We start from the raw sequence: 55,418 nt of genomic DNA, 5'->3' as shown, positions 1-55,418 counted from the left end.
GCCCGGACCACGGCACCGCCTTCGACATCGCCGGGCGGCCCGGTCCGGACGGCCGGGGCCTCGCCGATCCCCGCAGCATGCTCGCCGCGATCAGGCGGGCCGCCGAGCTGGCCGGGATCTCCCCCTGCGCCGGCGCCCCGCACCCGGCCGGCGCCGCCGCGCGGCCCTGAGACCATGCCCTTCACCGACTGGCCCGCCCCGGCACTGGTGCTGAGCGCGCTGCTGTCGGCGCTCTTCCTCGCCGACGCGATCCGGCGCGCGCAGTGGCAGGCGCCGCTGCGCGACCACCTGGTCTGGGCCGGCGCCACCGCGCTGCTGTGGGGTGCCCGGCAGATGACGCTCAACATGCCCGGCGACCTCACCCTGCAGTACCTGGGCGCAGCCTGGCTGACCGTGATGCTCGGCTATCCGCGCGCGATCGTGGCGCTCGCGATCGTCTTCGCCGCCGAGGCGATGGCGCAAGACGGCCTGGCCCGGCTGCCGAGCCAGGCGCCGCGCCTGCTGCTGCTCGGCATCCTGCCGGCCTGGCTGATCTGGCAGCTCGCCCGCCTGTGCCGGCAGAAGCTGCCGCCGAACCCGTTCATCTTCCTGCTCGGGGTGGGCTTCCTCGGCCTGTTCGGGTCCTATGCGCTGTCGCTGCTGCTGGCCGCCGGCCTGAACGCCCTGATCGGCGGACCGGCGGCGCCCGCCTATGCGCAGCTCGTGCTGCCCTACGCCCTGCTGCTGGCCACCGGGGAGTCGTGGCTGGAAGGCATGATGACCACCCTGCTCGTGGTCTTCGCGCCGGGCGCGGTCCGTCTCTTCGACGAGCGCTACTACCTGTCGCCCCCGCCGCGAGGGTGACCGCACCGGCCCCTTCCGGCGCCGGCCCGCGCGGAACGCTCAAGCGAGACCCTTGGCCTTCACCCATTGCCAGGTTTCGTCGAGCGCGCCCGCCGCGTGCGCGAGCAGCTCGCGCAGCTCGTGCTCCTCGATCACCAGCGGCGGCGAGAACGCGATGATGTCGCCGGGCAGCACGCGCAGGATCGCGCCGCGGCGCTGCGCGTTCCTCACGAACTGCGCGCCCACCGCGGCCTTCGGGTCGAAACCGGCCTTGGTCGCCTTGTCGCGCACCAGCTCCCAGGCGCCGATCAGGCCCACGCCCCTCGCCTCGCCCACCATCGGGTGGTCGGCCATCGCGCGCAGGCCCTCCTGCAGCACCGGCGCCACGCGGCGAACGTGCGCGAGCAGGTCCCGCTCCTCGTAGATCGCCAGCGTCTCGAGCGCCACCGCCGCGGGCACCGGATGGCCCGAGTAGGTGAAGCCGTGGCCGAACACGCCGAGCTTGCGCGACTGGTCCTCCAGCACCGAGTAGATCCGCTGCGAGACCATCATCGCGGACATCGGCTGGTAGCCGCTGGTCATCATCTTCGCGCAGGTGATCACGTCGGGCCGGATGCCGAAGGTCTGCGAGCCGAACATGTTGCCGGTGCGGCCGAAGCCGCAGATCACCTCGTCGGCGATCATCAGCACGTCGTATTTGCCGAGCACCTGCTGCACCCGCTCGAAGTAGGTGGCCGGCGGCACGAGCACGCCGCCCGCGCCCATCACCGGCTCGGCGAAGAAGGCCGCGACCGTGTCCGGGCCCTCGGCGAGGATCAGCCGCTCGAGCTCGTCGGCCAGGCGCTGCGCGTACGCCTCCTCGCTCTCGCCGGGCCGTGCGCCGCGCCAGTGGTGCGGCGTCTCGGCGTGCAGGAAGCGCGGCGCGGGCAGGTCCCAGTCGCTGTGCGCGAAGGCCAGCCCGGTGAGGCTCGCCGACGCCACGGTGACCCCGTGGTAGGCCTTGCGGCGCGAGATCAGCTTCTTCTTGTCCGGCCGGCCCAGCGCGTTGTTGTAGTACCAGGCGAGCTTCACCGCGGAGTCGTTCGCCTCGGAGCCCGAGTTCGCGAAGAACACGCGCCCCATGCCCTCGGGTGCCACGCCGACCAGCTTCTCGGCGAGCTCGGTGGAGATCGCCGGCACCTTGCCCGAGAACGAGTGGTAGAAGGGCAGCGCGAGCATCTGCCGGTACGCGGCCTCGGCCAGCCGCTTCTCGGAGAAACCCAGACCCGCGCACCACAGGCCGGCCATGCCCTCGATGTAGCGGTTGCCCGCCTCGTCGTACACGTACACGCCCTCGCCGCGCGAAATCACGAGCGGCCCCTCGGCCTGCACCAGCGCCAGATTGGTCGACGGGTGCAGGTGGAATGCGAGGTCGCGGCGGGCGGCCGCGCTGTCTGCCTGGTCCATGGCGCGCCTCCTCAGAGCCTGGTCATCACGTGACGCACCGCAGTGTAGTCCTCCAGCGCGTACATCGACATGTCCTTGCCGTAGCCCGAGCTCTTGAGGCCGCCGTGCGGCATCTCGTTGGCGAGCATGAAGTGCGTGTTGATCCAGGTGCAGCCGTACTGCAGCTTCTTCGCCACCCGCATCGCCTTGCGGATGTCGGCGGTCCACACCGACGACGCCAGCCCGTAGTCGGAATCGTTCGCCCAGGCGATCGCCTGCTCGGTGTCGGCGAAGCGCGTCACCGAGACCACCGGGCCGAACACCTCGCGGCGCACGATCTCGTCTTCCTGGCGCGCGCCCGCGATCACCGTCGGCTCGTAGAAGAAGCCGCCGCCCGCGCGCACCTTGCCGCCGGTGGTCACTTCCATGTGCCCGGCCATGCCTGCACGCTCCACGAAGCTGGCCACGCGGCTGCGCTGCCGGTCGGTGATCAGCGGCCCGACCTCCACGCCCTCCTCGTGCTGCGGGCCCACCTTGATCGAGGCCACCGCCGAGCTGAGCTCCGCGACGAAGCGATCGTAGATCTTCGCACCCGCGTACACGCGGCAGGCCGCCGTGCAGTCCTGCCCGGCGTTGTAGTAGCCGAAGACCTTGATGCCCTCCACCACCTCGGCGATGTCCGCGTCGTCGAAGACCAGCACCGGCGCCTTCCCGCCCAGCTCCAGGTGCGTGCGCTTGAGCGTGCGCGCGGCGGCCTGCAGGATCTTCTGGCCGGTGGCCACGTCGCCGGTGAGCGAGACCATCCGCACCAGCGGGTGGTCGACCAACGGCTGGCCCACCGTGTCCCCACGGCCGCACACCACGTTGACCACGCCCCGGGGAAAGATCCCGGCCATCAGCTGCGCCAGCCGCAGCGTGGTGAGCGGCGTCTGCTCGGAAGGCTTGATCACCACGGTGTTGCCGGCGGCCAGCGCGGGCGCGAGCTTCCAGGCGGCCATCATCAGCGGGTAGTTCCACGGCGCGATCGACGCGACCACGCCGATCGGATCGCGGCGGATCATGCTCGTGTGCCCGGCCAGGTACTCGTTCGTCGCCGAGCCGTGCATGCAGCGCGCGGCGCCCGCGAAGAAGCGGTAGCAGTCGACGATCGCGGGGATCTCGTCGGCGAGCGCGCGCGCGTAGGGCTTGCCGGTGTTCATCGACTCGATGCGCGCGAACTCCTCGGCCCGGTCCTCGATCGCCGAGGCGAGCCTGAGCAGCATCGCGCTGCGCTCGGCGGGCGTGGTCTCCGACCAGCTGTCGAATGCGCGGTGCGCGGCAGCCACCGCCCGGCTTACCTGGTCGATCGAGGCCTCGGCCACCTGCGCGATCGGCTGGCCGGTCGCCGGGTTCAGGATCGCCTCGACCCGGCCCTCGCCGGCCACGAACTGTCCGTCGATCAGCAGCTCGGTGGGCAACGCCAGCGCCGGGTTGGGTTTCATGTCCATCGCGTTCTCCTGTGAGTGCGGGTGGTTCTCGGTGTCGGTGGGGCGCGGCTACTTGCCGCTGCCGGACGCGTGCTCGCCCTCGCGGGTCAGGAAGTAGGCGGCCAGGATCGGGAAGAAGGTGACGGCGATGATGATCACCGCGACCACGTTGGTGACCGGCCGCTGGCGCGGGCGCACCAGCTCGTTGAGCATCCAGATCGGCAGCGTCGTCTGCTGCCCGGCGGTGAAGGTGGTGACGATCACCTCGTCGAACGAGAGCGCGAACGCGAGCATCCCGCCCGCGAGCAGCGCGGTGCCGAGCTGCGGCAGGATCACGTGGCGAAGCGTCTGCAGGCCGTCGGCGCCGAGGTCCATCGAGGCCTCGATCAGCGAGGGGCTGGTGCGCCTCAGCCGCGCGACCGCGTTGTTGTAGACCACCACCACGCAGAAGGTGGCGTGGCCGATCACGATCGTCCAGAACGAGAAGGGAATGTCGAGCGCGTTGAAGCCCGAGCGCAGCGCGATGCCGGTGATGATGCCGGGCAATGCGATCGGCAGGATGATCAGCAGCGAGATCGCCTCGCGCCCGAAGAAGCGCGCGCGCGCGAGCGCCCCGGCCACCAGCGAGCCGAGCACCATCGCGATCGCGGTGGCCCAGGCGGCCACCTTGAGCGACAGCCAGATCGCGTCCCACACGTCCTGGCGCCCGAACGCCACCGCGAACCACTCGGTGGTGAGCCCCGGCGGGGGGAACTGGTAGGACTTGTCCTCCGACGAGAACGCGTACAGCAGGATCAGCGCCAGCGGCACGTGCAGGAACAGGAAGCCGCCCAGGGCGGCGAGCTTCAGCGGCCAGCCGGCGCGGGGGCGGTCAGAGCGCATCGAAGGCCCCCTTGCGCTTGGCCAGCCAGAGGTAAACGGCGATCACCGCGATCGGCACCAGCGAGAACGCGGCCGCGAAGGGCACGTTGCCCGCGACGCCCTGCTGCATGTAGACCACCTGCCCGATGAAGAGCCGCGAGTCGCCGATCACGCCCGGCACGATGTAGTCGCCGAGCGTGAGCGAGAAGGTGAAGATCGAGCCCGCGATCACCCCTGGCAGCGCCATCGGCAGGATCACGTGGCGGAAGGTGGCCCCGCCGTGCGCCCCGAGGTCGCCCGAGGCCTCGATCACGGTGTGCGGGATGCGCTCCACCGCCGCCTGGATCGGCAGGATCATGAAGGGCAGCCACAGGTACACGAACACCAGGAAGGTGCCCAGCGGCGAGAACGACAGCGAGGGCCCGCCCACCACCGGCAGCGCGAGCAGCCCCTCGACCAGCCAGGCCAGGTGCAGCTGGCCGAGCACCCAGTTCACCGCGCCCTCCCTGGCGAGCAGCAGCTTCCATGCGTACAGGCGCACCAGGTAGCTCGACCACAGCGGCAGCATCACCAGGATGTAGCACGCCGCCTTGGTCGCGCCGGTCGTGTAACGCGCCATGAAGTAGGCTATCGGGAAGCCGATCGCCGCGCAGGCCAACGTGACCGCGAGCGCCATCGCCACCGTGCGCAGGATCACGTCGCGGTTGGCCGGCGAGAAGATGTCGACGAAGTTCTTCAGCGTCAGCGCGTCGTAGGACACCTGGCCGGTGAATTCGTCGAGCCCGAAGAAGCTGTTGGCCAGCAGCGCCAGCAGCGAGCCCAGGTACAGCACGCCCAGCCACAGCATCGGCGGCACCAGCAGCAGCGCGAGCAGGCGGCCCCGGCGCGCGAGCAGCGCATCGGAGATGCCGCGGCGCAGGCGCGGCCAGCCGGCGGCGGGAGCGGTGACGGCGGCGGTGTTCATCGGCTCAGGCGGGGATCGCGTGAATCGCGTCGGGCTGCCAGTGAAGGTGGACCTGCTGCCCCGGCTCGACCGCCGGGCCGGCGGCGTTCGGGCTGTCGACCTCCAGCGTCGCGTCGCCGCAGTCCACCGCGATGCGGCTGAACGCGCCGTAGTAGTGCACGCTCGCGACCCGGCCGGTCGCGCGCGCGTCCTGCGCCGCGCCGACCCGGATGCGCTCGGGGCGCAGCAGCGCGCAGGCCGCGCCGTCGGCGTAGCGGCGCGCGGCCTCCCCCTCGATCAGGTTGGCGGCGCCCACGAACTCGGCCACGAAGCGGGTGGCCGGGCGCTCGTAGACCTCGCGCGGCGAGCCGACCTGCTCGATCCGCCCCTGGCTGAACACGCCGATGCGGTCGCTCATCGAGAGCGCCTCGTGCTGGTCGTGCGTGACGAACACGAAGGTGATGCCGAGGCGCCGCTGCAGCGCCTTGAGTTCGGCCTGCATCTGCTCGCGCAGCTTCAGGTCGAGCGCGCCGAGCGGCTCGTCGAGCAGCAGCACCTTGGGCTCGTTGACCAGCGCGCGGGCCAGCGCGACGCGCTGGCGCTGGCCACCCGACAGCTGCGAGGGGCGCCGGTCGCCCACGCCGGACAGCCGGACCTGCTCGAGCAGGCGATCGGCCCGGGCGTGGCGCGCCCCCTTCGGAATGCCGCGCACCATCAGCCCGTAGGCGACGTTGTCGCGCACGTTCATGTGCGGAAAGAGCGCGTAGTCCTGGAACACCGTGTTCACGTCGCGCGCGTAGGGCGGCAGGCGCGTGGCGTCCTGGCCATCGATCAGCACGCGGCCCCGGGTGGGGTACTGGAAACCGCCGATCAGGCGCAGGCAGGTGGTCTTGCCCGAGCCCGAGGGGCCCAGCAGCGTGAAGAACTCGCCGGGCCGGATCTCGAGGCTCACGCCGTCGACGGCGCGCACCGTCCCGAACTCGACGACGATGTCCTCGAGGCTGACTGCTGCGGTGGTCATGCTCGTTGCAGGAGGAGGAGCGCCGCGCGGGCCCGAGGCCCCGTCGCGGCGCGGTCGCGGCGCCGGGCGGCGGGTGCCGCCCGGGAATCAGCGCCCGCCGAGGATCGCGATGTAGTCGGTCACCCAGCGGTGGTAGGGCACGCAGCCATTGGGCTGGGTGGCGCACTTGCTGACCGGGGTCTTCCAGAAGCGGATCCGCTCGAAAGCGCCCAGGCCGTTGTTCTCGCAGCCCTTCTCGCCGAGCAGCGGGTTGCCCTTGCACGCGTCGAGCACCACCGGCACCGAGCCGAACCAGGCGGCGAGGTCGCCCTGCAGCTTCGTGTTGATCGAATGCTCGAGCCACATGTACGCGCAGTTCGGATTCTTCGCCTCGGCATGCAGCATCGTGGTGTCGGCCCAGCCGCTCGCGCCCTCCTTCGGCACCACGGTGGCGATCGGCGCGTTCTTCGATTTCAGCACGTTGGCCTGGAAGCCCCAGGACGACGATGCGACCACGCCCTCGTTGGTGAAATCATCGATCTGCACGAAGGCGTCGTGCCAGTAGCGCGCGACGATCTTGCGCTGCGCGCGCAGCAGCGTGAGCGCCGCCTTGTACTGGTCCTCGTTGAGCTCGTAAGGGTCCTTGATGCCGAGCTCGGGCCGGGTGGCCATCAGGTACAGCGCGGCGTCGGCGATGTAGATCGGCCCGTCGAAGGCCTGCACGCGGCCCTTGTTCGACTTGCCGTCGGGCAGGGTCATCTCTTCGAACACCACCTTCCATGAATCCGGGGGCTGGCTCCCGAAGGTCTTGGTGTTGTACATCAGCACGTTGTAGCCCCACTGGTACGGAACGCCGTAGTGCGCGCCGTTCACGTAGTGCCACGGCGCCTTCTGCAGGCGGGGGTCGATCGTCTTGTACGAGGGCACGAGGTCCAGGTTGATCGGCTGCACCCGCTTGCCGGCGATCAGCCGCATGCTCGCGTCGCCGGAGGCGGTGACGAGGTCGAAGCCGCCCTCGTTCATCAGCGCGACCATTTCGTCGGAAGTGCCCGCGGTCTTCACGTTGACCTTGCAGCCGGTCTTCTTCTCGAAGTCGGTCACCCAGTCGAACTTCTTGTCGGTGGCGCCGCGCTCGATGTAGCCGGGCCACGCGACGATGTCGACCGCGCCCTCGCCCTTGCCGAGCTTCTGGATCATCTTCGGCTGTGCCGAGACCGTGCCGATCGCCAGCCCTGCCGCCGCGATCGCGGCCGCCCAGGCGACGGTGTGCTTGCCGAGTTCGAGTGCCATGTGCTGATCTCCTCTGGACCTGCTGACGGAAGGTCGTGCCTCGCCGGGACGCACCCGGAGTGAGCAGGACGCTATCAGTGAGCAGCGCAGCAAAAGAAATTCAATATTTCAGCGGCGCGCCATCGGAAAATCAGATGTCAGCGAGCAAACGGGCGCTCAGGCAGGCACGCCAGGCAGGCGGGTCAGGCGGCCGGATCAGCCCGCCGGGTCAGGCCGCCGCGCCGGGGCTCGCTCGCCGGGCGCGCGCGGCCGACTGCTCGCGCGCGACCTCGATGAACTCCACGGTGACCGGGTCGATCTCCAGCCCGCGCCGCCACACGAGGCCGATGTCGAGCGTCGCGATGCCGTCGCGCAGCGGGCGGGCCTCGACGCGGTCCGCCTCCAGCGACCACGGGCGATACACGAAGTCGGGCAGCACGGTCACGCCCATGCCCGTGCCCACCAGCGAGCGCACCGCCTCGAGCGAGGACGTGCGCAGCAGCGCCCGGGGCGAGAGCTGGTAGCGCTGCCAGACCGCGCGCATCACCTCGTCGATCCGGTCGGCGGCGAGAACGATCAAGGGCTCGGCGGCCACCTCCGCGAGCGAGACGTCGTCGCGCGCCGCGAGCGGATGGCTCGACGCGAGCCACACGCGGTTCGGCGAGCGGGTCAGGATCTCCACCGACAGCGCCTGCCGGTCGACCAGCGCGCTGGAGATCATGATCGCGACGTCCACCTCGCCGTTGATCAGCAGGTGTTCCAGGAAGCGCGGTTCGTCCTCCAGCACGCGCACCTCCACAGCCGGGCAGGCGCGGGTGAAGCGCGACAGCAGCTCCGACAGGTAGTAGCCCGCCACCAGCGGCGTCACGCCGATCGAGAGCTGCCCCTCGAGCGCCTTGGGCTGCGCGCGCAGCGCGTGCGTCGCGTCGGCCACCGCCGCGATGACGCGGCGCGCGCTCGCCAGGAAGCGGTGGCCGTCGGGGGTCAGCATGACGCCTCGCGAGCTGCGCTCGAAAAGGTGCACGCCGAGATCGTCTTCCAGTTGCTGAACGGCGGCGGTGATCGCCGACTGCGAGATGTTGAGCTGGCGCGCGGCAGCCGACACCGACGCGCAGTCGGCCACCGCGATGAAATACCGGAACTGGCGCAGCGTGACGTTCACCGGCGCGCGTCCGGATCAGGCGCCCCGCGAGCCCCGCGCCGCCCCGGCGCTCAAGCCGCCAGCCGCCCCTCGAGCCTCGCCTTCACCGCGATCAGGTCCTCGGGCAGGCGCTGGGCCAGCTTCTCGAAGAGCTCGGTGTGCAGCGCGAACTCCTTCTTCCAGGCCGCCCCGTCGATCGAGGTGATCTTCGCGAAGGAATCCTGCGAGAACTCCAGCCCGGTCCAGCGCAGATCCTCGTAGCGCGGCGTGAAGCCGAACACGTGCTCGACGCCGCCGGCGCGGCCCTCGATCCGGTCGATCATCCACTTCAGCACGCGCATGTTCTCGCCGAAGCCCGGCCAGACGAACTTGCCGTGCTCGTCGGTGCGGAACCAGTTCACGCAGAAGATGGCCGGCAGCGTGGCGCCGGCCGCCTGCATCCGGTTGCCCAGGTCGAGCCAGTGCGAGAAGTAGTCGGCCATGTTGTAGCCGCAGAAGGGCAGCATCGCGAACGGGTCGCGGCGCACCACGCCGGTGGCGCCGGCCTGCGCGGCCGTGGTCTCCGAGCCCATCGTGGCGGCCATGTACACGCCCTCGACCCAGTCGCGCGCCTGGGTGACCAGCGGCACCGTGGTCGAGCGGCGGCCGCCGAAGATGAAGGCGTCGATCGCCACGCCGTCCACGCTGTCCCAGTTCGGGTCGATGGACGGGCACTGCGCGGCCGACACGGTGAAGCGCGAGTTCGGGTGCGCCGCCTTGCGGCCGGCCTTGCCATCCTCGGGGGTCCAGTCGCGGCCCTGCCAGTCGATCAGGTGCGCCGGCGGCTCCTTGGTCAGCCCCTCCCACCAGACGTCGCCGTCGTCGGTCAGCGCCACGTTGGTGAAGATCGCGTTCTCGCGCAGCGAGGCCAGGCAGTTCGGGTTGGTCTTCTCGCTGGTGCCGGGCGCCACGCCGAAGAAGCCTGCTTCCGGGTTGATCGCGTACAGGCGGCCGTCGGAGTGCGGCTTGATCCAGGCGATGTCGTCGCCGATCGTGGTCACCGTCCAGCCCTCGAAGCCCTTGGGCGGGATCAGCATCGCGAAGTTGGTCTTGCCGCAGGCCGACGGGAAGGCCGCCGCCACGTGGTACTTCTTGCCCTCGGGCGAGGTCACGCCCAGGATCAGCATGTGCTCGGCCAGCCAGCCGATGCCGCCGGCCTGCACGTCCTGCCGGCCCATGTTCGAGGCGATCCGCAGCGCGAAGCACTTCTTGCCGAGCAGCGCGTTGCCGCCGTAGCCCGAGCCGAAGGACCAGATCTCGCGCGTTTCCGGGTAGTGGACGATGTACTTGGTCGGGTTGCAGGGCCAGGGCACGTCCTGCTCGCCGGCGGCCAGCGGCTTGCCCACCGAGTGCACGCAGGGCACGAAGCCGCCGTCGTGGCCCAGCACCTCGTAGACCGCCTTGCCCATGCGGGTCATGATGCGCATGCTCACCGCCACGTAGGGGCTGTCGGACAGCTCGATCCCCACGTGCGCGATGTGGCTGCCGATCGGGCCCATCGAGAAGGGCACCACGTACAGCGTGCGGCCGGCCATGCAGCCGTCGAACAGGCCGTTCAGCGTGTCGCGCATCTCGGCCGGGTCGGTCCAGTTGTTGGTCGGTCCGGCGTCCTCGCGGTGCTCGGAGCAGATGAAGGTGCGATCCTCGACGCGGGCCACGTCGCCCCGGTCGGACCAGGCCAGGTAGGAATTCGGCCGCTTCTGCGGGTTCAGCTTGCGCAGCGTGCCGGCGGCCACCATCTGCTCGCACAGGCTGTCGTACTCCTCCTGCGTGCCGTCGCACCAGTGGATGCGCGCCGGGCGGGTCAGCCGGGCGATCGAGTCGACCCACTCCAGCAGGCGCCGGTGACGAACGTACTCGGGCGCCCCGAGCCGGGCGGACAGCGCCGCGGTCTCCTCGAGGCGGGCCTGCAGCGCGCCGGAAACGGGATGGTTCATGGGAGTCTCTCCGTGATGTGAAGACGGCTGGCGGCGCGGCGCGTGTGGGCAACCCGGAGGCGCGCGAGGCGCGAGGGTTGCGCGAATGGCCGAAAGGGCCAAACGACAGGCCGGACGGCGGACCTCGAGAGGGGCCGAACGACGGGCCGGGCGGCGATGTGCGTGTCGGGCAGGCGCGATTCCATGCCTGGTTCGGCGGGCGCGGCAGGCTGTCCTCGCCTGCCCACGGCCCGCGGCCGATAAACGGGCGATATTACACCCGAGCCACCCGGGCCCGCCGCGCATCCGGTCACGTTCGGGGCGTCTCCCGAGTGACCGATAATCGCCGCTGGCCTCGCGCGGCGAGCCGCGCGCGACCCTGCCGACCCTGCCCCATTCCGCATGCCCACACCCAGCCATCCCGCCATCGACCGCAACCGGATCCGCGAAGCCTGGCGGCGCATCGCCGGCCGCGTCCGCCAGACGCCGGTCATCGACGTCGAACTCGCCGGCCGCACCGTCAACCTGAAGCTCGAATGCCTGCAGCGCTCGGGCTCCTTCAAGGCCCGCGGCGCCTTCAACCGGATCCTCGCGGCCATGGAAGAACCGGCCGCGGCCGACCAGGTGCGGCGCGCCGGCGTGGTCGCCGCGTCAGGCGGCAACCACGGCATCGCGGTGGCGCTGGCGACGGCCGACCTCGGCCTGCCCGCGCACATCTTCGTGCCGGCCACCGCCCCGGCCGCCAAGCAGGCCCGGCTGCGCGCGCTCGGCGCCACGCTGCACCTGGCCGGCGAGCGCTACGCCGAAGCCTTCGCCGCCAGCCAGGCCTTCGCCGCCGGGAGCGGCGCGCTCGTCGTGCACGCCTACGACCAGGACGAGGTCCTCGCCGGACAGGGCACGGTCGCGCTCGAGTGGGCGCAGCAGCGCCCCGATCTCGACGCGCTGCTGGTCGCGGTGGGCGGCGGCGGCCTGATCGGCGGCATCGCGGCCTGGTGCGGCGGCGGCCGGGGTCCCCGGGCGATCGCGGTTGAGCCGCGCGCCTGTCCGACGCTGCACGAGGCGCTGGCCGCGGGCCGGATCGTGCCCGTGTCGCCGTCCGGGCTGGCCGCGGATTCGCTGGGCGCCTCGCAGGTCGGCGAGCGGATGTTCCCGATCGCGCAGCGCCACGTCGCGCAGTCGGTGCTGGTCGACGACGACGCGATCCGCCGCGCGCAGCGCTGGCTCTGGCGGGAGCTGCGGCTCGCCGTCGAGCCGGGCGGGGCCGCGGCCTTCGCCGCGCTGCTCGACGGCGCCTGGCAGCCCGACGACGCGGCACGCGTCGGCGTGCTGGTCTGCGGCGCCAACGTCGACCCGCCACGCTTTCCCCGTCCGCCGAAGGAAGCCCCGAATGACCCTCGCCCCCGCCGATCCCGCCGACAACTTCCAGCCCTCGTACCGCGTCTCGCGCGAGCGCTTTCTCGAGAAGCTGCACCGGCTCTCGGCCCGCCTGCCGGTGCGGGTCGATTCCCGCGCGATCGCGCCGCGCGGCCCCGAGGGCGAGACCCTGGCGCTCGACTTCGCGATCGTCGGCGCGCGCCGGCCGAAGCACGCGCTGGTGTTGTCCAGCGGCACGCACGGGGTCGAGGGCTACACCGGCAGCGCGCTGCAGCACTGGGCCCTCGACGCGCTGCTGCCGCGCCTGGCGCTGGCCGCCGACACCGCGATCGTGCTGCAGCACGCCAACAATCCCTACGGCTTCGCCTGGCACCGCCGCGTGAACGAGGACAACGTCGACCCGAACCGCAACTTCCGCGACGCCTTCGACCCCGGGCAGTGCTCGCCCGACTACGAGGCGCTCTACGACTGCCTGAACCCGGCCGACCTCCACCCCGACAACGAGGCGCGCCGCTGGGCCGAGATCCAGGCCTACATCGATCGCGAGGGCCTGCGCCGCTTCCAGCAGGTGGCCGTCGAGGGCCAGTACAAGTTCCCGCGGGGCATCCAGTTCGGCGGCCACCGGCGCAGCGCCGGCACGCAGCACCTGATCGACCTGACCCGCGAGCACCTGGCGGCCGCCCAGACGGTGATCTGGGTCGACTTCCACACCGGGCTGGGCGAGTCCGGCGCCTGCGAGCTGATCTGCGGCGCGCCGCTCGACAGCCCGGCCTATGCCTTCGCGCAGGAGATCTGGGCCGGCGAGGTCCGCTCCTCGCAGGCCGGCGAGTCGATCTCCACGCCGCTCAACGGCCTGCTCGACCTGGGCCTGCAGGCGGTGCTGCCGGCCGGCGCGCGCTTCGCCTTCGCCTTCCCCGAATACGGGACCTGGCCGCCCGAGCGGGTGATCCGCGCCATGCGGTCCGACAATTGGCTGCATCACCACGGCGACCTGGGCGACGCGGCCGGCCGCGCGATCAAGGCCGAGATGCTCGAAGCCTTCCGCCCCGCCAGCCGGGACTGGATGCGCACGGTCGCGGCCCACGGGATCGGCCTGGTCGAGCGGACCGTGGCAAGGCTGCCCGGGGCGTCGATGCGGGGCTGAGCCGGCCGCCCGCCGCGCGAAGAAAGTCACCCCGCGCGCGCGGTCACTGTGCATCGTCGCGCAAGCGGGGCTAAGATGCAGTGCCTGGGGACGATCCCCATGCATGACCGGGGATTCTCCATGGCACAGCTCAGTCCCGCACAGCGCACCGCCGGCACCGCCCGCATCGTGGTCGCGGCCGGGATCCTGTTCGCGCTCGAAGCTGCCTGGCGCGGCTCGGTCGCGCGCACCGTGGTCGCCGCCGCCGTCCTGGCGCTCGGCGCCGGCCTGCTCATCTTCGCCAAGCGGGCCGACTGAGCGCGCGCCCGGCGCAGCGCGCTTCCTGCATCCGGCCCCCCGGCAGTCCCCGGCCCGCTCCCGCCTCGCCCCGCTTGACCCAGCACGAATCGATCCAGGCCGACGCCTACCCGATCGACGCCGAACTGCGCGACGACGGCACCGGCGGCCCCGAGCTCGCCTGGCTGGCCCGCAGCTATGGCGACAGCCCGCGCGCGCTGGTCTTCCGCAACCCCTCGTCCGACTGGCGGCTGTTCGTCGTCACGCTGCCGCTCGCCTCGCGCCTCTCGCTGATGGCCAACCCGGTGTTCGCGCAGCTCACGCGCGCCTGGGGCCTGAACGTGCGCTTCGTCGGCGTGGATCGGGACGGGCTCGCCTACGATTTCCGCGCGCTGCTGTCCGATCGCACCCTCGCCCTGCTGGTCGAGCTGCTGGCCCGTCGCGAATCAGGCGAGACCCCCGGCGAAGCCCCGGACGGATCACGGGGCGAGCGCACGCTCGATGTCCTGTTCGAAGCGCTGGCCCGCGAGATGCTCACCGTGCTCGAGCGCCGGCACGAAGACTGGCATCGCCACCTCGCGCGCGAGCTGCGCCTCGAACCGGCGCTCGCCGGCAACCTGTTCGACCACGGCGGCCGCTATCCGGACTTCCTCGCCGCGCTGCGCGGCGCGCTGCGCAAGGGCCTGATCGAAGTCGAGTTCTACGGTCGCGCGCTGCGCTCGATCGACCTGCGCGAGGCGGCCGTCGATGCGCGGATCGCCGCGCTGATCGAGTCGTCGCTGGACCCGGTTTCGCTGGCCAAGCTGGCCCGCACCGGGGCGGGCCGGCACCTGGGCTGCTACAACTGGCTGCGCATCGAGCCGGCCCGCGCCGCGCACCGCGCGCACATGCTGGCCAGCCTGCCGGCCTTCGCCGACTTCTTCGCCGACTCGCTGCTGGCGCCGGAGCACAGCGCCAGCGCCGGCTTCGACCTCAAGCCGCTCGCCGCGCGCAGCCAGAGCGCGCACAGCCTGCACTGGGCCGGCGTGCTGCGCCGGGCCATCGACGCCGGCCAGGATCGTGCGGCCATCGAGGCCATCGCCCAGCGCTTCGCGGTGGGCGACAACGTGATACGGCGGATCTGGCGCGAACGGCCCGCCGCGCTGGGCCAGCCGCCCACCTGGCACCTGGCGCAGGTGCTGCGCCGGCTGCACGCGCTGGGCGAGCGCGACTGGCCGGCCACCGAGACCGCCTGGCGCACGCTGCTCGCACAGGCGGTGCCGGCCGAGGCGCTGTAGAAGGGCGCGCGCCGGCGCGCCGGCGCCGCGCGGCGCGCATCAGCGCCGCCGGAGGTCCTCCGCCCCGCGATAGATCCGGTTCCAGGTCGGCCCGATCACGATCTCGTTCAGGCACACATGCGCCGGCGCGTTCACCGCGTAGGCGATCGCGTCGCCCACGTCCTCGGGCTCGAGCATCCGCGCGATGTCCTCTTCGGGCGGCGGCACCGGCCGCGAGCGCAGGATCGGCGTGGCCACTTCGCCCGGGCACACGTGGGTGGCCCGGATGCCGTTGCCGCCCTCCTGGTCGTTGATGCTCTCGACCAGCGGCGACAGGCCCTGCTTGGTGGCGCCGTAGGCCGCGCCGGTGAAGGGCAGGTAGCGCCAGCCGGCCCAGGACGACACCACCACGATCGAGCCGCCGCCGGCCGCGCGCATCGCCGGCAGCACCGCGCCCACGCAGAAGGCCACACCGTTCAGGTTGATCGCGCTGACCTTGGCGAAGGCCTCGGGCGTGAGGTCCTTCCAGTAGCGGTTGGGCACGTTGGTGCCGGCCGAGCAGACCAGCGCGTCGATCCGGCCATTGCGCGCCAGGATGCCCTCGGCGGCACGGGTCACCGCCGCGGCGTCCGACACGTCGAGCGGCACCGCCTCGGCGCTGCCGCCGGCCTTCGCGATCGCGTCGCAGGCCGCCTTCAGCTCGGCCTCGCGCCGCCCGCTCACCGCCACGTGCCAGCCCTGGCCCGCCAGCCGCTGCGCGGTGGCCAGCCCGATGCCGGTCCCGCCGCCGGTGATCCAGGCGACCTTCTTCGTGTTCGTCTTGCCCATCGTCTCCTCCCTCGTTCAGGACTCGTTCAAAGCATCGCGTAAGTGGTCGTCACCTGCGCGGCCAGCTTGCCGTCGGCCGCGGAACTCATCTGCACTTCACCGAAGCTCAGCGTGCACCCGGGCTTGAGCACCCGCGCCAGTATCCGCACGTCGGCGTCGGCCACCGCGCGCATGAAGCTGGTGGTCTGGCCCACCGTGGTCATCGGCCGGAATTCGCCGAGCCCCGACGCGATCGCCAGCACCATCGAGGTGTCGGCCGCGGCCATCAGCGACTGCCCGCACACGGTGCCGCCCACGCGGCACAGCTGGGGCGAGAAGGGCAACAGCAGCTCCGCCTCGCCGGGCGCGATGCGGACGACCTCCAGCCCCAGCGCCTGCACCCACGGCGCGAACAACTCGGCGAGCCAGCGCTGCGCCTGCGCGACGTCGACGGAATTCGTCTCGCCCATGTCTCCTCCTCTCGTGCCGCCGCGCCGACGATTCCCGGCGCCGCGGCGTGTCGGCCTTCACCCCCGGCGCAGCAGCTCCCGCGCCCGCGCCGCGATCGCCTGCGGCGTGAGCCGCGCCTGCGCCTCCAGCCCCGGCGAGTAGCCCACCGGAATCCGCGGCCCGCCGCAGCGCGCCACGCGCGCGCCGCCGTGCTCGGCCAGCGTGGCCGCGATCTCGGCGCCGAAGCCGGCCACCTGGATCGCCTCGTGGGCGATCAGCACGCGGCCGGTGCGCGCGGCGGATTCCAGCACCGCGTCGCGGTCCCAGGGCCAGATCGTGCGCAGGTCGATCAGGTCCACGCCCACGCCCTCGGCGGCCAGCGCATCGGCCGCCTCGGCGCTCCAGTGCACCGCCTTGCTCCAGCTCACGATGGTCAGGTCGCCGCCCTCGCGCACCCGGCGCGCCTTGCCGATGGGCACCTCGAGCGAGGCGTCGACCTCGCCTTCCAGCGCCCACAGCTCCTTGTGCTCGAAGTAGGCCACCGGATCGCCGCAGGCCAGCGCCGCGCGCAGCAGCGAATGATTGTCCTGCGGAGTGGCCGGCGCCACCACCACCAAGCCGGGCACGTGCGCGAACCAGGCCTCGAGCGACTGCGAGTGCTGGGCCGCCGACGCGCTCCAGATCCCGTTGGGCATGCGGATCACCGCCGGCACCCGGCCCTGGCCGCCGAACATGAAGCGGTTCTTCGCGGCCTGGTTGATGATCTCGTCCATCGCGCACATCGCGAAGTCGATCACCCGCATCTCGACCACCGGCTTGAGGCCGGTGAGCGCCATGCCCACCGCGGCGCCCACGATCGTGGCCTCGGAGATCGGCGTGTCGATCACCCGGCGCTCGCCGAAGGCCTCGAGCAGCCCGCGATACTGGCCGAAGATCCCGCCGCGGCCGATGTCCTCGCCCAGCGCCACCACCGCGGCGTCCTCGCGCATCGCCTTCGCGAGCCCGGCCGCCGCCGCGCCCGCGTACGTCATCAGTTCTGCCACCGGCCGCTCCCCGTGTCCTGGATGTCCTCGAAGGCCGCCTGCGCGTCGGGCCAGGGCGCGGCATCGGCCGTGGCCACCGCCGCCGCGACTTCCTCGCGCGCCTCGCGCATCGCCGCGTCGATCGCGTCGTCGGCGATGCCGGCCGCGCGCAGCGTCTCGCGCACCCGCGCGATCGGGTCGCCCTGCATCGCGGCCGCCAGCTCGGCGGGATCGCGATAGGCCGCCGGATCCACCGACACGTGGCCCTTGAAGCGGTAGGTCCGGGCGTGCAGCAGGCGCGGGCCGTGGCCCTCGCGGATCTCCTGGATCAGCTCGCCGGCCGCCCGCCAGACCGCGACCACGTCCATCCCGTCGACGGCGATCGCCGGCACGCCGTAGCCCGCGGCCCGCGCGGCCGCCCCCTCGCCGGCCGACATCGCCGCGGTCTTGGTGGTGGCCGACCACTGGTTGTCCTCGCACACAAACAGCACCGGCAGCCTGAAGGCGGCCGCCCAGTTCATGGCCTCGGCCAGCGGGCCGCGATTGAGCGCGCCGTCGCCGAAGAAGGTGGCCGCGATCGCGTCCCGGCCCTGGATCGCCATCGAGTGCGCCGCGCCCACCGCGATCGGAATGCCGGCAGCCACCACGCCGTTGGCGCCCAGCATGCCCACCGAGAAGTCGGCGATGTGCATCGAGCCGCCCTTGCCGCCGCAAAAGCCGGTGGCCTTGCCGAACAGCTCGTGCATCATCCCTTCCAGGCTCGCGCCCTTGGCCAGCGTGTGGCCGTGGCCGCGGTGGGTCGAGGTGAGCCAGTCGTCGGCCCGCAGGTGGGCGCACACGCCCGCCGGCACCGCTTCCTGGCCGGTGGACAGGTGCAGCGGGCCGCGCACCTGCGCCTTGCCGCCCACCGCCTGGCCGAAGGCGGCCACCCCGCCCTTGCTCGCTTCCTCGGCCGCGTCCTCGAACGCCCGGATCCGGCACATGGTCCGGTAGAGCGCCAGCAAGCTGCCGGCATCGGGCTCGGGCCCGCCCGGCCCGCGGCCGTCGTGCACCTGCCCGGAGGCGATGATCTCCATCCTGTTTCCGTCCTGCCCGGTCGAAAAGCGACGATGCTAGCAGGCCGGTCGATCCCACCCGGGCGTTAACATTCCACGATGTCCGCCACCGTGCCGCTCCCGACCCCCCGCCTCGCCGGAACCGTCGCCGGAACCATCCTGATCGTTGCCGACGACCTGAGCGGCGCCGCCGACTGCGCCGCGGCCTTCGCCTCGGCCGGCGCGCGCGCCATCGTGTCGCTGGCCGCGCTTCCGGCGGCAAGGCCTGCCGACGGCTCGGTGCTCGCGGTGGACACCGACTCGCGGGCCCTGCCGCCCGGCGAGGCCGTCCGGCGGGTGCGCGCGGCCATCGCGAACCGGCCGCCGGGCACGCTGGTCTACAAGAAGATCGACTCCACGCTGCGCGGCCACCTGGCCGGCGAACTCGCTGCGGCGCTCGACGCGATGCCCGAGGCCGCCGGCGCGGTGCTCGCGCCCGCCTTCCCGCAACAGGGCCGGACGCTCGCCGGCGGCCGCTGCTTCGTGAACGGCGAACCGCTGGCGACGACCGCGCTCTGGCGCGGCGCGGGCATCGCGGGCCCGGCCGACCCGGTGGCCCGACTGCAGGCCGAAGGCCTGTCCGCGGTCTCGCTCGCGCCCGCGCCGGCCGGCGGCGAGCAGGCGCTCGCCGACCGGATCGCGCAGGCCTTCGCGGCAGGCGTCCGGGTCGCGGTCTGCGATGCGTCGAGCGTCGAAGAACTGTCGCGCCTGGCCCGTTCGCTGGCCCTGCTGGACCGCACGCCCCTGATCGCCGGCTCGGCGGGCCTGGCCCGCAGCCTGGCCGCACTCCGCCGACGGCCGCCCGCGCCCCGCGATGCCTCGCCCACCCAGGTGCCCGGGCGCCCGGTCGGGCCGGTGCTCACCGTGATCGGCAGCCGCGCGCCCGTCGCCCGCGCCCAGGCCGCCGCCATCGTCTCGGCCACCGGGGCGCTGGCCGTCGCCGTGCCGGCAGCCCGCCTGGTCGCCGAGCCTCCCGATGTCGCCGCCGGCGACGCGATCGCCGCGGCGCTGGCCGCGGGCCGCCACGCGGTGCTCACCGTGGGCGACGGCGAGACCGACCTCTCGCTCAGCCTGGCCATCGCGCGCGGCCTGGCCCGGCTGGCCGCCCCGGCGGCGGCGCACGCCGGCGGCCTGGTGCTGACCGGCGGCGACACCGCGCGCGCGGTGCTCGACGCGCTCGGCACAAGCGCCATCGAGCTGCTCGGCGAAGTCGAGCCGGGCGTGCCGCTGGCCCGAGCCGCCTCACTCCCGCTGCTGTGCCTGAAGGCCGGCGGCTTCGGCAACGCGAACACCCTGCTGCACGCAGTGCAGGCCCTCGAACGAGAAACCAAGCGAATGAAACGCCCCGTCATTGCGATCACCATGGGCGACGCCGCCGGCGTCGGCCCCGAAATCATCATGAAGGCGCTGGCCCGGCCCGAGGTCCACGCCCGGCTGCGCCCGGTCGTGGTGGGCGACGCCCGCCGGCTCGAGGCCGCCGGCAAGCGGGTCGGCAGCCGCCTGCGCGTGCGCCGCATCGACGACTCGCGAGGCATCGCGGTGCCGCCCGAGCCGGACACCGTCGACTGCATCGACCTCGGGCTGATCCCGGACGGCCTGCCCTTCGGCCAGCTGTCGGCCGCCGCCGGCGAAGGCGCCTTCCGCTTCATCGAGCGCGCCGCGAAGCTGGCCGCGGCCGGCCAGGTCGACGCGATCTGCACCGCGCCGCTCAACAAGGAAGCGCTGCACGCCGCCGGCCACAAGTACCCGGGCCACACCGAGCTGCTTGCCCGGCTCACCGGCACCGACGAGGTGTCGATGCTCCTGATGGCGCCGAAGCTGCGCGTGATCCACGTGACCACCCATATCGGCCTGCTCGACGCGGTCGAGCGCATCGAGCCCGGCCTGGTCGAGCGCACGATCGCGCGCGGCCGCGAGCTGCTGGTGCGCGCCGGCATCGCGAACCCCCGCATCGCGGTCTGCGGCATCAACCCGCACGCCGGCGAGAACGGGCTGTTCGGCCGCGGCGAGGAAGAGGCGAAGATCGAGCCGGCCGTGGCGGCCTGCCAGGCGCGCGGCTGGGCGGTGCAGGGACCGCTGCCGGCCGACACGCTGTTCTACCGCGCCACCCGCGGCGACTTCGACCTGGTGGTGGCCATGTACCACGACCAGGGCCACGGCCCGGTCAAGGTGCTGGGCCTCGAGGCCGGCGTCAACGTGACCGTGGGCCTGCCCTTCGTGCGCACCTCGGTCGACCACGGCACCGCCTTCGACATCGCCGGCACCGGCCGGGCCGACGACCAGAGCCTGGTCGAGGCGCTGATGCAGGCGGTCGAGCTGGCCCCGCGCAAAGGCTGACGCCATCTACCGCGAACCGACGCCCCCAACGTACATGAGAACGAACCCCGAGAGGTGCCGATGACCGCCGCCGGTCCGCAGAAGCAGTACTTCGACTCGCTCGCCGCCGGATCCTTCCGGATCCAGCGCTGCGAGGCCTGCTCGAACCACGTGTTCTATCCGCGCGTGCAGTGCACCCGCTGCGCCAGCGACCGGCTGGCCTGGGTCGAGCCTTCGGGCCTGGGCACGGTCTACTCGACCACCGTGTTCCGCCGCAAGCCCGCCGACGGCGGCGACCAGCAGATCGCGCTGGTCGATCTCGACGAAGGCGTGCGGATGATGAGCCGCGTCGAGAACGTCGACCCGGCGGCGGTTCGCATCGGCATGCGGGTGAAGGCCCGCATCGCGCAGCAGGACGGCGCGCCGCTCATCGTCTTCGACCCGGTGGAGGGCTGAGCGATGGCGCGCGCCCTGCGCGGAAAGACCGCGATCGTCGGCGTGGGCCACGCCGGCTTCGGCGACGCCTCGGGCTTCACCGAGATGGAGATCCTGACCCAGGCCGCCCTGGCCGCCTGCGCCGACGCCGGCATCAGCCTGCGCGAGATCGACGGCCTGGCCACCTGCAGCGTCACGTCGGGCATGTGGGGCATGGCGGTGGCCGAGAGCCTGGCCATCCGCCCGAAGTTCCTCGACAGCACGATGATCGGCGGCTCGAGCTTCGTCGAGCACCTGCTGCCGGCCATGCTCGCGCTCGACGCCGGTCTCTGCAACGCGGTGCTGGTCTGCTACGGCAGCACGCAGCGCAGCGGCACGGTCAACCGCGCCGCGATCGCCTCGGCGCGCAAGCTGCTCGACGCCCAGCCCTACGAGCATCCCTACGGTCCGGCCGCGCCCGCGCCCTCGTACGCGCTGGCCGCCGCCCGCCACATGCACCAGTACGGCAGCACCCGCGAGCAGCTCGCCGAGGTGGCGGTGGCCGCCCGCAGGTGGGCGATGCTCAACCCCGAGGCGCAGATGCGCGATCCGCTCACGATCGAAGACGTGATCGGCGCGCGCATGGTCGCCGACCCCCTCACCGTGCGCGACTGCTGCCTGGTCACCGACGGCGCCGGCGCCTTCGTGCTCACGCGCGCCGACCGCGCCCGCGACCTGGCCAAACCGCCGGTGCACGTGCTCGGCAACGCCACCGCGATCTGGCATCGGCAGATCTCCTCGCTGCCCGACCTGACCGTGACCGCCGCCAGCGAATCGGGCGCGCGCGCCTTCGAGATGGCCGGGATCACCGCGAAGGACGCCGACGTGGTCCAGCTCTACGACGCGTTCACGATCAACACGATCCTGTTCCTCGAGGATCTCGGCTTCTGCCCCAAGGGCGAGGGCGGGCGCTTCGTGGCCGACGGCGCGATCGCCCCGGGCGGCCGGCTGCCGGTCAACACCAACGGCGGCGGGCTTTCGTGCGTGCACCCGGGCATGTACGGCATCTTCATCATGATCGAGGCGGTGCGGCAGCTGCGCGGCGAGTGCGGCGCGCGGCAGGTGAACGGCGCGCGGATCGCGGTGGTCAACGGCAACGGCGGCGTGCTGTCGAGCCAGTCGACCGCGGTGCTGGGCACGGCAGACACGCTCTGACGGACGAGCGCGAACCGACACTCGGAGAGGGCGAATGGGCATGATGGAAGGCAAGGTCGTCGTCGTCACCGGCGCGGGCGGCGGCATCGGGCGCGGCATCGCGCTGGCCATGGCAGCTGCGGGCGGGCGCGTGGTGGCCAACGACCTCGGCGTGAGCCTCGGCGGCGAGGGCGCCGACGCGGGCCCGGCGCAGCGGGTGGCCGACGAGATCGTGGCCGCCGGCGGCCAGGCGGTGGCCAACACGGACACCGTGTCGACCTGGGCCGGCGCCCACAGGATCGTGCAGTGCGCGCTCGACCAGTTCGGCCGCATCGACGCGGTCGTCAACAACGCAGGCAACCTGCGCGACCGGATGTTCCACAAGATGAACGAGGATGAGTGGCGCAGCGTGATCGACGTGCACCTGCACGGCGCCTTCTTCGTGAGCCGCGCCGCCGCCAACCACTTCCGCGACCAGGAAGGCGGCGCCTACGTGCACATGACCTCCACCTCGGGGCTGATCGGCAACTTCGGCCAGGCCAACTACTCGGCGGCCAAGCTCGGCATCGTGGGGCTGTCGAAGTCCATCGCGCTCGACATGGCCCGCTACAGGGTGCGCTCGAACTGCATCGCGCCCTTCGCCTGGAGCCGGATGACCGACTCGATCCCGGCCACCACGCCCGAGGAGAAGGCGCGGGTCGAGCGCATGAAGAAGATGGAGGCCGGCAAGATCGCGCCGATGGCGGTGTTCCTGGCCAGCGACGCGGCCGCCGACGTGACCGCGCAGATCTTCGCGGTGCGCGCCAACGAGATCATGCTGATGGGCCAGTCGCGGCCGCTGCGCTCGGTGCACCTGGGCGAGGGCTGGACGCCCGAGGCCATCGCGGCCACCGCGATCCCGGCGATGCGCGGCCAGTTCTACCCGCTCGAGCGCTCGGGCGACGTGATCAGCTGGGATCCGATCTGAGAGGAATCTTCGGCACGCCTGCCGCAACGCTTTCGCAGTGAGCACGCATTGACCGAGCAAGAATTCCATCATCCCTTGCGCCCCTTCCTCAGGAACTGGCTCTGGGAGCACGGCCGCGTCGGCACCCGCTATCTCGACTGCGCCAACGGCGAGATCCGGTTCGACGAGGGCAAGAAGGCGCGCTTCGCCGCCGAGCAGCCGATCCACGTCCCGCTGGTCGCAAACGCCGGCGATGCTGCGATCGATACGGGGCCGGCCGTTCACGAAGCCGGGCTCGCGCAATTCCTGCGGGCCGCCCAGCTGGGCAGGCCGGAGGCAGCGGGGTCGCCCCCCGAGGTCCAGCGCGCGGTGCAGGACTGCGTCGAGATCGGCCTGGCCTGCGCGTATCAGCCCGACGCGCAAAGGGCCTGGGCGCGTTACGCGCTCGAGCCGTTGCTGCTCAGCGAGTCGCCGTTCATCGACTGGCGCGTGCGGGCCCGTCCGCCGGTGCCCTTCGTGTCGATGCCGCTCGGGCCGTACTGCCTGCTGGTCGGCACGCCGTCGAACAAGACCCGCCGCGCCGGCCCGGTGAGCTGGCAGAACGTCGTCGCGATGGGTCCGTTCAGGGACCACAACCGCCACATCGTCGAGACCGCACGCCTGTGGGTCGTTGCCACCGGCGACGAGCAGCTCGCCGCCCTGCAGGCGCGTTTCGCGCCGCCCGCGGCGCCGCAGCCTGCAGCAGGCGGCGCTTGAACCGCGTCCCCACGCGCAGCGCGTTTCGAGCGAGAATCCGCGGGCGCGACCGTTTCCAGCACTCTCCGAGACCATGACCACTCCCGACAAGAACTCCTCCGCCACGCCCCAGGCCCTGGCCGGCGTGCGCGTGCTCGACTTCTCCCGCGTGCTGGCCGGCCCCTGGTGCTCGCAGAACCTGGCCGACCTCGGCGCCGAGGTGATCAAGATCGAACGGCCGCGCACCGGCGACGACACCCGCAGCTGGGGCCCGCCCTGGCTGCGAGACAGCCACGACCAGGACACGCGCGACTCCACCTACTACGCGTCGACCAACCGCAACAAGCGCTCGGTCACGCTCGACGTGAGCAAGCCCGAAGGGCGCGCGCTGGCCCTCGAGCTGGCCAGGCAGTCGCAGGTCTTCATCGAGAACTTCAAGGTCGGCGACCTGGCCCGCTACGGGCTGGACTACGAGAGCCTGCGCAAGGTGAACCCGGCGCTGGTCTACTGCTCGATCACCGGCTACGGACAGAGCGGCCCGGACGCGCACAAGCCCGGCTACGACTTCGTCTTCCAGGGCCTGGGCGGGCTGATGAGCATCACCGGCGAGCGCGACGACCTGCCCGGCGGCGGGCCGCAGAAGGTCGGCGTGGCCGTCATCGACATGTTCACCGGCATGTACGCCACGGTGGCGGTGCTGGCCGCGCTGCGCCACGCCGAGCGCACCGGCGAGGGCCAGTACATCGACATGGCCCTGCTGGACACCTCGGTGGCCATCGGCGCCAACCAGATCCTCGGCTTCCTGAACAGCGGCAGGATCCCGCCGCGCTACGGCAACGCGCACGCCAACGTGGTGCCCTACAACGTGTTCGAGACCGCCGACGGCCACATGATCCTGGCGGTGGGCAACGACTCGCAGTGGCAGGGCTGCTGCCGCGCGATCGGGCGCCCCGACCTGGGCGCCGACGAGCGCTTCCGCCGCATGACCGACCGGATCGCCAACCGCAAGGCGTTGCTCGCCGACCTGGAGGCCCACCTGCGCACCCAGCCCTCGCGCCACTGGACCGAGGCGCTGGAGCGCGAAGGCGTGCCCTGCGGCCCGATCAACAACTACGCGCAGGTCATGGAAGAGCCGCAGGTCAAGCACCGCGGGCTGCAGCTCGAGCTGCCGCGCGGCGACGGCGGCCACGCGCCGAGCATCGCGAGCCCGCTCAAGCTGACCGGCACGCCGGTGCGCTACGAGAGCGGCCCGCCGCTGCTGGGCCAGCACACCGAAGCGGTCCTCGGCGGGCTGCTGGGGCTCGACGCGGCGCGGATCGCGGCCCTGCGCGACAAGGGCGTGCTGTAGGGACACGCCGGCCCGCCCATGACCGCAAGCAGCCCCGTCGAACGCGTCCGCCAGTGGATAGACGCCGCCGACCGCGTGGTCGCGCTCACCGGCGCCGGCATCTCCACGGAATCTGGCATCCCCGACTTCCGCGGCCCGCAGGGCGTGTGGACGCGCAACCCGGCTGCGGAAAAGCAGTCCACGATCCAGCACTACCTGGCCGACCCCGAGATCCGCAAGGCCTCCTGGCGCAGCCGGCTCGAGAACCCGGCCTGGACCGCCACGCCGAATGCCGGTCACCACGCGCTGGTCTCGCTCGAGCGGCGCGGCAAGCTGCACGCGCTGATCACTCAGAACATCGACGAACTGCACCAGCGCGCCGGGAACTCGCCGGACAAGGTCATCGAGGTGCACGGCACGATCCGCCGGACCATGTGCTGGCGCTGCGGCGAGCGCCGGCCCATGGAGGAAACGCTCGCGCGCCTGCGCGGCGGCGAGGAGGACCCGCGCTGCCTGTCCTGCGGCGGCATCCTGAAGAGCGACACGATCTCCTTCGGCCAGCAGCTGGTGCCCGAGGTCATCGACCGCGCGCTGCGGGTGGCCGGCGAGGCCGACCTGATGCTCGCGATCGGCTCCACGCTGCAGGTCTACCCGGTGGCCGGCGCGGTGCCGCTGGCCAAGGAGTCCGGCGCGAAGGTGGTCATCGTGAACGCCGAGCCCACCGCCATGGACGACCTGGCCGATGCGCGGCTGACCGGGCCGATCGGGGCCTTGCTGCCGGCGGTGTGCGGGGGCTGATCGGCGACGCTCTCTCGAGGTCTCGAGGCCGCGCAGGCGGGCCGAAGGCGAGTCGAGGCTGCGGGTCTCGGCCCCGTCATTCCACCCAGTAGTTGATGACCTCGAACTCCTGGCCGGACTGCGGGTCGGCCTGAAGGTAGGTGAACATGCCGAATCGATACTGTCTGGCCGCGAAGTTGGCTGCGTCGATGCTGCCGACGGTGCCGACGTAGGCCGTGCTCTGGCCATGGGTGACGCTGGTGCTGTGGCTGACCCCGCCGCCGAGCGCCACGCCGAACACGGCGGCTCCGACGGTGAGCTCCACTTCCAGTTCGGCGGACTTCGCGAGCGAGTTGCCGTAGCTGCTGTTGCGGCTGAAGTCGAGTGCCACTTCGGTTGCGCCGCGGCCCTGGCCGACGCCGACCACGTCGGTCACCAGCCCCGGCAAGGCATCGAGCGGGGCGAACTGACGCCACGGATTGTTGCCTGAGCGTGCCGGTTCATCGGGATCCACCTGCCAGCACCCCGGGCAGTCGAGGCGAATCTCGTCGAGCTGCGTGCGCCGCGCGCGGAGGATCTCGTCACGCTGCCACCGGTCGGGGTAGCTGTCGACGCGCCCGGCTGAATGCTGAAACACCGCAGCGTCGATCTTCAGGGCCGATGCCGTCGTATGGGCGTTGTAATAGCCGGCCTCGGACATGCGGATGACTGGCGTGCGCGGCAAGCCCAGGCGGTGGACCTCGCGCTCGGCGCCTATGTCCTCCATGTTCACCCGCGTGCTCGCGATGACCTCGTAGACATAGAAGTCGTAAGGCGTCGAGACGAACACGACGCTGTCTTCCATCGGGCCCGTCTCGAAACTGACCGACCGGGTCACCTCGTAGCTTTCGCTTCTGTGCCAGGCGAGCTCCTCGGACAGCGCCAGCTTCGCGGACAAGCCGAACACCTTGGTCGAGGCGTCCACGACGAATCCGGCGCCCGCCTGGTACTCCACCTCGAACCCAGCGATGATCCCGGCCTTGAAACTGATCTCGCGCTCGGCGTCGGTGCCTTGGATCTGGGCATTGCCCCAGGATGAGGTGCACGCCTCGGTGTTCTGGCCGATGTCCAGACCGCATGGCGGCGCCGCGATCGCGGCCAGCACGAGCGGCTCGGTCAGCGCGAACTCGTGGCGCAGGAACTGCAGCGTCTGGACGTCGCCCTCGTTCGACCCGTCCGCATCCAGCGCGACCAGGATCGGGTTGGCGTTCTGGCCGGGACGGATGGTCAGCGAGGGGTCGACGGTTTCGACCGGAATCCGGGCCAGCTGGATCAGATCGGGCGGCCCCGAAGGCGCCCCCGAGCCGTCCAGCCCCTGGTGCCAGCCATAGAGCCTGATGGCCTCGTCGCCGCCGCGATAGCTCACGATGTCGTCCCTGCCGTTGCCGTCCACGTCGCGCACCACGATCCGGGCGCTGTTCCGGTCGAAGACCAGCTCGACGTTCTCGTCGGGCATGATCACCGGCTGGGGCAGGACGAAGCCGGCGCTCTGCCACGCCCGGCCGTGCTCGGGGATGCCGGTGAACACGAACTGGTTGGCCTGGATGTCGGGTTCCCGGTCGTTGTCGAAGTCCAGCACGTTGACCTGGAGGAAGCGGATCGCCCGGTCGGCCGGGCTGTTCTTGCAGTAGCCCGGGTAGAGCTGGCCCCCGTCGGCGTCGCTGCTGAACGCAGTCTGGGTCCGGGCGATGCCCTGGCCGGTGAAGTCGTAGACGAGCAGCAGGTAGCGCAGGGTTCCGGGGTTGCCGTCGGCGTCTTGATTGCACGAGGGCGCCACCGTCAGGTCGGCCAGTCCGCCGAAGACGATCTCGTTGACCCAGTCGCCATCGAGATCGCCGATCGCGATGTCGGCCACCTGCGCGTGATAGGTCGCGGAGCTGGTGACCACCGACAGCGTGTCGGCGAGGCGCTCCGCGAAGTCGTGCCTGGCATCGTCGAGAACGAAGGCGCGTGTCGCCGCCTGGTCGGGAATCGCCCGCGTGCCGACGAATTCGTTGAGCACCAGAACGATCTCGTCCGCCGCGTCGTAGTCGACGTTCCCCGGCTCGAGCACGGTGCTGGCGTGAACGTCGCTCGCGAGCGTCGACTGGAAGATCCGTGCGTGACGCACGACGAGGTTGCCGGCGGATGCGGCGAGCGCGAGCAGGGCCGTCCTCGTCGGCCTTCCGGGGCTCGCCACCTGGCTGATGCTGGCAACGATCTCCGAACGGCCGTCCGCATCGAAGTCACCCGCCGCAACCCGGACATCGCCGATCGGCAGGACGTCCGACGGAACGGCCACCACAAACGACTCCTCGGTCGATGCGCCATGGGCCAGGTCGGCGATGTGGATCCTGAGCTGGCCCGAATCCGAGTGCGCGACGATCAGTTCGTCGTGCCCGTCGCCATCGAGATCTCCCCCGACGGCATCGCGAAGGGTCACGGGTGGCACCCTCTCGGATACGCCATCTTCCCTGGCCCAGCGCGCCTGCAATGCACCGAGCGAAAGGATCGGGGACGGGGCGATGTCGGGACCGCTGTCCGGCATCGCCAGGTTGTCGAGCACGACGAACGAATCGGCCGCTCCCCGCAGCGTAAAGCCGCCGAGGATCCATTCCATCGGCGCCCCGATCCGGGTATGGCCGGCATCGTCGCTTGCGATCTTGAGACGATGGCCGAACGGCGAAAAGTCCTCGGGAAGCGCGACGCCGTCGTTGCCGATCCGCGGAGAAGGCTCGGTCGCAACGCCGAGCAGGTTCAGCGAGTCCGCGAGCTTGTCGGGCAGCGCGAGCGAAGCCGGATCGCCGCCGTCGGTCGCCCCGTCCCCTGTCGCGACGCCCGTTCCGGAGCCGCAGCCTGCCATCACGCTCATCGAGACGATGGCGGCGGCCAGGTATTGAGCGCGAGATCCCGTCATGCTGCCCTCCCGTGCCGGGGGCGGCGTCCGCCATCGGATACGGGCGGTGCCGGAAGCGTTGCGGAGATGCGGTTTGCCACTGGCGGCAATGCCGCAGCTTAATACCCATCTCCGGCACCGGGCAAGCATGCACTCGGCGCCCGTTCGCCGCATGCGGCGCCGAACCCGCGAATCGCTCAGTTTCCTCTGGCCACGATCCTGCGGCCGTCCGATGCGACGAGCGCCAGCGCGCCGTCGGCCGCGATCTCGAAGCGCCGCACCTGCGCCATCAGGCCCAGGAAGCGCTGCTCCTGCTGCATCAGCGCGGGCGCGCAGGCCATCTTCGTGGTGAGCATCCGGCCCAGCGTCAGCCCTTCTCCGGTCAGCTCGTAGGCGCCGGAGTAACGGTTGCACGAAGCGGCGCCGGCCACCCGGCCATCGTCGCCGAAGCGCAACGTGACCCGCGATCCGTCGACGATCCCGGCCCCGCCGATGTCCTCGACCCGCCACTCGGGGCCCTGCAGCAAGGCGGCCGGCTCCCCGCCGCAGCCCTGGTACGCCCTGCCTTGGTAGTCGATGCGAACCGACTTCGGATAGGGCATGCCGGTCATCGTGTCGGCGCAGTGCGCGTCCGAAGCGGTCACGGTCAGCGGACCGCCGGCCGCCTGCAGCGACCATGTCATCGCGCCGGCCGACGCCACCGGCTCGCCCGAACGGCGGAAGACCCGCACGCTGCCGTCGGCGGTCTCGAAGCGCAGCTGCGGGCCGTAGATCTCCAGCCGCCAGCCGGGCTCGTTGCCCGTAGCGCGGAAAGCCTGGGACCCGTGCGCGACCACGCGGCACCCGGGCAAGGGCTCGCCGCGCAGCGTGACCACGGCCCGCTCGCCGCGGCTCCAGAAGGTGGTCGCGGGGTCGGCCTCGGCCTCGAACTTCGCGCCCGAGGCGGCCGGCACCGGGCGCAGCGCGAAAAGCTCATCGCCCGCCCGCAGTTGCATCCGGTCGCCGGCGTAGCCGACGGTGAGCACCCGATCGTCGCAGCGCAGCTTCACCGCGAAGGCCTCCTCGCGCACGCCGTGTTCGCCGGCCAGTACCCGCCCCGCCGGGGGCGCGTCGGGCACTGCCGCGCAGGCGGACAGCGCGAGGACAAACGGGAGCACCCAGATGTGCCACGAACGATCACAGGCGCGCGAACGCATCATCGACAGCCTCCTTGAGCGAGATTCGAAATCGGTCGAGATCAGGCGCATGCTACGTGTCGAGCGCGCCGTCCCGTCGCATGGCCGACCATCGGAGACCCCATTGACCGAGCAAGAATCGCTGCACCCATTGCGCCCCTTCCTGAAGAACTGGCTCTGGGCACACGGCCGCGTCGGAACCCGCTATCTGGACTGCGCCACCGGCGAAATCGGGTTCGACGAGGGCAAGAAGGCGCGCTTCGCCGCCGAACGGCAGATCCACGTGTCGCTGGCCGCGAACGCCGACGATGCCGTGCTCGGCCCGCCGGCCGTGCATGAAGCCGGCCTCGCGCAGTTCCTGCGCGCCGCCCAGCTCGACCGGCCGGAGGCAGCGGGTTCCGTTGCCGAGGTCCAGCGCGCGGTGCAGGACTGCATCGACCTCGGCCTGGCCTGCGCGTATCAACCCGATGCGCAGCGGGCCTGGGCACGCTACGCGCTCGAGCCGATGTTCGACGACGAGATCCGCGCCGCAGTCGTCGCCGACATTCGCCGAAAGTACCTCGGAATGCGCGCGCAACTGGCCTTGTACGACTTCACCGTCTTCCACGGCCTGCCCGAGCCGCTGCTGCTCAGCGAGTCGCCGTTCATCGATTGGCGGGTGCGGGCCCGCCCGCCGATGCCCTTCGTGTCGATGCCGCTGGGCCCGTATTGCCTGCTGGTCGGCACGCCGTCCAACAAGACCAGCCGGGCCGGCCCGGTGGCCTGGAAGAGCGTCGTCGCGATGGGCCCGTTCAAGGACCATAACCGCCACATCTTCGAGACCGCGCGCCTGTGGCTGGTCGCCACCACTGACGAGCAGCTCGCCGCCCTGCAGGCGCGTTTCGCACCTCCCGAGTCACGAGAGCCGGAGGCCGATCGCGGATAAGCGACGCTCGTCACGTTCGCGAACGCGCCGCTGGGCCGCAGCGCCGAAGCGCCGGGCACCGGGCACATGGTCCCGCTCACGCACGCGCGGCAGGTGGCCCGTAACCTTCGTGCGCATATCAGGCGATGAACAAGTAGGCGGCTCGGCCCCGTCTCACTCCCTTCCGGCGCTGGACGATCCCGCATAGATTGCACAGAATTCGACACTTTCACGCCGGGAGCCGGCCGTGCGCTTCAACTCGAGCGACGTCGTACCAGGAACTGAGAGACCCTCCTCATGATCACCGGCAACATCAAGAGCCAGATCGACCAGATCTGGAACGCCTTCTGGTCCGGCGGCATCTCCAACCCGCTGGAGGTGATCGAGCAGATCACCTACCTGCTCTTCCTGCGCCGCCTGGACGACCTGCACACGCTGGAGGAGAACAAGTCCGCCCGGCTCAAGAGGCCGATGGAGCGGCGGGTCTTCCCCGAGGGCAATGACCCCAAGGGCCGCCCTTACGAGGACTTGCGCTGGTCGCGCTTCAAGCACTTTGCCCCCGGCGACATGTTCGCCGTTACCCATGCTCGAGGCGATGCGCCGCCGCCTGCGCGACCTGATGAAGCTCATCGAGAAGCAGAAGCGCAAGCCCATCTACACCGATTTCGAGGACGACTTAGGAAACGAGATACCGGTCGCGCTGCCGGGCTTTGGCCACGGCACCGACTACGCGAAATTCCGAGCCAAGGCTCAGGCCTTCCTGCGCGCGCATCGGGACCACATTGCGATTCACAGGTTGAGGATGAACAAGTCGTTGACCGCTGCCGATCTCGCTGAGCTTCAACGCATGCTCGCCGAAAGCGGCGTTGGCGGAGCGGAGGACCTCCAACGCGCCGCCCAGGAGTCCCAAGGGCTGGGGCTCTTTGTGCGCTCACTGATCGGTCTTGACCGCCAGGCCGCAAAGGAAGCCTTGGCCGGATTCCTCAACGGAAAGTCTCTCGGCGCCAACCAGATCGAGTTCGTGAATTTGATCGTGGAACACCTCACCGAGCATGGCGTAATGGACGCAGCGATGCTCTACGAGTCCCCGTTCACGGACCTGACGCCTCGCGGGCCCGACGGGCTCTTCAGCTCGACGCAGGTAGATGAGCTACTCACAGCGATCGAACAGGTGCGCCTGACCGCCATTGCGGTCTGAGGGAATCCAGTCAGCCTGGCGTCGTACCGCCCAGCAATCCGCTTCACTTTCCGATGCAGAACCTGCTGAAGATCACCCCCAGCAGGTCGTCGGCGCTGAACTCGCCGGTGATCTCGTTCAGCCGCTCCTGAGCCAGCCGCAGCTCCTCGGCGAACAGGTCGAGCCGGCTGTTGCCCTGCTGTCCGTGGGCCGCGGCGGTGGCGGAATGCGCCGCGGCCGCTCGCAAGGCCACCAGGTGACGCTCGCGCGCGATGAACGCCGACTCGCCCGCGCCCTGCCAGCCGGCCAGCGCCAGCAGCTCGCGGCGCAGCAGGTCGACACCCTCGCCGGTGCGCGCCGACAGCCACAGCCGTTCGGGCAGGCCGCCCTCGGCCGCCTCGACCCGCGCGCCCTCGCCGGACAGGTCGATCTTGTTGAACACCCGCAGCACCGGCACGCCGGGTCGCAACCGGCGCGCCAGCTCGTCTTCGATCGACGCGGCGGAGCGGGTCGCGGACAGCGCCGACGGATCGGGCGACACGGCCGCGGCCGCGGCGCTCGCCGCTTCCTCGCCTTCGCGCGCCGCGCCACGGTCGGCCACCGCATCGAGCAGGTGCAGCACCACGTCGGCTTTCTCGGCCTCGGCCCAGGTGCGGGCGATGCCGATCCGCTCGACCTCGTCCTGCGTATCGCGCAGGCCGGCCGTGTCGATGATGTTGAGCGGCACGCCTTCGATCTGGATGGCCTGCGCCACCCGGTCGCGGGTGGTGCCGGCGATCGGCGTCACGATCGCCACCTCGGCGCCGGCCAGCGCGTTCAGCAGCGAGCTCTTGCCCACGTTGGGCTCGCCGACCAGCACCACGTTCAGGCCCTCGCGCAGCAGCGCGCCCTGCCGGGCCTCGGCCAGCACCGCGTCGAGCCGCGCGCGCACGCGCGCCAGCCGTCCCAGCGCATCGGCGGCCTCGAGGAAGTCGATCTCCTCTTCCGGGAAGTCCAGCGTGGCCTCGACCAGCATTCGCAGCTCGACGAGCTCGTCGACCAGGTCGTGGATCCGCTTCGAGAATTCGCCGGACAGGGAGCGCGTGGCCGAGCGCGCCGCCTGCTCGGTGCTCGCGTCGATCAGGTCGGCAACCGCCTCGGCCTGGGCCAGGTCGAGCTTGTCGTTGAGGAAGGCGCGCTGCGTGAACTCGCCGGGCTGGGCCAGCCGCAGCCCGATCGGCGCGCCGGCCTCGAGCACCCGGCGCAGCAGCAACTGCATCACCACCGGGCCGCCGTGCCCCTGCAGTTCCAGCACGTCCTCGCCGGTGTAGGAGTGCGGCGCCGGAAAGTGGAGGGCGATGCCGCGATCGATCTCGCCGCCGTCGGCATCGAAGAAGGGCCCGTAGGTGGCATGCCGCGGCGCCAGCGCCCGCCCCAGCAGCCCGTCGATCACACAGCCCAGGTCCGCCCCCGACACCCGCACCACGCCGATCCCGCCGCGCCCCGGCGCAGTGGCGATCGCAGCGATCGGCGAACTGTCGGTCATCGATAACCTCCGTGGAAGCGGCCGTGCAAGGCATGGACCGGGAAGCGCACAGTATCCCCCGCGACGCCCACCCGCAAAACGACAGCGGCGCCCGCAGGCGCCGCCGAAGCCACCCTGCTTCCTTCTCGCTTCAACCCTTGAGCTTCTTCGCCGCCATCTGATCGTTGATCTTCCGGGTGATCAGCCACTGCTGGATGATCGAGTAGATGTTGTTCACCAGCCAGTACAGGACCAGGCCCGCCGGGAAGAAGAAGAACATGACCGAGAACACCAGCGGCATGATGGTCATCATCTTGGCCTGCATCGGATCCGGCGGCGTCGGATTGAGCTTGACCTGGATGAACATCGTGCCGGCCATGATCAGGGGCAGGATGTAGAACGGGTCCGGATTGGACAGGTCCTTGATCCAGCCGATCCAGGGCGCGTCGCGCATTTCCACCGAGGCGAGCAGCACCCAGTACAGCGCGATGAACACCGGGATCTGCACCACGATCGGCAGGCAGCCGCCGAGCGGGTTGATCTTCTCGGTCTTGTACAACTCCATCATCGCCTGGTTCATCTTCACGCGATCGTTGCCGTAGCGCTCGCGGATCTGCGTGAGCCGCGGCGTGACCGCCTTCATCCGCGCCATCGACCGGTAGCTGGCCGCCTGCAACGGGAAGAAGATCGTCTTGATGACGATGGTGAGCAGCACGATGGCCCAGCCCCAGTTGCCCACGATGCCGTGCAGGAACTGAAGCAACCAGTGGATCGGCTTGGCGATCACGGTGAGCCAGCCGTAGTCGACCGCCAGGTCCAGCCCCGGCGCTGTCTCCTCGAGCATCGTCTGATCCTGCGGACCAGCCAGCAGGCGCGACTCGACCGTGGTCGACGCGCCTGGTGCAATCTGCGCCAGCGGCTGCTTGATGCCGACCGAATACAGGTTGTCGCCCACCTTGCGGGTGTAGAACTCGCGCGTCACCTTCTCGGCCGGGATCCAGGCCGATACGAAGTAGTGCTCGATGATGCCGGCCCAGCCGTCAGTGGCGGTGGTCGAGTGCTTGGCCTTGTTCTTCTCGATGTCGCCGAACGCGACCTTCTGGAACTTGTCGGCGTCGGTGTAGATCACCGGCCCGGTATAGGTGCTGTAGAACTTCGAGCCGCCGGCCGGCGAGTCGCCGTCGCGGGTCAGCTGCATGTACAGCGTCGGTTGCACCGGTTCGCCGGAAAGATTGGTGACCACGTCCTTCACGTCGATGACGTAGGCGCCGCGCTTCAGCGTGTAGGTACGGGTGAGCTTCAGGCCGCCGCTCTCGCCCACCAGGGTCAGCGACACCGCGTCGGCGCTGCCGCCGAGCTCGCGGGCCCCCTTCTCGCCGTCGGCGGGAACCATCGGCGTGCGGTGAGTCGGGAATGCGGCGCCCTCGGGGCCGCCGATCAGACCGCTCTGCGCCACGTAGACCGACCCGCCCTCGTTCTTGAGCAGCACGAATCGGCTGCCGTCCTTGGCGATCAGGTCGCGATGCCTGAGCAGCTCCGCTCGGCGAACCACGCCGCCCACCGGATCGATCTCGAGCGCCAGCACGTCGTTGGCCAGGCGGATGGGCTGGGTCGCCGAGGCCGCGCTGCCGGCCGGCGCGTCACCCGCCGGCGCAGCTGCGCCGGGTGCGGGCACGGCGGCCGTCGGCGCGGGCGGAATCGAAGCGTCGGCCGGGGCGCCATCCTTGCCTTCGCCGCTCCCGGCGCCCGCCTGCTGCGTGGCCGGTGCGCCGCCGAACATCGACGGCTGCCCGTTGTGCTTCTGCCAGGCATCCCAGAGAAACAACAGGGACATCGAGAACACGATCCAGAGGATCATTCGCTGGGTCTGCATGGTTCGGCGATCGTTGGACTAGCGGTTAAAGGGTCGATGGCACTGGCAGCGCAGGCGCGAACCCAGGCCGGCGCCAGGGCCCTCGCCTGGCTGGTCGAGCCGCTCGGGCACCTCGTCGATGCCGCCCGGATTGAACGGATGGCAGCGCGCGAAACGACGCAGGGCCAGCCAGCCACCGGCCAGCGCGCCGTGCCGTTCGACGGCCTGCAACGCGTAGTCGGAGCAACTCGGCAGGAACCTGCAGCGAGGCGGGAAAAGCGGGCTGATCGCGAGCCGGTAGGCGCGCACCAGCATCATCAGCAAGGCTTTCATGGCGTGCCGCGGCGCAGCGTAACAGAGTTTCGCTGCCAGGCCGTCCGCTGCAGGCCCAGGTCCGCGAACAACGCGTCGAGTTCCTCGCGCACGCCCTTGCGCCGGCGTCTCACGCCGGCTTCGGCGAACCAGTCGGGGCGGCGGCGCAGCTTCACCAGCACGGCCAGCGGCTGGCGCGACAGGCCCGAGGCCCGCCAGGCCTCGCGCGCGATGCGCCGGATCAGGTTGCGATCGACCGCGCGGACCAGCTGGCGCTTGGGGACCGCGAGGAAGAGCACACCGGCGCAAGCAGTGCCGGCGTCTGACGCAGGCAGCGGCTTCCAGTGCATGAGGAAATGGTCGCCGACGGCTCCGGGCCGGCTGCGCAGCAGCCGCGCGACGAAGTCGGGCGAAAGCGCTGAGGACGAAGCGCCCAGCGGCTCAGATGCCGAGACGCTTGCGGCCCTTGGCGCGACGCGCGTTCAGGACTCTGCGGCCGCCGCGGGTCTTCATGCGGACGAGGAAACCGTGGGTGCGCTTGCGGCGCGTGACCGAAGGCTGGAAAGTACGTTTCATGTTCGGGGCTCCCCCAAGTGGGAAAAAGCTCTGGAAGGGAAAAAGCTCTGAGAAGGGAAAAAGCTTGGGAAAAGCCTTTCATTACAGCCCATACAGGGGCAGGCTGTCAATTCGGTGCTCGGCAAGATATCCACAGGCAGGGTAAAATAGTCGGCTTTCCAGGCCCCTATTTCTGATCCCGTTTCCCAGGACGCCGTCCCCCAGATGCTCGACCAATGGCTCGCCTGCGTGGCCCGACTCGAAAACGAGGTCCCCGCGCAGCAATTCAAACCATGGATCAAGCCACTGGTGTATCTGGGCTATGACGAAAGTGAGCGCGTGCTCAGGCTGGGCGTGCCGAACCACTTCAAACTGAACTGGGTCAAGTCCCAGTTCGAATCGCGGATCGAGGCCATCGCGCGCGAAGCCATCGATCCGCAGCTCAGCGTGCGCTTCGAAATCCACCGGGCCGAGCAGGACTCTCCGCCGGCCCGGCGCCCGGCGCCGGCGGTCGGGCTCAACGGATCGGCAGCGCCCGGCGCGAGCATCGATCCACACGCCGGTGACCTGCAAGGCGATGACCTGGCCGAGTTCGCCGTGCCTTCCCGCGCTGGTGCGCACGGCGGATCGCCCAGCCAGGATCCCTACCTGGCCGACCCCTTCGCGCCCGATCCGGCCTCGTCGCCCGATTCGCAGACCCGGCTGCGCCCCGAGCTCACCTTCGACTCCTTCGTGCACGGCAAGGCCAACCAGATGGCCTGGTCGGCCGCGCTGCAGGTGGTCGAGCGCCCCGGCACCTCGTACAACCCGCTCTTCCTCTACGGCGGCGTGGGCCTGGGCAAGACCCACCTGCTGCACGCGGTGGGCAACGCGATCCTCGACCGCTCGCGCGGCGCGCGGGTGCGCTACATCCACGCGCAGGACTACTTCGACGAAATGGTCCGCGCGATCCAGCGCAAGTCCATCCAGGACTTCAAGCGCAAGTACCAGCAGCTCGACCTCCTGCTGGTCGACGACATCCAGTTCCTCGGCGGCAAGGAGCGCACGCAAGAGGAATTCTTCTACACCTTCGAGGCCCTGCTCTCCGCGCGCAAGCAGCTGATCATCACCAGCGACACCTACCCGAAGGAGCTGTCGGCCTTCGAGGACCGCCTGGTCTCGCGCTTCGGCTCGGGCCTGATCGTGGAGATCGAGCCGCCCGAGCTGGAAATGCGGGTGGCCATCCTGCTCAAGAAGGCCGAGCAGTCGGGCGAGAAGCTCCCCGACGAGGTCGCCTACTTCGTCGCCAAGAACCTGCGCTCGAACGTGCGCGAGCTCGAAGGCGCGCTGCTGCGCGTGATCGCCTTCGCCCGCTTCCGGGGCCGGCAGCTCTCGGCGGAGCTGGCCCGCGAGGCGCTGAAGGACCTGCTCGAGCTGTCACGGCCGCCGATCTCGATCGAGTCCATCCAGAAGACCGTCGCGGACTTCTTCAAGATCAAGACCGCCGACATGTACAGCAAGCGCCGGCCCGCGCACATCGCGCGCGCCAGGCAGGTGGCCATGTACTTCGCCAAGGAGCTCACCCAGAAGAGCTTCCCCGAGATCGGGGAGGCCTTCGGCGGACGCGACCACACCACGGTGATGCACGCGGTCAAGCGCATCGCCGAACTGCGCCAGCACGACCAGGAGTGGAACCGCCAGCTCCACGTCCTCGAACAGACGCTCCGGGGATGAGCGGTGCACAGCTTCCTGAACATCGGTCGAACAAGCATGGGGTCCAATGTGGACAACCCGCCTGTTCTTTGGGCAGCCCCGACTTGTCCCACCGGGTCCCCAGCCCGGGGCACGCGTTCTCCCGGCGCCGGAATCGGCCGCAGACCCAGCACCGACGCGGGCCTCGCCCACTTGTCCACAGACTAGTTCTCAGTACATCCAACAACAGCAACAGGAATCAAGAGCAATGCTTTTCATCAAAGCCGACCGCGACGCGATCCTGAAACCGCTCCAGACGGTGGCTGGAATCGTGGAGCGCCGCCACACGCTGCCGATCCTCGCGAACGTGCTGTTGCGCAAGCAGGGGCCTGCCGTGTCCTTCCTTGCGAGCGATGTCGAGATCCAGGTCCAGACCACCGCCGAGCTCGGGGCGGGTCCGGAAGAAGCCGCCACCACCGTGTCGGCCAAGAAACTGATCGACATCCTGCGGGCCATGCCCGAAGGCGTCGAGGTCTCGATCAAGCTGGCCGACAAGCGCGCCACGATCCAGGCCGGCAAGAGCCGCTTCGCGCTGCAGACGCTTGGCGCCGAGGACTTCCCCACCGTGGCGGTCAACGAGCAGTTCAGCGCCTCGTTCTCCCTGCCGCAGAAGCAGCTCAAGCACCTGTTCCAGATGGTCCATTTCGCGATGGCCCAGCAGGACATCCGCTACTACCTGAACGGCCTGCTGCTGGTCACCGATGGCGACCACGTGCGTGTGGTGGCCACCGACGGTCACCGGCTGGCCTACTGCCAGGCGCAGGTCGAGGGCGCGCAGCTCGCTCGGCAGGAAGTGATCATCCCGCGCAAGACCGTGCTGGAGCTGCAGCGCCTGCTCGGGGACACCGACGAGCCGGTGCATCTCGACGTGTCCGGCAACCAGGTCCGCCTGCGTTTCGGCGAGGTGGAAATGGTCTCCAAGCTGGTCGAGGGCAAGTTCCCCGACTACCAGCGCGTGATCCCCTCGGGCTACAGCAAGCACATGATCTGCAGCCGCGAGGTGCTGGCCGCATCGCTGGCGCGCGCCTCGATCCTCACCTCGGACAAGTTCAAGGGCGTCCGCCTGAGCCTGGCCCCCGGCCTGCTCAAGGTGCAGACCAGCAACGCCGAGCAGGAAGAGGCGGCCGACGAGATCGAGGTCGACTACACCGCCGATCCGGTCGAGATCGGCTTCAACGTGGGCTACCTGCAGGACGTGCTCGCCAACCTGAAGACCGAGCAGGTCCAGATCGACTTCGGCGATGCCAACACGAGCGCCCTGCTCACGGTTCCCGGCGACGGGGACTTCAAGTACGTCGTGATGCCGATGCGCATCTGAAGCCCGGCATCCAAGGAAGATCATGACCCAGGCAGCACAGAGCTACGATTCCTCGTCCATCCAGATCCTCGAGGGTCTCGAGGCGGTCCGCAAGCGGCCCGGCATGTACATCGGGGACACCTCCGACGGCACCGGCCTGCACCACCTGGTCTTCGAGGTGGTCGACAACTCGATCGACGAGGCGCTCGCCGGCTACTGCGACGAGATCGTCGTCACCATCCACACCGACAACTCGATCTCGGTCACCGACAATGGCCGCGGCATCCCCACCGGCATCAAGTGGGACGACAAGCACGAGCCCAAGCGCAGCGGCGCCGAGATCGCGATGACCGAGCTGCACGCCGGCGGCAAGTTCAACCAGAACAGCTACAAGGTGTCGGGCGGCCTGCACGGCGTGGGCGTGTCCTGCGTGAACGCGCTGTCCAGGTGGCTGCGGCTCACCGTGCGCCGCGACGGCAAGGTGCACTTCATCGAGTTCGAGCGCGGCTTCGTGAAGGACCGCATCGTCGAGGACCAGCAAGGTGTCCAGGTGTCGCCCATGGCGGTCATCGGCGACACCAACCTGCGCGGCACCGAGGTGCACTTCCTGGCCGACGAGCAGATCTTCACCAACATCGACTACCACTACGAGATCCTCTCCAAGCGCCTGCGCGAGCTCTCGTTCCTGAACAACGGCGTCAAGATCAAGCTGGTCGACCAGCGCACCGGCAAGGTCGAGGACTTCGCCTTCGCCGGCGGCGTGCGCGGCTTCGTCGAGTTCATCAACAAGAACAAGACCGCGCTGCACCCCACCGTGTTCCACGCCATGGGCGGCAAGGACCTCGACAACGGCCTGGCGATCACGGTCGAGGTCGCCATGCAGTGGAACGACAGCTACACCGAGCAGGTGCTCTGCTTCACCAACAACATTCCGCAGCGCGACGGCGGCACGCACCTCACCGGCCTGCGCGCGGCGATGACCCGCGTCATCAACAAGTACATCGACGAGCACGAGTTCGCCAAGAAGGCCAAGGTCGAGACCGGCGGCGACGACATGCGCGAGGGCCTGACCTGCGTGCTGTCGGTCAAGGTGCCCGAGCCCAAGTTCAGCTCGCAGACCAAGGACAAGCTGGTGTCCTCCGAGGTGCGCGGCCCGGTGGAAGAAATCGTGGCCAAGGCGCTCGAGGACTTCCTGCTCGAGAAGCCGATCGACGCCAAAGCGATCTGCGGCAAGATCGTCGACGCTGCCCGCGCCCGCGAAGCCGCCCGCAAGGCGCGCGACATGACCCGCCGCAAGGGCCTGCTCGACGGCGTGGGCCTGCCCGGCAAGCTGGCGGACTGCCAGGAAAAAGACCCGGCCAAGTCCGAGATCTTCATCGTCGAGGGCGACTCCGCAGGCGGCTCGGCCAAGCAGGGCCGCGACCGGAAGTTCCAGGCCATCCTCCCGCTGCGCGGCAAGGTGCTGAACGTGGAGAAGGCCCGCTTCGACAAGCTGATCTCGTCGGAGCAGATCGCCACGCTGATCACCGCGCTGGGCACCGGCATCGGCCCCGAGTACGACGTGGCCAAGCTGCGCTACCACCGCATCATCATCATGACCGACGCGGACGTGGACGGCAGCCACATCCGCACCCTGCTGCTCACCTTCTTCTACCGGCAGATGCCGGACCTGGTCGAGCGCGGCCACATCTACATCGCGCAGCCGCCGCTCTTCAAGGTCAAGCACGGCCGTGACGAGCGCTACCTGAAGGACGAGCACGAGCTCAACCAGTACATGCTGCGGCATGCGCTCGACGGCGCCTCGCTGCTGCCCTCGGTCGGCGCCGAGCCCATCGCCGGCGACGCACTGGGCGAGCTGGCCCGCAAGTACCTGGTGGCCGAGGCGGTCATCGACCGGCTGGCGCGCATCATCGACGCCGACGCGCTGCGCGCGATCCTCGACGGCGTGGCCATCGACCTGTCGGGCGAAGGCGTCGCGCGCGCCTCGGCCGAGAAGCTGGCCAAGGGCATGCTGCGCTACATGCCGCCCACCTCGGCCGACGCGCCCACCGTGCGCGCCAGCTACGACGACCGCCACGAGAAGTGGATGCTGGTCATCGAGCGCAAGCACCACGGCAACATCAAGGCCAGCGTGATCGACGCCGAGTTCCTGGTGACGGCCGACTACCGCGCGCTGACCGACTGCGCGATCACCCTGGCCGGCTTGATCGGCCAGGGTGCCGAGATCCGGCGCGGCGAAGGCGAGAAGCAGAAGGCGCAGCCGGTGGCCGACTTCCGCGCCGCGATGCGCTGGCTGCTCGCCGAAGCCGAGCGTGGCGTGAGCCGCCAGCGCTACAAGGGCCTGGGCGAGATGAACGCCGAGCAGTTGTGGGAGACCACGATGGACGCCAGCGTGCGGCGACTGCTGAGGGTGCAGATCGAGGACGCCATTGCCGCGGACCAGATCTTCACCACGCTGATGGGCGACGAGGTCGAGCCGCGAAGGGCGTTCATCGAGCAGAACGCGTTGGTGGCGAGGAATATCGACGTTTGAGGACTTGCGTCGGAGACCCCATGCTCATCGAGTTCTCCCCCCGCGTCCAGGACCTGCAGCGCCGGCTCGGCGACTTCATGCAGGAGCACGTCTACCCGAACGAGCAGCGCTACTACCGCGAGGCCGAGGAGCTCGGTCCCTGGTCGGTCTACCCGGTCGTCGAGGAGCTCAAGCCCAAGGCGCGCGCGGCCGGCCTGTGGAACCTGTTCCTGCCCGCCAGCGAGCACGGCGCGGGGCTGTCCAACTTCGACTACGCGCCGCTGTGCGAGATCATGGGCCGCTCGCACCTGGCGCCCGAGGTGTTCAACTGCTCGGCGCCCGACACCGGCAACATGGAGGTGCTGGCGCGCTACGGCACGCCCGAGCAGCAGGAGCGGTGGCTGAAGCCCCTGCTGGCCGGCGAGATCCGCTCCTGCTTCGCGATGACCGAGCCGAAGGTGGCCTCGAGCGACGCCACCAACATCGAGTCGTCGGTCGTGCGCGACGGCGACGAGTACGTGATCAATGGTCACAAGTGGTACACGACCAACGCCACCGACCCGCGCTGCCGCATCGCGATCTTCATGGGCAAGTCGGACCCGGACAACCCGGACCGTTACCGTCAGCAATCGATGATCCTGGTGCCGATGGACACGCCCGGGGTGAAGGTCGTTCGCCCGATCGGCGTGTTCGGCTTCTACGGCGTGCCGGACCGCGCGTCCGAGGTCGTCTTCGAGAACGTGCGCGTGCCGGCCGCCAACATGCTGCTGGGCGAGGGGCGCGGCTTCGAGATCGCGCAGGGGCGCCTCGGGCCCGGGCGCATCCACCACTGCATGCGGCTGATCGGCCTGGCCGAGCGCATGCTCGAGATCATGTGCCGGCGCACGCTGTCGCGCACCGCCTTCGGCAAGAAGATCGCCGAGCAGGGCGTCACGGTGGAGCGGATCGCCGAGTCGCGCATCCTGATCGACCAGGCGCGGCTGCTCACGCTGAATGCCGCGCGCAAGATGGACCTGGTCGGCAACAAGGCCGCGCGGGCCGAGATCGCGATGATCAAGGTGGCGGCGCCGAACATGGCCTGCAAGGTGATCGACTGGGCGATCCAGGCCTACGGCGGCGGCGGCACGAACAACGACGTGGGCCTGGCCTCGGCCTACGCCACCGCGCGGCTGCTGCGCCTGGCCGACGGGCCCGACGAGGTGCACCGGCAACAGATCGGCAGGCTGGAGCTGGCCAAGTACAAGTGAGCCGTCGTCGTTCCGCCTGCGCAACGATGAAACCCGCGACGCCTGTCTGTTCCGAGGCGGCCTGCGCCCCTATATTCGACTCATGATCATCCAATTTCAGGAGTGACCCATGGTCGAGCGCAGGCCTTTCGAAGCACTCGGTGGCGCCAATCACGGCTGGCTGGACGCCAAGCACCACTTTTCGTTCGCCGGCTACCACGACCCGGAGCGCATGAGCTGGGGCGCGCTGCGCGTGTGGAACGACGACACGATCGCGCCGGGCACCGGCTTTCCGCCGCATCCGCATTCGGACATGGAGATCGTGACCTACGTGCGCGAGGGCGCGATCACGCATCGCGACAACCAGGGCAACCTGGGTCGCACCGAGGCGGGCGACGTTCAGGTGATGAGCGCCGGCACCGGCATCGTGCACAGCGAGTTCAACCTGGAGTCGGGCACCACGCGGATCTTCCAGATCTGGATCATGCCGAACAAGCGCTCCGCGCCGCCGGCCTGGGGCGCCCGGCCCTTCCCGGGCGCCGATCGGGCGGGCCGCTTCGTGGCGCTGGCCAGCGGCTACGAAGGCGACGGCGAGGCCCTTCGCATCAACGCCGACGCCCGCGTGCTCGGCGCGCGGCTTAAGGCCGGCGAGTCGATCCGGCATCCGCTCGCCGAAGGGCGCCGCGCCTACCTGGTGCCGGCCACCGGCAGCGTCGAGGTCAACGGGACGGTGCTGCATACCCGCGATGGCGGCGCGATCCGGGACGAGCAGGCGCTGACGATCACGGCGCTGGAAGACGCTGAACTGGTGCTCGTCGAGACCGCCTGAGGCAACGCGCGCCGATCGCCCGCGAACTGCCCGATTCGCCCTCCGGCGAATCGGGCAAACTCTCGCTCCATGAGCGAGCCGATCCTCCCGATCCGCCGCGTCGGGATCGACACCTGGCGCGAGAACGTCGTCTTCCTGCATCGCGACTGCCCGGTGGTCCGCGCGGCCGGCTTCCAGGCGCTGGCCAAGGTGCGGGTGCAGGCCAACGGCAAGACGCTGATCGGGGTGCTCAATGTCGTCGATGACGACGCCATCTGCCCGCCCTGTGAGCTCGGCCTGAGCGAGGAGGCCTTCCGGCGCCTGGGCGCCGAGCCCGGGCGGCCGGCGCGCATCGAGCAGGCCGAGCCGCCGCCGTCGATCGCAGCGCTGCATCGCAAGATCGCCGGCGACCGCCTCGAGGAACACGACCTGCATGCGATCGTGCAGGACATCGCGGCGGCCCGTTACTCCAAGATCGAGCTGGCGGCCTTCGTGGTGGCCACCAACCAGTTCGAGCTGGACCGCGACGAGGTGCTGCACCTCACCGAGGCGATGATCGCCACCGGCCAGCGAATCGACTGGCAGCGCGAGATCGGCGCAGGTCCGATCGTGGACAAGCACTGCATCGGCGGCATTCCCGGCAATCGCACGTCGATGCTGGTGGTGCCGATCGTGGCCGCGCACGGCATGCTGTGCCCCAAGACCTCTTCGCGCGCGATCACCTCGCCGGCGGGCACCGCCGACACGATGGAGGTGCTGGCCGAAGTCGAGCTGCCGCTCGACCGCATGAAGGACATCGCCCGCGCCACCCATGGCTGCCTCGCCTGGGGCGGCACCGCGGATCTCAGCCCCGCCGACGACATCCTGATCTCGGTGGAGCGGCCGCTGGGCATCGATTCGCCGGGGCAGATGGTGGCCTCGATCCTGTCCAAGAAGATCGCGGCCGGGGTCACGCACCTGGTGCTGGACCTTCCGGTGGGGCCGACCGCCAAGGTGCGCAGCATGTCGGCCGCACAGCGCCTGAAGCGCCTGTTCGAGTACGTGGCCGCGCGGCTGCGCCTGGAGCTCGACGCGGTGATCACCGACGGCCGCCAGCCGATCGGTCGCGGCATCGGTCCGGTGCTCGAGGCGCGCGACGTGATGCAGGTGCTGGCCAACGATCCGCAGGCGCCGCAGGACCTGCGCCAGAAGGCGCTGCGCCTGGCCGGCCGGGTGATCGAGTTCGACCCCGACGTGCGCGGCGGCGACGGTTACCGGATCGCGCGCGACATCCTGGATTCGGGGCGCGCGCTGGCCAAGATGAACGCGATCATCGACGCGCAGGGCCGGCGCGCCGAGCCGCAGCAGCCGGGGGCGATCGGCTTCGAGGTGACCGCGCCGGCCGACGGCACGGTGATCGGCGTCGACAATCTCCGGCTCGCCCGCATCGCCCGGACGAGCGGTGCGCCGCAGGTGCGCGGCGCCGGCGTGGACCTGTTCGTGAAGCTGGGCGAAACGGTTCGGGCCGGCCAGCCGCTGTACCGGGTGCACGCGCAGTTCGACGCGGACCTGGAATTCGCGCGCCAGCTGGTGGGCCGCGGCAACGGGTTCACGCTCGGCGCGCCCGAGCAGGTGCCGCGGGAATTCGCTTCGGCGCCGGGCGATGTGCGCTGAGCTCGCCGTCGCGATGAGCGGAGCGAAGCGATGAGCCTGCTGCTGGCCTTCGACGACGAGCGCGCGCTCGCCGAGCGCCTGGCGCAGGCTGCCGGCCTGCCCCTGGCCTTCGTGGCGCGGCACCGGTTCCCGGACGGCGAATCGCGGCTGCGCCTGCCCCCTGCCCTGCCCGCGCACACGGTCCTGCTGCGCGGCCTGCAGCAACCGAACGCGAAGCTGACCGAGCTGATGCTGGCTGCGGCCGGCGCGCGCGAGCTCGGCGCTCGGCGGCTGACGCTGGTGAGCCCTTATCTCGCCTACATGCGGCAGGACACGGCGTTCACGCCCGGCGAGGTCGTGAGCCAGCGCCACGTCGGGCGCGCGCTCGCGGCATGGTTCGATGCGGTGATCACGGTCGACCCGCACCTGCACCGAGTGTCGACGATGGACGAGGTCGTGCCCGGTCGGCGCGGCGTCGCGCTGTCGGCCGCGCCCTTGCTCGGCGAATGGGTCGCCCGGCGGCAACCCGATGCGCTGCTGCTCGGGCCCGACGAGGAATCGCTGCAGTGGGCGCGCGCGGCGGCCGCGGCGGGCGGGCTGGACCACGCCGTGTGCCGCAAGCTGCGACACGCCGACCATGAGGTCGAGGTCGAGCTTCCCGGGCTCGAGCTGCGCGGCCGTGCGGTCGTCCTGCTCGACGACGTGGCCAGCACCGGCCGCACCCTGGTCGAGGCGGCGCGAGGCGCGCTCGCACGGGGCGCGGCCACCGTCGACGTGGCGGTGACGCATGCCCTGCTCGTCGGGGATGCGCTGGAACAGCTGCGCGCAGCCGGCGTGCGCGAGGTGTGGAGCACCGACAGCGTGCCGCATCCGAGCAACGTGGTGTCGATCGCGCCGATGCTGGCGCGGGCGCTGTCGTCGAGCGAGCGGCCTTCGGCCGCGCGTTGATCGAGTCGCCGGCCGGCGGTTCGCTCAACCGCCCGGCCTTCCCGCCACCGTCTCCGCCAGTCGATGCAGCAGCGCGGCGCCGTCACCGCGCCACGCGCTGCCGTGCATGCACGCCAGCGTGCGCGGATCCTCCGCGGCCAGCCGGCGCAGCGTGGCGCCGGTGTCGGGCGCGTGCGCGAAGTAGTCCATCGGCTGGCGGAAGGCCTCGCTGGGGCCGAGAATGTCGCCTTCGGTGAGCGCCGGCGCGCCGGCACCGGGCTGGGTGAACAGGTCGCCGCAGAAGAAGGTCTTCGTCAGCCGTTCCATCATCAGCCCGCAATCCCAGCCGTGCGGCACGTGCGGCGTGTCGAACCACTGGATCTCGCGGCGGCCCAGCGACAGCAGTTCGCCGTCGGCGAGGGCGCGCGGCGGGCGGTCGGCGAGATCGTTCATCGAGACCATCGCCGCCACCTGGCTGCACACCGGCACCGCCCCGGGGGCCGCCGCCAGCAGCAGGTTCAGCGAGCCGCATTCGTCGGCTTCGACGTGCGACAGGCCGACGTAGCGCAGCCGCTCGACCGGCATCACCGCAGCGATCGCCTCTCGCACAGGCCCGAAGAGCTGGCGCGGGCCGCTGTGGAACAGCAGGGGCGCGTCGTCGACGACCAGGTACTGGTTGAAGCTGAACCGCTGGCCGTCCGGCAGCGCGACCGGGGTGTTGATCCGGTAGATGCCGTCGGCGATCTCGTGAACCTTGGTATCGGACTGGGCGTTGGTGATCATGGGACCTCCCGTTGGTGGCCACGAATCTCGGTGGCTACGGGTTGTGTCGCGGACGGCGCCTGCGTTACAGCGATTTTTTCGCCGCGCGGGGCTATGCTTTCGCGATGGACACCGCGGACATTCTCCCCGAAGACGGGCCCGAGGCGGAGTTCGCGCGCCGCATCGCGGCCGGTTCGCCGGGAAGCGCGGTCGACGCCGAGGCCGGGCTCTACCGGCTGCTGGCCCCGCGCATTCGCCGCTACGGCCGGCGCCACCTGCGCGACGAGCACGCGGCCGAGGACCTGATGCAGCACGTGATGGCAATGACCATCGAGCAGCTGCGCGCCGGCGCGCTGCGCGAGCCCGGGCGGGTGGTGTCCTTCGTGTTCGGCGCCTGCCGCATGACGGTGATGCAGCACTTGCGCGGGCACCGGCGCCGCGACGAGCTGCTGCAGCGCTATGCCGGCGACGTGCCGATGGTGGACGTCCACGTCGCGCCGCGGCTCGACCACGAGCTCGTCGCGCAATGCCTGGAGCGCCTGCCCGAGCGCGAGCGCGCCGTGCTGGTGCTCAGTTTCTACGACGAGCAGCCGGCCGAGGAGGTCGGCCGCTCGCTCGGGCTGACGGCCGGCAACGTCCGGGTGATTCGTCACCGGGGCATCGACAAGCTGCGGCGCTGCGTCGCACGCGGCAGGAGGGCGGCATGACGGCGCGGGTGAAGGGTCACCTCGACTGGGACTCTCTCGTCGACTACTGGCTCGGCGACACCGACGCGGTGGCCAGCGAGGCGATCGACGAGCATCTGTTGCATTGCGACGCCTGCGGCGCGGTGTTCGACGAGATCGTCGCGCTGTCGCGCGGCGCGCGCGAGGCGTTTGCCCGCGGGGCCGTGCCGGCGGTGCTGACTTCCGGCTTCGTCGATCGATTGACGAGCGCGGGGCTGCGTGTGCGCTCGTACCGGGTGCCTCGCAACGGCAGCGTGCTGTGCTCGGTCGAGCCCGGGGACGATCTGATCGTGGCCTGCGTGGAGGCGCCGCTGGCGGGCGTCGAGCGCCTCGACGCGCTGCTCGCGTTGTCGGCCCCTCAGGACCATGGACAGCCGCCGCTCGCGCGTGAGGAGCGGTTGCGCGACATTCCGTTCGACGCGGCGGAAGGTGTCGTGCTGTTCTCGCCCAGACTCGCCGAGGTTCGACGGCTGCCCACGCACGAGCTCGTCATCCGCCTGCTGGCGGTGGACGCGGGCGGCGAGCGAGAGGTCGGCCACTACACATTCCGCCATCGAGCGCAGGCCCCGGCCTGACCCCTGGCCGACGCACCGGAACCGTTTCGACCCGTCGGTCGACAGTCAGCGTCCGCGCGATCGCTCGCGGCGGTCGTGACCACGACGACGCGCAGGTGGGTCTTGCTCTCGATTGCGCCGGCGGCGGTCATGCGGGTCGTGACCGCGCGACCGACCAGCCTCGTGCGGCCCCACTGCGGCACGATGCCGATCACCGCGCCGCGCAGGCCGGGCTTGTTCATCGCGTCGCTCAGGTTCGAGGTGGCCGGCCTCTCGAGCCGCCGGCGGTAGCGGGCATCGAGATCGGCGGCGGCTAGCCCGGCGCGATCGTCCGCTTTGTTGGATACTCGGGGATCCACGACACCACGCCTCGCCGCCATGACCGAGAGAATGAAAGCCGCAATCCGTGATGAACACGGCCTCGCCTTCGCCGAGCGCCCCCGCCCCGTCCCCGGCCCCGAGGAGGTGCTGGTCAAGGTGCACGCGATCGCGCTGAACCGCGCCGACCTTGGCGTGCTGGCCGGCCACATGCACGGCAGCATCGGCGGAGCCGGGACCGTGCTGTGCATGGAGTGGGCCGGCGAGGCGGTCGAGGTCGGCCCCGAAGTGAAGAACATCCGCATCGGAGACCGCATCATGGGTTCCGGCGCGGCCGCCGCCGCGGAGTACACGCTGGCCGATCGCGGCCGCGCCTACCCGATCCCCGCGGGGATGAGTTTCGAGCGGGCGGTCACGCTGCCGGTGGCGCTGCAGACCATGCACGACGCGGTGGTCGTCAACGGCCGGCTGAAGCCGGGCGAGTCGGTGCTGGTGATGGGCGCCTCGTCGGGCGTGGGCCTGATGGCGATGCTGATCGCGAAGAAGATGGGCGCGGGCCTGGTGGTGGGCACCTCGACCAACGCCCAGCGCCGGACGCGGCTCGGCGAATTCGGCGCCGACCTGGCGGTCGACACCTCCGATCCGGCCTGGCCCGAGCAGGTGCTGAAGGCCACCGGCGGCAAGGGCGTGGACCTGGTCATCGACCAGCTCTCGGGCGGCACGGTCAACGCGAGCATGAAGGCCGCCGCGGTGCTCGGGCGCATCGTCAACGTGGGCCGGCTGGCCGGCGCGCGGGCCGAGTTCGATTTCGACCTGCACGCGCTGAAACGCATCGACTACGTCGGCGTCACGCACCGCACGCGCAGCAACGAGGAGATCCGCGAGGAGTGCCGCAAGACCTGGGCCGATCTCGCCGCGGGCGTGACCGACGGCTCGCTTGCGCTGCCGATCTCGGCGACCTTCCCGTTCGCGCGGCTGGGCGACGCGTTCGCGATGATGCGGGCGAACGAGCACTTCGGGAAGATCGTGGTGACGATGGGCTGACGGGGGCCGACGCCAGGAGGCGAGAATGCCATTCGGCGCGGGCTCGCGCCTGGTCGGCGCGTTGGTGGCGCTGCTCCTTGCCTCGATCGGGACCGCGTGGATCGTCGCAGCCGGCATCGCGCGGCATCGCGATGCCTTCGAGACCGACGCCCGCATCGCACACCGCCTGCTGAGTCAGCGGGCCGTTCAGAACGACGCCATCCTCGCCACGCTGGCGCTGCTTCAACCGGGCGGCACCGACGGTCCGGCCACGAGGCCCGAGCAGCGTCTGCCGGCCTTGTATCCGCAAGTGCTGGCGGTTGCGAGCCGGGGCCGCGACGCGCAGTGGCCGACCGCGTCGCTGCAGGAAGCGGACGAGGCATCGCGCCGGCTCGGCCGCGCGTTGCTTGCCGAGGCGAACCTGCCGAGCGGCAGGTACACGCTGGTGCGCGCTGCCGACCCGTCCAGCTACGCGCTGCGGATCGATGCGAGCCGGCTCGCCGAGGATGGCGAGTGGCCGCTGTCCTTCGATGCTCCGGTGCGCCTGGCGCTGCATCTTGGCGATCAGGCATACCTCGTGAATGCCGGCGGGAATTCCGGATCGGCGGGGGGCGGCTTCTGGCAGTTCGACTTTCGCAAGCGGCTCGCCTCCGACAGCCAGCCCTTCGAGATGGTCGCCACGCGAACCCTCCGTTGGGCCGAGGCGCCGTGGGCCGCGATCGGCATGTGGTGGCTCGCGATCGCGGCCGCGTGGGCGTCCATGCAGGCCTGGCGACGGCAGCGCGCCGCCCGCCGACGGGCCGAGGAGTTGCTGAGGCTGGGACAGCTCGGCCGCCTGAACGCGCTCGGCGAGCTGGCCGCCGGCCTGGCTCATGAACTCAACCAGCCGTTGACCGCGCTGATGGCGGGCACCCAGGCGGCCCGGCGCCTGCTCGCCGAGGATCCCCCGGACCTCGACACCGCGAGCGCGGCGATGGCGCAGGCGGTCCAGCAGGCGCGGCGGGCGGGCGACGTCGTCGGGCGACTGCGCCGGATGATCCAGCGCCCGGATGCCTCGGCCCAGCCCGAGGCGCTGTCGCTGCCCCATCTGGTGCGCGAGGTCATGCACCTGCTCGAGCCCGAGTGCGCCCGGCGCGGCGTCACGGTGCGATGGCGCCTGGCCGCCGAGCCGCTTTTCGTTCTGGCCGACCGGGTGGCGCTGGAGCAGATCGTCCACAATCTCGTCATGAATGCACTGCAGGCGATGGAGCGTGTGCCGACCGGCCGGCGCGAGCTCGCGCTCGAGGTCGCGCCGGAGCGCGAAGGGCGCGGCGACCGCACTGCGGTCTTGCGGGTCCTCGACACCGGACCGGGCATTCCGGCCGAGGCACTGGGCAGGGTGTTCGAGCCGTTCTTCACCACCCGGGAGGGCGGCCTCGGGCTCGGCCTCAGCCTGTGCGAGACCTTGGCCACCGGCATGGGCGGGTCGCTGGTCTGCATGGCCGAGCCGCGGTCAGGCGCCGAGTTCAGGCTGTCGCTGCCCGCAGTCGATGCGCCGGAGGGGGCCCGTTGAACAATGTGCCGGTCATCCATGTCATCGACGACGACACGGCCGTCCGCGACAGCCTTGCACTGTTGATCGGGACCGTGGGTCTCAAGACGCGGATCTGGTCGGATCCGCAGGCCTTTCTCGACGGTTTCGACCGCGAAAGCGTCGGCGCGATCCTGCTCGACGCGCGGATGCCGGGGCTGGGCGGCATCGCGGTCCTCGAGCGCTTGGCCGCAGAGGGGGCGGACCAGCCGGTGGTCATGTTGACCGGGCATGGCACGGTCGAGCTGTGCCGCCGCGCGTTCAAGTCCGGTGTGTCCGAGTTTCTCGAGAAGCCGGTCGACGACGAGCAGCTGCTCGAGGCGCTGCAGAACGCAGTGCGCGCGCATGTGAAGTCGCGCAAACGCCGCCAGGCCGACCTTGCTGCGCGACAGCGCTTCGCACGGCTGTCGCCCCGCGAGCGGGAGGTGCTTGCGCAGATCATGGCGGGCCTGACGAACAAGGAGATCGCGCGAGTGATGGACCTGAGCCCGCGGACCGTCGAGACGCACCGCGCCAACCTCTTCGAGAAGCTCCAGTCAGGGTCGCTGGCGCAGTTGATCCGGGACTACGCGCAGCTGGTCGAGCCTTCCGGCGACGGGGACGCCGGTGCCTGAGCGCGCACCCGTTCCGTAATCCTACGGAGGCCGGCGGGTAGCGGCACGAATGTTCGCCGAGCCGCAGATTCCCGAGAATCCGGACGTCGCCTCCCCGAGGCACCGATGACCGGAGTGAAGAACGATGAACATCAGAAGCCCAGCAATGCGTGCGGCAATCCTCACCGCTCTGCTGACCGCGACCGGCCTTTCGCAGGGTCAGCCGGTGCGCACTGAGCGGAACATGTCCCTCGAGCTCGCGGGCCAGCTCGCCGCGGAGACCGTCGCGGCCTGTCATGCGGGCGGATACGCGGTCGCGGTCACGGTGGTCGACCGGGCCGGCAGCGTGCGCGCGGTGCTGCGCGCCGACAATGCCGGCCCCCACACGCTCGCGGCCAGCCAGCAAAAGGCCTTCACCGCTGCCTCGGCGAAGAACCGCACGCTGGCGATGATGGAGACTGCGCAGAGCAACGCGGCGGCGGCCAACCTCGTCCACATCCCCGGTTTCCTGCTGCTCGGGGGTGGCGTTCCGGTCAAGGCCGGCGGCGAGGTGATCGGCGCCATCGGCGTCGGCGGCGCGCCCGGCGGGCACCTCGACGAGCAGTGCGCGCTTGCCGCGCTCGACAAGGCGAAGGACCGCCTGCAGTGAGCGCGCGCCGGTTCCTTGCCGCAGTCGCAGTGGCCGTTTGCGCCGCCGCAGCCGTGGAGGCGGCGGCCCAGGTCGCACCGAGCGTGACCGAGATTGCCGGTTACATGGGCCTCCACGCCGCTGCGCATCGTGGCGATGTGGCAGAGATCGAGCGTCTGGCCGCCGCCGATGCGCGGCGGCTGGAGGCGCGCGACGCACGGGGCCGGACGCCGCTTCACGTCGCGGCCTTCGCGGGGCAGCGTGAGGCGATCCGCGCGCTGGCCCGCGCCGGTGCCGACCTCGGCGCTCTCGACGACGACCGGTACGACGCGGTCACGATCGCCGCGGTGGCCGACGACGCGCCGACGCTGCGCGTCCTGCTTTCGCTCGGCGCGAGCGCAGGCCTGGTGACCAGCCGGTACGACGGGACTGCGCTGATTGCCGCCGCCCACCTCGGTCACGACGGCATCGTCCGGCAGCTGATCGCGGCCGGGGCGCCGCTCGATCACGTGAACAACCTGCACTGGACAGCGGTCATCGAGGCCATCGTCCTCGGCGACGGCGGACCGCGTCACCAGGCGACGCTCCGGGCGCTGGTCGACGCCGGCGCCGACGTCTGCCTGGCGGACCGGGAAGGCCGCCGGCCGCTCGAGCTGGCCGTGGCACGCGGATACTCGAACATGGCCGCCGTAGTCGAGGCGGGTTCGACGCGCTGCCGGTGACGCGTTTCGGCTACCCTGCGGGATGACCCTCCGCAGAGCGACGACGATGCTTGCCGACCTTTCCCTGCCCCCCGGAATCCGCTCCCGCCAGATCCCCGGCATCAACGGCCTGGACATGCATGTCCTGGAGGCCGGTCACGACGACCCCGGCCGGCCGCTGCTGCTGCTGCTCCACGGTTTCCCCGAGCTCGCGTACAGCTGGCGCAAGATCATGCCGGCCCTCGCGCAGGCCGGCTATCACGTGGTGGCGCCGGACCAGCGCGGCTACGGCCGCACCACCGGCTGGGACTCCGACTACGACGGCGACCTGGCCGCCTTCTCGATGCCTTCGCTGGTGCGCGATGCGCTGGCGCTGGTCTACGCGCTCGGCCATCGCTCGGCGGCCGCGGTGATCGGCCACGACTTCGGCTCGCCGGTGGCGGCCTGGTGCGCGCTGGTCCGACCCGACGTGTTCCGTGCGGTGGCGATGATGAGCGCGCCCTTCGCCGGGCCGCCCGCCCTGCCCTTCGCGCCGGCCGATGCGCGCATCCACGAGGAACTGGCCGCGCTCGACCCGCCGCGCAAGCACTACCAGTGGTACTACGCCACGCGCGAGGCCGATGCCGACATGTGGCGCTGCCCGCAGGGCCTGCACGACTTCCTGCGCGCCTACTACCACGTCAAGAGCGCCGACTGGCCGGGCAACCGGCCCTACCCGCTCGAGGCCTGGACCGCGGCCGAGCTGGCGAAGCTGCCGACCTACTACGTGATGGACGCGCGGCAGGACATGGCCGCCGCCGTTGCGCCGGAGATGCCCTCACGAGAGCAGATCGCTGCCAGCCGCTGGCTGCCCGACGAGGAGCTGCGCGTCTACAGCAGCGAATACGGGCGCACCGGCTTCCAGGGTGGGCTGCAGTGGTACCGCTGCGCGATCTCCGATCGCTTCAACGCCGAGCTCTCGCTCTACGCGGGCCGGACGATCGACGTGCCCTCGTGCTTCATCGCGGGTGCGGCCGACTGGGGCATCCGCCAGCGCCCCGGCGCGCTGGAGGCGATGCAGCGAAAGGCCTGCACGCGGATGCTCGGTTGCCATCTGGTGGAGGGCGCCGGCCACTGGGTGCAGCAGGAGCAACCGGAAGAGACCGCGCGGCTGCTGCTCGAGTTCGTCGGAAAGGCGGCGAACGCGGGCTGACCGCCCGCGCCGTCAGCCGGCGCGCCCTTTCCTGCCCGCGTCGACCAGCTTCGCCAGCTCGGCGCCGGCCAGCATCCGGATGCCGTTGCCGCGCGCGAACTGCGCGGCCTTCTCGGTGACCTCGCCGATCGTCACGAAGACCGCGTCGTGCGTGTCGCGTTTCTCGCGCAGCGCCTGCAGCTCGCGCAGCGGCTCCAGACCCAGCTTGGCGCCCTTCCATCGGCGCGCGGCCACCACCGCGGTGCGGCCGGACTTGACGGTCAGGAAGTCGGCGCCGCCGTCGATGCGTTCGACCGTGTAGCCGTCGGCGCGCAGGCCGGCCTCGAAGGTGGCGGCAAAGTCGGCCCAGGACATCTCGCCCGCCGCCTCGAGCGTCTTCGCCACCCTGGCCGGGCTCGGCGCGCGCAACTGCTTCCACGCCGCCATCGCCGAGATGACGAAGAAGGGCAGCGAGCCGAACGCGCCCACGATGAAGTACTTGTCCGGAAGGATCGCCTTGGCGGCGAGCACGAAGGCCAAGCCGACCGCAGCGCTGATCCACCACGACGAGCGCAGCAGGATCGCGAACAGCGAGTTCTCGGCCATCTTGAACTTCATCGGGCGGGTCCTTCGGTGCGTCCGGGGTGGTCGTGGCATGCTGCCTGCGGCAGCAGCCGTGCTGAGATTTCCATGCGGCGATCCGTCAGTCGTTCGGCCCGTCGGCGCGCAGCACCGTCTCGATCTCGCGGATCTTCACGTACCAGGCGCGGCCCAGGCGGCCTACCGGGCGCAGCGACTCGACCCGCATCGGGTCGACGCGGTGGTTCATCCCC

At 70.8% G+C, this 55,418-nt stretch carries 52 protein-coding genes and 2 pseudogenes (2 of these 54 running past the window's edge); 31 read left to right on the top strand and 23 right to left on the bottom strand.

Going from position 1 to position 55,418, the window contains the following annotated elements; all coding sequences use genetic code 11:
- A protein-coding gene (gene pdxA / locus FHP08_RS13750; protein WP_147705041.1) for a 4-hydroxythreonine-4-phosphate dehydrogenase PdxA crosses the window boundary here: on the top strand, positions 1-170 show its 3' end. 934 nt of this gene lie to the left of the window's left edge; 170 of the gene's 1,104 nt are visible here — the last part of the coding sequence; its start codon lies off the left edge, out of view; it ends in the stop codon at positions 168-170.
- Between the two features lie 4 nt (positions 171-174).
- Positions 175-843, top strand: coding sequence for an energy-coupling factor ABC transporter permease (locus tag FHP08_RS13745; RefSeq protein WP_147705040.1), 669 nt, complete (start codon positions 175-177; stop codon positions 841-843).
- Positions 844-882: 39 nt separating this feature from the next.
- On the opposite strand, the gene FHP08_RS13740 is transcribed toward FHP08_RS13745, so the two are convergent.
- From FHP08_RS13740 to FHP08_RS13705, 8 genes are all read right to left on the bottom strand, one after another.
- Positions 883-2,268, bottom strand: a complete 1,386-nt coding sequence (locus FHP08_RS13740) for an aspartate aminotransferase family protein (RefSeq protein ID WP_147705039.1) — start codon at positions 2,266-2,268, stop codon at positions 883-885.
- Between the two features lie 11 nt (positions 2,269-2,279).
- Positions 2,280-3,692, bottom strand: coding sequence for a gamma-aminobutyraldehyde dehydrogenase (locus tag FHP08_RS13735; RefSeq protein ID WP_222707904.1), 1,413 nt, complete (start codon positions 3,690-3,692; stop codon positions 2,280-2,282).
- 90 nt (positions 3,693-3,782) lie between these two features.
- The gene (locus FHP08_RS13730) at positions 3,783-4,595 is read right to left on the bottom strand and encodes an ABC transporter permease (RefSeq protein WP_147705037.1); all 813 of its coding nucleotides are present in this window, start codon (positions 4,593-4,595) and stop codon (positions 3,783-3,785) included.
- Entirely contained in the window at positions 4,585-5,538 is a 954-nt protein-coding gene (locus FHP08_RS13725; protein WP_147705036.1) for an ABC transporter permease, read from the bottom strand. Before FHP08_RS13725 ends, FHP08_RS13730 begins: the two co-directional genes overlap by 11 nt.
- A 4-nt stretch (positions 5,539-5,542) precedes the next feature.
- Positions 5,543-6,538, bottom strand: coding sequence for an ABC transporter ATP-binding protein (locus tag FHP08_RS13720; protein WP_147705035.1), 996 nt, complete (start codon positions 6,536-6,538; stop codon positions 5,543-5,545).
- Positions 6,539-6,625: 87 nt separating this feature from the next.
- The gene (locus FHP08_RS13715; protein WP_187272299.1) at positions 6,626-7,807 is read right to left on the bottom strand and encodes an ABC transporter substrate-binding protein; all 1,182 of its coding nucleotides are present in this window, start codon (positions 7,805-7,807) and stop codon (positions 6,626-6,628) included.
- 208 nt (positions 7,808-8,015) lie between these two features.
- Entirely contained in the window at positions 8,016-8,948 is a 933-nt protein-coding gene (locus tag FHP08_RS13710; RefSeq protein WP_147705034.1) for a LysR substrate-binding domain-containing protein, read from the bottom strand.
- Positions 8,949-8,998: 50 nt separating this feature from the next.
- The gene (locus FHP08_RS13705) at positions 8,999-10,903 is read right to left on the bottom strand and encodes a phosphoenolpyruvate carboxykinase (GTP) (protein ID WP_147705033.1); all 1,905 of its coding nucleotides are present in this window, start codon (positions 10,901-10,903) and stop codon (positions 8,999-9,001) included.
- 381 nt (positions 10,904-11,284) lie between these two features.
- Here FHP08_RS13705 and FHP08_RS13700 point away from each other — a divergent pair.
- The 4 genes and pseudogenes from FHP08_RS13700 to FHP08_RS13690 all read left to right on the top strand — a co-directional run.
- Positions 11,285-12,181 (top strand): annotated as a pseudogene (locus tag FHP08_RS13700) (serine/threonine dehydratase); the annotation flags it as partial.
- A gap of 88 nt (positions 12,182-12,269) precedes the next feature.
- Positions 12,270-13,400 carry a DUF2817 domain-containing protein gene (locus tag FHP08_RS13695; RefSeq protein WP_147705032.1) on the top strand — a complete coding sequence of 377 codons (1,131 nt, stop codon included), beginning with the start codon at positions 12,270-12,272 and terminating at the stop codon, positions 13,398-13,400.
- Positions 13,401-13,520: 120 nt separating this feature from the next.
- The gene (locus tag FHP08_RS18465; RefSeq protein ID WP_187272298.1) at positions 13,521-13,697 is read left to right on the top strand and encodes a hypothetical protein; all 177 of its coding nucleotides are present in this window, start codon (positions 13,521-13,523) and stop codon (positions 13,695-13,697) included.
- Positions 13,698-13,771: 74 nt separating this feature from the next.
- On the top strand, positions 13,772-14,953 hold the full coding sequence (locus FHP08_RS13690) for a hypothetical protein (RefSeq protein WP_147705031.1): 1,182 nt from the start codon (positions 13,772-13,774) through the stop codon (positions 14,951-14,953).
- A gap of 39 nt (positions 14,954-14,992) precedes the next feature.
- Here FHP08_RS13690 and FHP08_RS13685 read toward each other — a convergent pair whose 3' ends face one another.
- Genes FHP08_RS13685 through FHP08_RS13670 form a run of 4 tightly spaced genes read right to left on the bottom strand, consistent with a single transcriptional unit; the run spans position 14,993 to position 18,194 of the window.
- Positions 14,993-15,760, bottom strand: a complete 768-nt coding sequence (locus FHP08_RS13685; RefSeq protein ID WP_147705030.1) for an SDR family oxidoreductase — start codon at positions 15,758-15,760, stop codon at positions 14,993-14,995.
- A gap of 26 nt (positions 15,761-15,786) precedes the next feature.
- Positions 15,787-16,209, bottom strand: a complete 423-nt coding sequence (locus FHP08_RS13680; protein ID WP_147705029.1) for a PaaI family thioesterase — start codon at positions 16,207-16,209, stop codon at positions 15,787-15,789.
- Between the two features lie 57 nt (positions 16,210-16,266).
- Positions 16,267-17,220 carry an alpha-ketoacid dehydrogenase subunit beta gene (locus FHP08_RS13675; protein WP_147705156.1) on the bottom strand — a complete coding sequence of 318 codons (954 nt, stop codon included), beginning with the start codon at positions 17,218-17,220 and terminating at the stop codon, positions 16,267-16,269.
- Positions 17,220-18,194 (bottom strand): thiamine pyrophosphate-dependent dehydrogenase E1 component subunit alpha, encoded by a 975-nt coding sequence (locus FHP08_RS13670; protein WP_147705155.1) that lies wholly within the window; start codon positions 18,192-18,194, stop codon positions 17,220-17,222. The genes FHP08_RS13675 and FHP08_RS13670 overlap by 1 nt, the downstream gene beginning before the upstream one ends.
- 171 nt (positions 18,195-18,365) lie before the next feature.
- On the opposite strand from FHP08_RS13670, the gene pdxA (FHP08_RS13665) reads away from it, so the two are divergent.
- The 7 genes from pdxA (FHP08_RS13665) to FHP08_RS13635 all read left to right on the top strand — a co-directional run bounded on the left by pdxA (FHP08_RS13665) (position 18,366) and on the right by FHP08_RS13635 (position 26,035).
- A complete protein-coding gene (pdxA, locus tag FHP08_RS13665) occupies positions 18,366-20,642 on the top strand; it encodes a 4-hydroxythreonine-4-phosphate dehydrogenase PdxA (RefSeq protein WP_147705028.1) in 2,277 nt (758 codons plus the stop codon).
- Between the two features lie 60 nt (positions 20,643-20,702).
- Positions 20,703-21,077: a Zn-ribbon domain-containing OB-fold protein gene (locus FHP08_RS13660; RefSeq protein ID WP_147705027.1), complete on the top strand. Its 375-nt coding sequence runs from the start codon at positions 20,703-20,705 to the stop codon at positions 21,075-21,077.
- Between the two features lie 3 nt (positions 21,078-21,080).
- Positions 21,081-22,250, top strand: coding sequence for a thiolase (locus FHP08_RS13655; protein WP_147705026.1), 1,170 nt, complete (start codon positions 21,081-21,083; stop codon positions 22,248-22,250).
- A gap of 34 nt (positions 22,251-22,284) precedes the next feature.
- The gene (locus FHP08_RS13650; protein WP_147705025.1) at positions 22,285-23,196 is read left to right on the top strand and encodes an SDR family NAD(P)-dependent oxidoreductase; all 912 of its coding nucleotides are present in this window, start codon (positions 22,285-22,287) and stop codon (positions 23,194-23,196) included.
- 48 nt (positions 23,197-23,244) lie between these two features.
- Positions 23,245-23,931, top strand: a complete 687-nt coding sequence (locus FHP08_RS13645) for a hypothetical protein (RefSeq protein WP_147705024.1) — start codon at positions 23,245-23,247, stop codon at positions 23,929-23,931.
- 73 nt (positions 23,932-24,004) lie between these two features.
- Positions 24,005-25,258: a CaiB/BaiF CoA transferase family protein gene (locus FHP08_RS13640; protein WP_147705023.1), complete on the top strand. Its 1,254-nt coding sequence runs from the start codon at positions 24,005-24,007 to the stop codon at positions 25,256-25,258.
- An 18-nt stretch (positions 25,259-25,276) separates the two neighbouring features.
- Positions 25,277-26,035, top strand: a complete 759-nt coding sequence (locus tag FHP08_RS13635; RefSeq protein ID WP_147705022.1) for an SIR2 family NAD-dependent protein deacylase — start codon at positions 25,277-25,279, stop codon at positions 26,033-26,035.
- Between the two features lie 76 nt (positions 26,036-26,111).
- Here FHP08_RS13635 and FHP08_RS13630 read toward each other — a convergent pair whose 3' ends face one another.
- Both FHP08_RS13630 and FHP08_RS13625 read right to left on the bottom strand, forming a co-directional pair.
- Positions 26,112-28,949: an FG-GAP-like repeat-containing protein gene (locus FHP08_RS13630; RefSeq protein ID WP_147705021.1), complete on the bottom strand. Its 2,838-nt coding sequence runs from the start codon at positions 28,947-28,949 to the stop codon at positions 26,112-26,114.
- Positions 28,950-29,125: 176 nt separating this feature from the next.
- Positions 29,126-30,127 (bottom strand): META domain-containing protein, encoded by a 1,002-nt coding sequence (locus tag FHP08_RS13625; protein WP_187272297.1) that lies wholly within the window; start codon positions 30,125-30,127, stop codon positions 29,126-29,128.
- A gap of 100 nt (positions 30,128-30,227) precedes the next feature.
- Here FHP08_RS13625 and FHP08_RS13620 point away from each other — a divergent pair, with 100 nt between their 5' ends.
- The 3 genes and pseudogenes from FHP08_RS13620 to FHP08_RS18645 all read left to right on the top strand — a co-directional run bounded on the left by FHP08_RS13620 (position 30,228) and on the right by FHP08_RS18645 (position 32,205).
- Positions 30,228-31,028, top strand: a complete 801-nt coding sequence (locus FHP08_RS13620; RefSeq protein WP_147705019.1) for a hypothetical protein — start codon at positions 30,228-30,230, stop codon at positions 31,026-31,028.
- 276 nt (positions 31,029-31,304) lie between these two features.
- Positions 31,305-31,550, top strand: a pseudogene (locus FHP08_RS18650) (type I restriction-modification system subunit M N-terminal domain-containing protein); the annotation flags it as partial.
- 40 nt (positions 31,551-31,590) lie between these two features.
- Entirely contained in the window at positions 31,591-32,205 is a 615-nt protein-coding gene (locus FHP08_RS18645; RefSeq protein ID WP_225879139.1) for a type I restriction-modification enzyme R subunit C-terminal domain-containing protein, read from the top strand.
- A gap of 43 nt (positions 32,206-32,248) precedes the next feature.
- Here FHP08_RS18645 and mnmE read toward each other — a convergent pair whose 3' ends face one another.
- The 5 genes from mnmE to rpmH all read right to left on the bottom strand — a co-directional run bounded on the left by mnmE (position 32,249) and on the right by rpmH (position 36,428).
- On the bottom strand, positions 32,249-33,709 hold the full coding sequence (gene mnmE, locus FHP08_RS13605) for a tRNA uridine-5-carboxymethylaminomethyl(34) synthesis GTPase MnmE (protein WP_147705017.1): 1,461 nt from the start codon (positions 33,707-33,709) through the stop codon (positions 32,249-32,251).
- 130 nt (positions 33,710-33,839) lie between these two features.
- Positions 33,840-35,561 (bottom strand): membrane protein insertase YidC, encoded by a 1,722-nt coding sequence (gene yidC / locus FHP08_RS13600; protein ID WP_147705016.1) that lies wholly within the window; start codon positions 35,559-35,561, stop codon positions 33,840-33,842.
- Positions 35,562-35,579: 18 nt separating this feature from the next.
- Positions 35,580-35,873: a membrane protein insertion efficiency factor YidD gene (gene yidD, locus FHP08_RS13595; protein WP_147705015.1), complete on the bottom strand. Its 294-nt coding sequence runs from the start codon at positions 35,871-35,873 to the stop codon at positions 35,580-35,582.
- Positions 35,870-36,241 carry a ribonuclease P protein component gene (locus FHP08_RS13590; protein ID WP_225879145.1) on the bottom strand — a complete coding sequence of 124 codons (372 nt, stop codon included), beginning with the start codon at positions 36,239-36,241 and terminating at the stop codon, positions 35,870-35,872. Before FHP08_RS13590 ends, yidD begins: the two co-directional genes overlap by 4 nt.
- Positions 36,242-36,293: 52 nt before the next feature.
- On the bottom strand, positions 36,294-36,428 hold the full coding sequence (rpmH, locus tag FHP08_RS13585; protein ID WP_147705013.1) for a 50S ribosomal protein L34: 135 nt from the start codon (positions 36,426-36,428) through the stop codon (positions 36,294-36,296).
- Positions 36,429-36,632: 204 nt separating this feature from the next.
- On the opposite strand from rpmH, the gene dnaA reads away from it, so the two are divergent.
- The 7 genes from dnaA to FHP08_RS13550 all read left to right on the top strand — a co-directional run bounded on the left by dnaA (position 36,633) and on the right by FHP08_RS13550 (position 46,561).
- Complete coding sequence (gene dnaA, locus FHP08_RS13580) at positions 36,633-38,120, top strand: chromosomal replication initiator protein DnaA (protein ID WP_147705012.1); 1,488 nt, start codon at positions 36,633-36,635, stop codon at positions 38,118-38,120.
- Between the two features lie 226 nt (positions 38,121-38,346).
- The gene (dnaN, locus tag FHP08_RS13575; RefSeq protein ID WP_147705011.1) at positions 38,347-39,456 is read left to right on the top strand and encodes a DNA polymerase III subunit beta; all 1,110 of its coding nucleotides are present in this window, start codon (positions 38,347-38,349) and stop codon (positions 39,454-39,456) included.
- A gap of 22 nt (positions 39,457-39,478) precedes the next feature.
- Positions 39,479-41,968 (top strand): DNA topoisomerase (ATP-hydrolyzing) subunit B, encoded by a 2,490-nt coding sequence (gene gyrB / locus FHP08_RS13570; RefSeq protein WP_147705010.1) that lies wholly within the window; start codon positions 39,479-39,481, stop codon positions 41,966-41,968.
- A gap of 20 nt (positions 41,969-41,988) precedes the next feature.
- Positions 41,989-43,194 (top strand): acyl-CoA dehydrogenase family protein, encoded by a 1,206-nt coding sequence (locus FHP08_RS13565; protein WP_147705009.1) that lies wholly within the window; start codon positions 41,989-41,991, stop codon positions 43,192-43,194.
- Positions 43,195-43,303: 109 nt separating this feature from the next.
- Complete coding sequence (locus FHP08_RS13560; protein ID WP_147705008.1) at positions 43,304-44,002, top strand: pirin family protein; 699 nt, start codon at positions 43,304-43,306, stop codon at positions 44,000-44,002.
- Between the two features lie 69 nt (positions 44,003-44,071).
- Positions 44,072-45,634, top strand: a complete 1,563-nt coding sequence (locus FHP08_RS13555; protein WP_147705007.1) for a thymidine phosphorylase family protein — start codon at positions 44,072-44,074, stop codon at positions 45,632-45,634.
- Positions 45,635-45,664: 30 nt separating this feature from the next.
- Complete coding sequence (locus FHP08_RS13550) at positions 45,665-46,561, top strand: ribose-phosphate diphosphokinase (RefSeq protein ID WP_147705006.1); 897 nt, start codon at positions 45,665-45,667, stop codon at positions 46,559-46,561.
- Positions 46,562-46,585: 24 nt separating this feature from the next.
- On the opposite strand, the gene FHP08_RS13545 is transcribed toward FHP08_RS13550, so the two are convergent.
- On the bottom strand, positions 46,586-47,323 hold the full coding sequence (locus FHP08_RS13545; RefSeq protein ID WP_147705005.1) for an oxygen-binding di-iron domain-containing protein: 738 nt from the start codon (positions 47,321-47,323) through the stop codon (positions 46,586-46,588).
- A gap of 104 nt (positions 47,324-47,427) precedes the next feature.
- On the opposite strand from FHP08_RS13545, the gene FHP08_RS13540 reads away from it, so the two are divergent.
- Together FHP08_RS13540 and FHP08_RS13535 are read left to right on the top strand one after the other, a co-directional pair.
- Positions 47,428-48,009: an RNA polymerase sigma factor gene (locus FHP08_RS13540; RefSeq protein ID WP_147705004.1), complete on the top strand. Its 582-nt coding sequence runs from the start codon at positions 47,428-47,430 to the stop codon at positions 48,007-48,009.
- Complete coding sequence (locus FHP08_RS13535; RefSeq protein WP_147705003.1) at positions 48,006-48,602, top strand: hypothetical protein; 597 nt, start codon at positions 48,006-48,008, stop codon at positions 48,600-48,602. The genes FHP08_RS13540 and FHP08_RS13535 overlap by 4 nt, the downstream gene beginning before the upstream one ends.
- Here FHP08_RS13535 and FHP08_RS13530 read toward each other — a convergent pair.
- Positions 48,566-48,823 carry a hypothetical protein gene (locus FHP08_RS13530; RefSeq protein WP_147705002.1) on the bottom strand — a complete coding sequence of 86 codons (258 nt, stop codon included), beginning with the start codon at positions 48,821-48,823 and terminating at the stop codon, positions 48,566-48,568. The two genes, FHP08_RS13535 and FHP08_RS13530, sit on opposite strands and share 37 nt — an antisense overlap.
- Positions 48,824-48,971: 148 nt before the next feature.
- Here FHP08_RS13530 and FHP08_RS13525 point away from each other — a divergent pair, with 148 nt between their 5' ends.
- The 6 genes from FHP08_RS13525 to FHP08_RS13500 all read left to right on the top strand — a co-directional run bounded on the left by FHP08_RS13525 (position 48,972) and on the right by FHP08_RS13500 (position 54,606).
- Entirely contained in the window at positions 48,972-49,943 is a 972-nt protein-coding gene (locus tag FHP08_RS13525; protein WP_147705001.1) for a quinone oxidoreductase family protein, read from the top strand.
- A gap of 25 nt (positions 49,944-49,968) precedes the next feature.
- Positions 49,969-51,474: a sensor histidine kinase gene (locus FHP08_RS13520; protein WP_147705000.1), complete on the top strand. Its 1,506-nt coding sequence runs from the start codon at positions 49,969-49,971 to the stop codon at positions 51,472-51,474.
- Positions 51,471-52,106, top strand: coding sequence for a response regulator transcription factor (locus FHP08_RS13515; RefSeq protein WP_147704999.1), 636 nt, complete (start codon positions 51,471-51,473; stop codon positions 52,104-52,106). Before FHP08_RS13520 ends, FHP08_RS13515 begins: the two co-directional genes overlap by 4 nt.
- A 124-nt stretch (positions 52,107-52,230) precedes the next feature.
- On the top strand, positions 52,231-52,734 hold the full coding sequence (locus FHP08_RS13510) for a GlcG/HbpS family heme-binding protein (RefSeq protein ID WP_147704998.1): 504 nt from the start codon (positions 52,231-52,233) through the stop codon (positions 52,732-52,734).
- The gene (locus tag FHP08_RS13505) at positions 52,731-53,435 is read left to right on the top strand and encodes an ankyrin repeat domain-containing protein (protein WP_225879137.1); all 705 of its coding nucleotides are present in this window, start codon (positions 52,731-52,733) and stop codon (positions 53,433-53,435) included. The genes FHP08_RS13510 and FHP08_RS13505 overlap by 4 nt, the downstream gene beginning before the upstream one ends.
- 46 nt (positions 53,436-53,481) lie before the next feature.
- The gene (locus tag FHP08_RS13500) at positions 53,482-54,606 is read left to right on the top strand and encodes an alpha/beta hydrolase (protein ID WP_147705153.1); all 1,125 of its coding nucleotides are present in this window, start codon (positions 53,482-53,484) and stop codon (positions 54,604-54,606) included.
- Between the two features lie 12 nt (positions 54,607-54,618).
- On the opposite strand, the gene FHP08_RS13495 is transcribed toward FHP08_RS13500, so the two are convergent.
- Together FHP08_RS13495 and FHP08_RS13490 are read right to left on the bottom strand one after the other, a co-directional pair.
- On the bottom strand, positions 54,619-55,203 hold the full coding sequence (locus FHP08_RS13495; protein WP_147704997.1) for a restriction endonuclease: 585 nt from the start codon (positions 55,201-55,203) through the stop codon (positions 54,619-54,621).
- 85 nt (positions 55,204-55,288) lie between these two features.
- A protein-coding gene (locus FHP08_RS13490; RefSeq protein ID WP_147704996.1) for a flavin reductase family protein crosses the window boundary here: on the bottom strand, positions 55,289-55,418 show its final stretch. Its footprint extends 542 nt past the window's final position; only the last 130 of its 672 coding nucleotides appear in the window; its start codon lies off the right edge, out of view — the gene reads right to left on this strand; it ends in the stop codon at positions 55,289-55,291.

The organism is Zeimonas arvi (assembly GCF_008039575.1).
Taxonomy (GTDB): Bacteria; Pseudomonadota; Gammaproteobacteria; order Burkholderiales; family Burkholderiaceae_E; genus Zeimonas; species Zeimonas arvi.
Note: the sequence above shows the minus strand (reverse complement) of the source record. Positions and strands in the feature narration are given on the sequence as shown.

What these genes read in the sequence shown, in the direction of transcription:
- FHP08_RS13655 (WP_147705026.1), top strand. Translation starts at nt 21,081, where the DNA reads ATGGCGCGCGCCCTGCGCGGAAAGACCGCGATCGTCGGCGTGGGCCAC.
- FHP08_RS13650 (WP_147705025.1), top strand. Translation starts at nt 22,285, where the DNA reads ATGGGCATGATGGAAGGCAAGGTCGTCGTCGTCACCGGCGCGGGCGGC.
- FHP08_RS13550 (WP_147705006.1), top strand. Translation starts at nt 45,665, where the DNA reads ATGAGCCTGCTGCTGGCCTTCGACGACGAGCGCGCGCTCGCCGAGCGC.
- dnaA (WP_147705012.1), top strand. Translation starts at nt 36,633, where the DNA reads ATGCTCGACCAATGGCTCGCCTGCGTGGCCCGACTCGAAAACGAGGTC.
- FHP08_RS13660 (WP_147705027.1), top strand. Translation starts at nt 20,703, where the DNA reads ATGACCGCCGCCGGTCCGCAGAAGCAGTACTTCGACTCGCTCGCCGCC.
- FHP08_RS13530 (WP_147705002.1), bottom strand. Translation starts at nt 48,823, where the DNA reads ATGAACAAGCCCGGCCTGCGCGGCGCGGTGATCGGCATCGTGCCGCAG.
- FHP08_RS13695 (WP_147705032.1), top strand. Translation starts at nt 12,270, where the DNA reads ATGACCCTCGCCCCCGCCGATCCCGCCGACAACTTCCAGCCCTCGTAC.
- FHP08_RS13555 (WP_147705007.1), top strand. Translation starts at nt 44,072, where the DNA reads ATGAGCGAGCCGATCCTCCCGATCCGCCGCGTCGGGATCGACACCTGG.
- FHP08_RS13720 (WP_147705035.1), bottom strand. Translation starts at nt 6,538, where the DNA reads ATGACCACCGCAGCAGTCAGCCTCGAGGACATCGTCGTCGAGTTCGGG.
- FHP08_RS13525 (WP_147705001.1), top strand. Translation starts at nt 48,972, where the DNA reads ATGAAAGCCGCAATCCGTGATGAACACGGCCTCGCCTTCGCCGAGCGC.
- FHP08_RS13635 (WP_147705022.1), top strand. Translation starts at nt 25,277, where the DNA reads ATGACCGCAAGCAGCCCCGTCGAACGCGTCCGCCAGTGGATAGACGCC.
- gyrB (WP_147705010.1), top strand. Translation starts at nt 39,479, where the DNA reads ATGACCCAGGCAGCACAGAGCTACGATTCCTCGTCCATCCAGATCCTC.
- FHP08_RS13670 (WP_147705155.1), bottom strand. Translation starts at nt 18,194, where the DNA reads ATGTGCCGGATCCGGGCGTTCGAGGACGCGGCCGAGGAAGCGAGCAAG.
- FHP08_RS13680 (WP_147705029.1), bottom strand. Translation starts at nt 16,209, where the DNA reads ATGGGCGAGACGAATTCCGTCGACGTCGCGCAGGCGCAGCGCTGGCTC.
- FHP08_RS13675 (WP_147705156.1), bottom strand. Translation starts at nt 17,220, where the DNA reads ATGACGTACGCGGGCGCGGCGGCGGCCGGGCTCGCGAAGGCGATGCGC.
- pdxA (WP_147705028.1), top strand. Translation starts at nt 18,366, where the DNA reads ATGTCCGCCACCGTGCCGCTCCCGACCCCCCGCCTCGCCGGAACCGTC.
- FHP08_RS13705 (WP_147705033.1), bottom strand. Translation starts at nt 10,903, where the DNA reads ATGAACCATCCCGTTTCCGGCGCGCTGCAGGCCCGCCTCGAGGAGACC.
- FHP08_RS13730 (WP_147705037.1), bottom strand. Translation starts at nt 4,595, where the DNA reads ATGCGCTCTGACCGCCCCCGCGCCGGCTGGCCGCTGAAGCTCGCCGCC.
- FHP08_RS13725 (WP_147705036.1), bottom strand. Translation starts at nt 5,538, where the DNA reads ATGAACACCGCCGCCGTCACCGCTCCCGCCGCCGGCTGGCCGCGCCTG.
- rpmH (WP_147705013.1), bottom strand. Translation starts at nt 36,428, where the DNA reads ATGAAACGTACTTTCCAGCCTTCGGTCACGCGCCGCAAGCGCACCCAC.
- mnmE (WP_147705017.1), bottom strand. Translation starts at nt 33,709, where the DNA reads ATGACCGACAGTTCGCCGATCGCTGCGATCGCCACTGCGCCGGGGCGC.
- FHP08_RS13560 (WP_147705008.1), top strand. Translation starts at nt 43,304, where the DNA reads ATGGTCGAGCGCAGGCCTTTCGAAGCACTCGGTGGCGCCAATCACGGC.
- FHP08_RS13565 (WP_147705009.1), top strand. Translation starts at nt 41,989, where the DNA reads ATGCTCATCGAGTTCTCCCCCCGCGTCCAGGACCTGCAGCGCCGGCTC.
- dnaN (WP_147705011.1), top strand. Translation starts at nt 38,347, where the DNA reads ATGCTTTTCATCAAAGCCGACCGCGACGCGATCCTGAAACCGCTCCAG.
- FHP08_RS13745 (WP_147705040.1), top strand. Translation starts at nt 175, where the DNA reads ATGCCCTTCACCGACTGGCCCGCCCCGGCACTGGTGCTGAGCGCGCTG.
- FHP08_RS18645 (WP_225879139.1), top strand. Translation starts at nt 31,591, where the DNA reads ATGCTCGAGGCGATGCGCCGCCGCCTGCGCGACCTGATGAAGCTCATC.
- FHP08_RS13545 (WP_147705005.1), bottom strand. Translation starts at nt 47,323, where the DNA reads ATGATCACCAACGCCCAGTCCGATACCAAGGTTCACGAGATCGCCGAC.
- FHP08_RS13630 (WP_147705021.1), bottom strand. Translation starts at nt 28,949, where the DNA reads ATGACGGGATCTCGCGCTCAATACCTGGCCGCCGCCATCGTCTCGATG.
- FHP08_RS13715 (WP_187272299.1), bottom strand. Translation starts at nt 7,807, where the DNA reads ATGGCACTCGAACTCGGCAAGCACACCGTCGCCTGGGCGGCCGCGATC.
- FHP08_RS13535 (WP_147705003.1), top strand. Translation starts at nt 48,006, where the DNA reads ATGACGGCGCGGGTGAAGGGTCACCTCGACTGGGACTCTCTCGTCGAC.
- yidD (WP_147705015.1), bottom strand. Translation starts at nt 35,873, where the DNA reads ATGAAAGCCTTGCTGATGATGCTGGTGCGCGCCTACCGGCTCGCGATC.
- FHP08_RS18465 (WP_187272298.1), top strand. Translation starts at nt 13,521, where the DNA reads ATGGCACAGCTCAGTCCCGCACAGCGCACCGCCGGCACCGCCCGCATC.
- FHP08_RS13495 (WP_147704997.1), bottom strand. Translation starts at nt 55,203, where the DNA reads ATGAAGTTCAAGATGGCCGAGAACTCGCTGTTCGCGATCCTGCTGCGC.
- FHP08_RS13625 (WP_187272297.1), bottom strand. Translation starts at nt 30,127, where the DNA reads ATGATGCGTTCGCGCGCCTGTGATCGTTCGTGGCACATCTGGGTGCTC.
- FHP08_RS13685 (WP_147705030.1), bottom strand. Translation starts at nt 15,760, where the DNA reads ATGGGCAAGACGAACACGAAGAAGGTCGCCTGGATCACCGGCGGCGGG.
- FHP08_RS13640 (WP_147705023.1), top strand. Translation starts at nt 24,005, where the DNA reads ATGACCACTCCCGACAAGAACTCCTCCGCCACGCCCCAGGCCCTGGCC.
- FHP08_RS13540 (WP_147705004.1), top strand. Translation starts at nt 47,428, where the DNA reads ATGGACACCGCGGACATTCTCCCCGAAGACGGGCCCGAGGCGGAGTTC.
- FHP08_RS13500 (WP_147705153.1), top strand. Translation starts at nt 53,482, where the DNA reads ATGCTTGCCGACCTTTCCCTGCCCCCCGGAATCCGCTCCCGCCAGATC.
- yidC (WP_147705016.1), bottom strand. Translation starts at nt 35,561, where the DNA reads ATGCAGACCCAGCGAATGATCCTCTGGATCGTGTTCTCGATGTCCCTG.
- FHP08_RS13510 (WP_147704998.1), top strand. Translation starts at nt 52,231, where the DNA reads ATGAACATCAGAAGCCCAGCAATGCGTGCGGCAATCCTCACCGCTCTG.
- FHP08_RS13740 (WP_147705039.1), bottom strand. Translation starts at nt 2,268, where the DNA reads ATGGACCAGGCAGACAGCGCGGCCGCCCGCCGCGACCTCGCATTCCAC.
- FHP08_RS13520 (WP_147705000.1), top strand. Translation starts at nt 49,969, where the DNA reads ATGCCATTCGGCGCGGGCTCGCGCCTGGTCGGCGCGTTGGTGGCGCTG.